Annotated in this window: 37 protein-coding genes and 1 pseudogene; 15 read left to right on the plus strand and 23 right to left on the minus strand. The window is 36.2% G+C overall.

Features of this window, described 5'->3' with window-relative positions; genetic code table 11:
• From AC1W31_RS10980 to AC1W31_RS11000, 5 genes and pseudogenes are all read right to left on the minus strand, one after another.
• Nucleotides 1–1257: pseudogene (locus AC1W31_RS10980) on the minus strand (hypothetical protein); the annotation flags it as partial.
• Between the two features lie 93 nt (nt 1258–1350).
• On the minus strand, nt 1351–1911 hold the full coding sequence (gene infC, locus AC1W31_RS10985; RefSeq protein ID WP_481734490.1) for a translation initiation factor IF-3: 561 nt from the start codon (nt 1909–1911) through the stop codon (nt 1351–1353).
• A 219-nt stretch (nt 1912–2130) separates the two neighbouring features.
• Nucleotides 2131–4071 (minus strand): threonine--tRNA ligase, encoded by a 1941-nt coding sequence (gene thrS / locus AC1W31_RS10990; protein ID WP_481734491.1) that lies wholly within the window; start codon nt 4069–4071, stop codon nt 2131–2133.
• A 102-nt stretch (nt 4072–4173) separates the two neighbouring features.
• On the minus strand, nt 4174–5343 hold the full coding sequence (locus AC1W31_RS10995; protein ID WP_481734492.1) for a tetratricopeptide repeat protein: 1170 nt from the start codon (nt 5341–5343) through the stop codon (nt 4174–4176).
• Nucleotides 5344–5707: 364 nt separating this feature from the next.
• A complete protein-coding gene (locus AC1W31_RS11000) occupies nt 5708–6604 on the minus strand; it encodes a class I SAM-dependent methyltransferase (RefSeq protein ID WP_481734493.1) in 897 nt (298 codons plus the stop codon).
• Between the two features lie 86 nt (nt 6605–6690).
• Between AC1W31_RS11000 and AC1W31_RS11005 the strand changes: the two genes are divergently transcribed.
• The gene (locus AC1W31_RS11005) at nt 6691–7836 is read left to right on the plus strand and encodes a glycerate kinase (RefSeq protein ID WP_481734494.1); all 1146 of its coding nucleotides are present in this window, start codon (nt 6691–6693) and stop codon (nt 7834–7836) included.
• Nucleotides 7837–7876: 40 nt separating this feature from the next.
• Here AC1W31_RS11005 and AC1W31_RS11010 read toward each other — a convergent pair whose 3' ends face one another.
• The 6 genes from AC1W31_RS11010 to AC1W31_RS11035 form a co-directional block, all read right to left on the minus strand.
• On the minus strand, nt 7877–9493 hold the full coding sequence (locus AC1W31_RS11010) for a hypothetical protein (RefSeq protein ID WP_481734495.1): 1617 nt from the start codon (nt 9491–9493) through the stop codon (nt 7877–7879).
• Between the two features lie 184 nt (nt 9494–9677).
• Nucleotides 9678–10085, minus strand: coding sequence for an EVE domain-containing protein (locus AC1W31_RS11015; protein ID WP_481734496.1), 408 nt, complete (start codon nt 10083–10085; stop codon nt 9678–9680).
• Between the two features lie 78 nt (nt 10086–10163).
• Nucleotides 10164–11306 (minus strand): iron-containing alcohol dehydrogenase, encoded by a 1143-nt coding sequence (locus AC1W31_RS11020; RefSeq protein ID WP_481734497.1) that lies wholly within the window; start codon nt 11304–11306, stop codon nt 10164–10166.
• Between the two features lie 28 nt (nt 11307–11334).
• Nucleotides 11335–11787: a Uma2 family endonuclease gene (locus AC1W31_RS11025; protein ID WP_481734498.1), complete on the minus strand. Its 453-nt coding sequence runs from the start codon at nt 11785–11787 to the stop codon at nt 11335–11337.
• Between the two features lie 5 nt (nt 11788–11792).
• Entirely contained in the window at nt 11793–11927 is a 135-nt protein-coding gene (locus AC1W31_RS11030) for a hypothetical protein (RefSeq protein ID WP_481734499.1), read from the minus strand.
• Between the two features lie 5 nt (nt 11928–11932).
• Entirely contained in the window at nt 11933–12631 is a 699-nt protein-coding gene (locus AC1W31_RS11035) for a Sir2 family NAD-dependent protein deacetylase (RefSeq protein ID WP_481734500.1), read from the minus strand.
• 160 nt (nt 12632–12791) lie between these two features.
• Between AC1W31_RS11035 and AC1W31_RS11040 the strand changes: the two genes are divergently transcribed.
• The 3 genes from AC1W31_RS11040 (at nt 12792) to rplT (ending at nt 14407) form a co-directional block, all read left to right on the plus strand.
• Nucleotides 12792–13559, plus strand: coding sequence for a hypothetical protein (locus AC1W31_RS11040; RefSeq protein WP_481734501.1), 768 nt, complete (start codon nt 12792–12794; stop codon nt 13557–13559).
• A 79-nt stretch (nt 13560–13638) separates the two neighbouring features.
• Entirely contained in the window at nt 13639–13833 is a 195-nt protein-coding gene (gene rpmI, locus AC1W31_RS11045; protein ID WP_481734502.1) for a 50S ribosomal protein L35, read from the plus strand.
• A 229-nt stretch (nt 13834–14062) separates the two neighbouring features.
• Nucleotides 14063–14407: a 50S ribosomal protein L20 gene (gene rplT, locus AC1W31_RS11050; protein ID WP_481734503.1), complete on the plus strand. Its 345-nt coding sequence runs from the start codon at nt 14063–14065 to the stop codon at nt 14405–14407.
• A 61-nt stretch (nt 14408–14468) separates the two neighbouring features.
• On the opposite strand, the gene AC1W31_RS11055 is transcribed toward rplT, so the two are convergent.
• Nucleotides 14469–14906, minus strand: coding sequence for a nuclease A inhibitor family protein (locus AC1W31_RS11055; RefSeq protein ID WP_481734504.1), 438 nt, complete (start codon nt 14904–14906; stop codon nt 14469–14471).
• Between the two features lie 104 nt (nt 14907–15010).
• On the opposite strand from AC1W31_RS11055, the gene AC1W31_RS11060 reads away from it, so the two are divergent.
• Together AC1W31_RS11060 and AC1W31_RS11065 are read left to right on the plus strand one after the other, a co-directional pair.
• On the plus strand, nt 15011–15538 hold the full coding sequence (locus tag AC1W31_RS11060) for a DUF937 domain-containing protein (RefSeq protein ID WP_481734505.1): 528 nt from the start codon (nt 15011–15013) through the stop codon (nt 15536–15538).
• Nucleotides 15539–15679: 141 nt separating this feature from the next.
• Nucleotides 15680–16825 (plus strand): IscS subfamily cysteine desulfurase, encoded by a 1146-nt coding sequence (locus tag AC1W31_RS11065; RefSeq protein ID WP_481734506.1) that lies wholly within the window; start codon nt 15680–15682, stop codon nt 16823–16825.
• Nucleotides 16826–16879: 54 nt separating this feature from the next.
• Here AC1W31_RS11065 and AC1W31_RS11070 read toward each other — a convergent pair whose 3' ends face one another.
• Nucleotides 16880–19147 carry an aconitate hydratase gene (locus tag AC1W31_RS11070; RefSeq protein ID WP_481734507.1) on the minus strand — a complete coding sequence of 756 codons (2268 nt, stop codon included), beginning with the start codon at nt 19145–19147 and terminating at the stop codon, nt 16880–16882.
• A gap of 430 nt (nt 19148–19577) precedes the next feature.
• On the opposite strand from AC1W31_RS11070, the gene AC1W31_RS11075 reads away from it, so the two are divergent.
• Nucleotides 19578–20012, plus strand: a complete 435-nt coding sequence (locus AC1W31_RS11075) for a KTSC domain-containing protein (RefSeq protein ID WP_481734508.1) — start codon at nt 19578–19580, stop codon at nt 20010–20012.
• A 59-nt stretch (nt 20013–20071) separates the two neighbouring features.
• On the opposite strand, the gene mqo is transcribed toward AC1W31_RS11075, so the two are convergent.
• A complete protein-coding gene (gene mqo, locus AC1W31_RS11080) occupies nt 20072–21568 on the minus strand; it encodes a malate dehydrogenase (quinone) (RefSeq protein WP_481734509.1) in 1497 nt (498 codons plus the stop codon).
• 31 nt (nt 21569–21599) lie between these two features.
• Nucleotides 21600–22136: a DUF6155 family protein gene (locus AC1W31_RS11085; protein WP_481734510.1), complete on the minus strand. Its 537-nt coding sequence runs from the start codon at nt 22134–22136 to the stop codon at nt 21600–21602.
• Nucleotides 22137–22316: 180 nt separating this feature from the next.
• Here AC1W31_RS11085 and topA point away from each other — a divergent pair, with 180 nt between their 5' ends.
• Nucleotides 22317–24812 (plus strand): type I DNA topoisomerase, encoded by a 2496-nt coding sequence (gene topA, locus AC1W31_RS11090; RefSeq protein WP_481734511.1) that lies wholly within the window; start codon nt 22317–22319, stop codon nt 24810–24812.
• A gap of 193 nt (nt 24813–25005) precedes the next feature.
• Here topA and AC1W31_RS11095 read toward each other — a convergent pair whose 3' ends face one another.
• Entirely contained in the window at nt 25006–27498 is a 2493-nt protein-coding gene (locus AC1W31_RS11095; protein ID WP_481734512.1) for a PIG-L family deacetylase, read from the minus strand.
• 118 nt (nt 27499–27616) lie between these two features.
• Between AC1W31_RS11095 and AC1W31_RS11100 the strand changes: the two genes are divergently transcribed.
• The 3 genes from AC1W31_RS11100 to AC1W31_RS11110 are packed head-to-tail and all read left to right on the plus strand — an operon-like array spanning nt 27617 to nt 29509.
• Entirely contained in the window at nt 27617–28018 is a 402-nt protein-coding gene (locus AC1W31_RS11100; protein WP_481734513.1) for a nuclear transport factor 2 family protein, read from the plus strand.
• Nucleotides 28019–28028: 10 nt separating this feature from the next.
• Nucleotides 28029–28613: a GNAT family N-acetyltransferase gene (locus AC1W31_RS11105; RefSeq protein ID WP_481734514.1), complete on the plus strand. Its 585-nt coding sequence runs from the start codon at nt 28029–28031 to the stop codon at nt 28611–28613.
• Nucleotides 28610–29509 carry a carbon-nitrogen hydrolase family protein gene (locus tag AC1W31_RS11110; protein ID WP_481734515.1) on the plus strand — a complete coding sequence of 300 codons (900 nt, stop codon included), beginning with the start codon at nt 28610–28612 and terminating at the stop codon, nt 29507–29509. The genes AC1W31_RS11105 and AC1W31_RS11110 overlap by 4 nt, the downstream gene beginning before the upstream one ends.
• A 100-nt stretch (nt 29510–29609) precedes the next feature.
• Here the strand turns inward: AC1W31_RS11110 and AC1W31_RS11115 are convergent, their stop codons facing one another.
• Nucleotides 29610–30140: a hypothetical protein gene (locus AC1W31_RS11115; protein ID WP_481734516.1), complete on the minus strand. Its 531-nt coding sequence runs from the start codon at nt 30138–30140 to the stop codon at nt 29610–29612.
• A gap of 288 nt (nt 30141–30428) precedes the next feature.
• Here AC1W31_RS11115 and AC1W31_RS11120 point away from each other — a divergent pair, with 288 nt between their 5' ends.
• Together AC1W31_RS11120 and AC1W31_RS11125 are read left to right on the plus strand one after the other, a co-directional pair.
• Nucleotides 30429–30899, plus strand: a complete 471-nt coding sequence (locus AC1W31_RS11120; protein ID WP_481734517.1) for a LysM peptidoglycan-binding domain-containing protein — start codon at nt 30429–30431, stop codon at nt 30897–30899.
• Nucleotides 30886–31527 carry a hypothetical protein gene (locus AC1W31_RS11125; RefSeq protein WP_481734518.1) on the plus strand — a complete coding sequence of 214 codons (642 nt, stop codon included), beginning with the start codon at nt 30886–30888 and terminating at the stop codon, nt 31525–31527. Before AC1W31_RS11120 ends, AC1W31_RS11125 begins: the two co-directional genes overlap by 14 nt.
• 183 nt (nt 31528–31710) lie before the next feature.
• Here the strand turns inward: AC1W31_RS11125 and AC1W31_RS11130 are convergent, their stop codons facing one another.
• The 6 genes from AC1W31_RS11130 to AC1W31_RS11155 form a co-directional block, all read right to left on the minus strand.
• Complete coding sequence (locus AC1W31_RS11130; RefSeq protein ID WP_481734519.1) at nt 31711–32022, minus strand: RES family NAD+ phosphorylase; 312 nt, start codon at nt 32020–32022, stop codon at nt 31711–31713.
• Between the two features lie 13 nt (nt 32023–32035).
• Nucleotides 32036–32461 (minus strand): type II RES/Xre toxin-antitoxin system antitoxin, encoded by a 426-nt coding sequence (gene parS / locus AC1W31_RS11135; protein WP_481734520.1) that lies wholly within the window; start codon nt 32459–32461, stop codon nt 32036–32038.
• 149 nt (nt 32462–32610) lie between these two features.
• Nucleotides 32611–33756, minus strand: coding sequence for an MFS transporter (locus tag AC1W31_RS11140; RefSeq protein ID WP_481734521.1), 1146 nt, complete (start codon nt 33754–33756; stop codon nt 32611–32613).
• Nucleotides 33757–33852: 96 nt separating this feature from the next.
• Complete coding sequence (locus tag AC1W31_RS11145; RefSeq protein WP_481734522.1) at nt 33853–36522, minus strand: sodium-translocating pyrophosphatase; 2670 nt, start codon at nt 36520–36522, stop codon at nt 33853–33855.
• Nucleotides 36523–36898: 376 nt separating this feature from the next.
• Complete coding sequence (locus AC1W31_RS11150) at nt 36899–39007, minus strand: T9SS type A sorting domain-containing protein (protein WP_481734523.1); 2109 nt, start codon at nt 39005–39007, stop codon at nt 36899–36901.
• 139 nt (nt 39008–39146) lie between these two features.
• The gene (locus AC1W31_RS11155) at nt 39147–40064 is read right to left on the minus strand and encodes a D-2-hydroxyacid dehydrogenase (RefSeq protein ID WP_481734525.1); all 918 of its coding nucleotides are present in this window, start codon (nt 40062–40064) and stop codon (nt 39147–39149) included.
• A gap of 243 nt (nt 40065–40307) precedes the next feature.
• On the opposite strand from AC1W31_RS11155, the gene dnaK reads away from it, so the two are divergent.
• Both dnaK and AC1W31_RS11165 read left to right on the plus strand, forming a co-directional pair.
• A complete protein-coding gene (gene dnaK / locus AC1W31_RS11160) occupies nt 40308–42218 on the plus strand; it encodes a molecular chaperone DnaK (protein WP_481734526.1) in 1911 nt (636 codons plus the stop codon).
• Between the two features lie 194 nt (nt 42219–42412).
• Complete coding sequence (locus AC1W31_RS11165; protein WP_481734527.1) at nt 42413–43516, plus strand: GIY-YIG nuclease family protein; 1104 nt, start codon at nt 42413–42415, stop codon at nt 43514–43516.
• Nucleotides 43517–43655 lie beyond the last annotated feature (139 nt).

Genomic DNA, 43655 nt, shown 5'->3' on the forward strand with positions numbered 1-43655 from the left:
ACATTTATTTTCAACTGCATTTTCAATCGCACAAATTTTTGTTCCATCGGGTGACAACGACGGTGAAGTTAACTTAGATTTATGAGTAATACTTTTGGTTTTACCCGTGTTAAAGTCATAAAGTTTTATAACTGAATAGTCTCTTTCTGTCCAACGAGCATCGTAATTAAATTCAGACCAAACCACTTTTGTTCCAGCAACGGAAAGCATTTTTGCGTCATTAAAAATACCCAATTGCAAAACCTTTTCTTCTGCTTGAATTTCATCTAAAATCACCAATTGTTGAATATCAGAAAGACCAGATTTTAAGGCCAAAACTCTTCCATCGGGCAACATTTGTGGATATTCATAATTTGTAAAATATTTATTATTAGTCGTTTTATAAGTTTCGACTGGTGTTTCAATTATTTCTGCAATTTGATTTTTCCACTGCTCCGAAATATCTTTAAAGGCCTGACTATAAAGCTGTTCTGTTTTTAAACCTGTAATCCTTTTAATATTATTTGAAAAAGAAAAAGGATAAAAAGGCATTTTGTAAGTTCCTTCTAATATTTTATCCCAAGCATCGACTCCGTACTTATTTTTGAGATAAGTAGTCATAAAATATCCACTTACGTAATGATTAGGAATAAAATCTTTGTAGGACAAACAAACCGCTTTTGAATACGAATAAGATTCTTTCGTGAGTAATTGAGTACGTAAAGCCATATCAAAACTTGGAATTCTTCCTCGACCCGAAGCAGTCAATGACGATTCCATTCCTACAGCATCGCCTTCCCAAAACCAATTTGGAACCGTTAATGAAGTGGTTGCTGCAAAGCCATTATTTCCCAGTAAATTATACACCAATTTTGTCGCTCCAGTTATTGCTTTATCGTATTGCACAACGTGTCTAAACTCATGAACTGCCAATAAATCTAACCAATTATTATTCCCCAATAGTGTATAATCTTGCGGAGGTGTAGTAAAGAATTCAGAACGGCGTGGCAACAGGGATACAAAACCATTGGATTCGCTGGTTTGATTTTGTAAAATGATAGAAATTGGACGAGGTTGATGTCGTAAACTTTTACTAACTGGTTGATAGACAGTCTCCAACACATTGGCCGTCCGATTGGCGGTTAAAGAAATTTGGGCTGGAAAAATAAGTCTAAAATGTTTTGTTTGTATCTGGGACCACTTCAAAGAGGAAGGGTTTTGTCCATAATTATGAAAAAAAATAATTGTCAAAATGGATAGAAGTATGTATTTTTTCATAAGAATTTTAGCAAAAGTGGAAACCGTAACAAAAAAAAATTCCCTTCCCTCCTTTTGTGAGGATTGAAAGGGAATATTACTAAATATAAATGACTATTTTTTCTTTTCTTTAGGAGAAAACATAATTGACATTCTTTTTCCTTCTAATCGTGGCATTTCGTCTGCCTTTCCAAACTCCTCTAAGCCTTTGGCAAAATTTAATAATAAAATTTCTCCTCTTTCTTTAAAAACAATTGAACGACCCACAAAATGAACATAAGCCTTCACTTTAGCTCCTTCTTTCAAGAAATTAATTGCGTGCTTCAGTTTAAAATTAAAGTCGTGATCATCTGTATTTGGACCGAAACGAATTTCTTTCAAAACTGTTTTAGCAGCATTGGCTTTAATTTCTTTTTTCTTTTTCTTTTTTTCGTATTTGAACTTTGCATAATCCGTAACCCGGCAAACGGGTGGAACGGCTTTTGGAGAGATTTCAACTAAGTCTAAACCTTGACCTTGTGCAATTTCAAGGGCTTTTTTGAAATCCATTGTACCTTGTTCAACATTTTCTCCGACTAAACGCACTTCCAGCACGCCTTTAATGAGATTATTGATTCTGTAAGGTTCTTCTTCTCTACGATTATTTCTAAAATTGTTGTTGGGGCGTAACGCCATATTCGCTAAATGATTGGTTTTAAAATATTTACATTTATAGGTTTCCCTAATATTACTATTTAATGAACTGCAAATTACTCAAAAAAGTTACAATTTCAGCTTTTTTTAAATTTTCTATCGAAATCTAATACAAAAAACAAAAAAAACAAGCATTTTCAAACGTAATATTTTTAAGTTTTAAGAATTGCTAAAAATTGCAATTCTTAAAACTTAAATGCCTCAAAATTTTACTATATTTTTGTTTATTTCTTCGTTAGCAATCTTCGTAAATTCTTCAATGGTCATCATTCCTAAATCGCCTTCCCCCTTCTTACGAACCGAAACCATTCCTTGTTCAGATTCTTTTTCGCCCACAATCAGCATGAATGGCAATTTATTAATTTCTGCATCACGAATTTTACGACCAATTTTTTCGTCTCTATGGTCAATATATCCTCTTAAATCTTGTTCTTGCAATCTTAAAAACACTTCATTGGCATAGTCTTCGTATTTCTCAGAAATTGGCAAAACTGCCAATTGTTCAGGGGAAAGCCACAAAGGAAAATTCCCCGCCGTATTTTCAATTAAAATTGCAATAAAACGCTCCAACGACCCAAATGGCGCCCTATGAATCATTACGGGACAGTGTTTTTGATTATCAGAACCAGTATATTCTAATTCAAAACGTTGAGGTAATTGATAATCAACTTGGATAGTACCTAATTGCCATTTTCTACCCAGTGCATCTTTCACCATAAAATCTAACTTAGGCCCATAAAATGCTGCCTCGCCCAATTCTACTACCGTTGGTAAGCCTTTTGCCGCCGCCGATTTAATAATTGATGCCTCCGCTTTATCCCAATCTTCATCTTTACCAATATATTTTTCTTTATTTTCTGGATCACGAAGCGATATTTGGGCCGAATAATTATCAAATCCTAATGCCTTGAAAACATAAATTACCAAATCAATTACTTTCATAAATTCATCCTCCACTTGGTCGGGACGACAGAAAATATGCGCATCATCCTGCGTAAATCCACGTACACGAGTCAAACCGTGTAATTCTCCCGATTGTTCGTAACGATAAACGGTTCCAAATTCTGCCAATCTTAAAGGCAAATCACGGTAACTACGTGGCTTAGTCTTGTAAATTTCGCAGTGATGCGGACAATTCATTGGTTTCAGGAAAAACTCTTCTCCTTCATCTGGCGTACGAATTGGTTGAAATGAATCGGCACCATATTTTGCGTAATGACCAGAAGTAACGTATAGTTCTTTTGAGGCAATATGCGGTGTAATCACGGGTAAATATCCCGCTCGAACCTGCGCTCTACGTAAGAAACTTTCTAAGCGTTCACGCAACATGGCACCTTTAGGCAACCACAATGGTAAACCCATTCCCACTTTTTCAGAGAAAGCAAATAATTCTAATTCCTTACCCAATTTACGGTGGTCACGGCGTTTTGCTTCCTCTAAAAGCACTAAATATTCTTCTAATTCCTTCAGTTTTGGAAAAGTAACGGCATAAACACGAGTCATCTGTTTGCGTGAAATATCTCCACGCCAATAAGCTCCTGCAACACTCATTAATTTGACGGCCTTTACAAATCCAGTATTTGGAATGTGCGGTCCACGACATAAATCAGTAAAATTTCCTTGTCGATAAAAAGTAATAGAACCATCTTCCAGACCTTCCAACAATTCTAATTTATATTCATCCCCTTTATCGGTGAAATAAGCAATCGCATCCGCTTTTGAAACGGCCGAACGTTGATATGAATTCTTTTGACGAGCTAATTCCAAGACTTTGTCTTCAATCTTTTTAAAATCTTCTTGTCCGAGCATTTTTTCGCCCATGTCAATGTCATAATAAAAACCCGTTTCAATCGCTGGCCCAATTCCAAATTTTGTTCCTGGATAAAGCGACTCAATCGCCTCGGCTAAAAGGTGAGCAGATGAGTGCCAAAAAGTTGCCTTTCCGTCAGTATCATTCCAAGTAAGTAGTTGAAAATCAGAATCCTCATTAATTGGCGTTGAAGCATCCACAACTTTGCCATTTACTTTTGCAGCTAATACATTTCGGGCTAATCCTTCCGAAATACTGAGAGCAATGTCCATCCCAGTTGTTCCCTGAGCATACTCTCTGACACTACCGTCTGGTAATTTAATTTTAATCATTTTGTTTGTGTTTATGGAGGTTTACTGCTTGAAATTCAAAGCCTTACAAATAACTTTTCAGTTCAAATTCTCCGTATAATTTTAATTTTAAAGTTCATTTTCTTAATTTATTCCTTTCGGCAACATGGGTCTTACTGAATTAGTATCAATAATTGACCGCTTAGGCATTTCAAATTTTGGAAATGAAGTGGTATCATATTTCAAATCTTCATTCGGAATATAGTCGCCGTAAATTTCTTTTCGCTGAACTCTTGTAATACCCCCCAAGGCTTTATAATCCTGATTATTTTCCACTAACATCTGGTTATATAATTCCTCAGCTTTCACATATTCACCAGTATATTCCAAACATTGTGCCACGAAAAATTTAGCATCTGGGTATTTAGGATTATGTTTTAGCGTTCTCTCAAAAAAAGGTAAAGCCAATCGATACGCCCGAGTTTTAAAGTAAATAATACCCGTGCTAAAACTTGCTTGAACCAAATTTGTATCCAATGCAATGGCTCGATTATAACACATAACAGCACTATCCATCTTCCAAGCTCTTTGATAAGTATTTCCTCGTTGAAAATAAAGAGAAGCACTTTTGGGGTGGTATTTTATGGCTTCGCTACTGTAAAGCAAGGCCAAATCATACTGTTTTAAGTTGGTATGCACCTGAATTAATTTCAAATAAGCGGGCAAAAAACTTGGTTTCAGACTCAAAGCCTGCTGATATAATACCAAAGCCGTAACAGTATCAGCCATTTTTGCGGATATTTCTCCTTGATAAAAGTATGTTTCACCGTTATTAGGAGATATTTGGAGTGCTTTTCTGAGGTAAGCTTTTGACTTTTCGTATTGTCCTAATTGTTGGTATAAATCACCTAAAAGTGTATAAAGTTCTGGAGATTCTGCATCTAATACTTCGGCTTTTGAGGCTGCTTCCAAGGCCAATTGAGCCTGTTGCGAATCTCTTAAAATAAGTGCTTTTGCTTGAAAATAGTTACCAACATTGGGTTTTATACTTATTGCATTATTAATATCCTCCAGCGCCTCATTGGTTTTTCCATTTTCAAGATATAAAATGGCTCTTTTATAATAATTTTCGGAACTGTTAGGAGAAGCATCTATGGCATCCGACAAAAAGGCAATGGCCGCTTGCCTTCGGGCAATTTCATTTACTTCTGGCACAGGCGGAATCAACAAACCTTTTTTTGATTCAGAAATACATGAACTAAAAAAATACAGGCAAGTGGCTATTTGAAAAAATATAAGCAAATGTTTATTCATGGTTCAAAATTACAAAGTTCGCAACAATTTTGATGGATATACTTGATTTTTGTCATGAAAAAAACATTGAAAAACTACATAAAAATGGCATTCCTGCGTTTATTTAACCATGAAATTACTATTTTTTGAGGCAGATATTGATAATTGTCAGTTTTAGAAAAAAAATACAAAAATTTGCCATCTTTTTTTCATTAAATAAAAAAACTAAGTAGCTTTGTGTCAGAATATTAACCACCCTCAAATACCAACCACAGATGAAAAAAGTTTACTATTTCGTAATTTTCCTTATTGTGTTAAAGGCTATGGAAGTTTTAGCCAATTAACCTAAGTAAAACATTAGCACATCCCAAACGATGTGCTTTTTTTATACACTGGCAAAACGGTAATAAACGCCCAACGGCAACTTTTTATCGAAACTATCATTCAAATATAACTCGCCAAATTCGTGATTTAACGATTGAGGGAAAGAACATTTTACCAAATTTTCAACAATTAAGGAAGAGAAGCCCAAGGAATACATATTTAAAATGAGAAAGTAGTTTTCTTTATCCAAAATCTGCTCGACTGTTTTCAGTAATTCATTGATTTGTTCTTCCAGAATCCATCTTTCGCCATCGGGTCCACGACCGTAAGCAGGTGGGTCCAGAATTATTCCATTATAAATATTTCCTCTTTTTGCTTCTCTTTTTACAAATTTCAAGGCATCTTCCACTACCCAACGAATATTATCCAAAGCACTGGCTTCCATATTTTCCCGTGACCATGAAATAACCTGTTTTATCGAATCTACGTGAGTAATATCTGCGCCTGCTTGCTTGGCTGCTAATGATGCACCCCCTGTGTAGGCAAAAAGGTTAAGAATTTTTGGTTTTCCGAAAGGCAATTTCTTAACTTTTTGTTGAATATAATCCCAATTAGAAGCTTGTTCTGGAAAAATCCCAACGTGTTTGAAAGACGATAAAGCCAATTTGAAATTAAGGTCTAAATCATCCGTTTTATAATTCATGAACCAACGGTCTTCCATCCCTTTTTTCAAAATCCACTCCCCTTTTTCTTGCGAACCTTTTTCCTTTTTGAAAGTAGCATGAGCGGTTCGTTCCCACTCCGAGTCGGGCATAGATTTATCCCAAGCCGCCTGTGGTTCTGGACGACGAAGAATATATTTACCAAATTTTTCTAATTTCTCAAATCCTCCCGAATCTATTAATTGATATTCTTTCCAATTCTGGGGTGTTTGGAGCTGTATTGTTTCGTTTTGCATGAAAATATTAATTTCTGAACACAAAAGTAAAAACATTAAATTTCAAATGAGTAATTTTATTCCAAAGAAAATTCTAAATTATTTACATGAAAATCTTAATTGCAACTGACAAATTCAAAGATTCACTCACCGCAAAAGCGGTCTGTGATGGTTTGAAGCGAGGAATTTTACGCACCTTCTCCAACGCAGAAATCGAAATTTTGCCTTTGGCGGATGGTGGAGAAGGCACACTGGAAACATTACAATCGGTTTGGGGTGGAGAACTTATAAATTGTGAAGTACATGACCCATTGTCTCGAAAAATTAAGGCCACTTATCTTTGGATAGAAGAAAAAAAAACGGCCATTATTGAAATGGCAAGGGCTTCAGGAATTGAATTATTAACACAAAACGAACGCAATTGTCTCATTACCAACACTTTTGGAACGGGTGAACTAATCAAAAATGCCCTCGAAAAAGGAGCTAAAGAAATTATACTGACCGTTGGAGGAAGTGCCACCAACGATGCAGGAGTCGGAATGGCTTCCGCTTTAGGCTATGAATTTTTAGATAAAAATGAGGCAAATCTTGAACCAATCGGTAAAAATTTGGGTGAAATTTTTACGATCAATTCTAATCATAAACACGCCAAATTATCACACACAAAAATTATTGTAGCCACTGACGTAACGAATCCTTTTTACGGAAAAGATGGCGCTGCTTACGTCTTTTCACCCCAAAAAGGAGCGGATGAAAAAGCCGTTGAAATATTGGATTTTGGTTTAAAAAGCATCAATGAACTTATAAAAGAGGAATTTAAGGTAGATTTGCAAACCGTGGCTGGCAGTGGTGCGGGCGGTGGAATTGGGGGCGGTGCAGTTTGCTTTTTAAACGCTGAAATAAAATCGGCAGGGGAATGGATTTTAGGGGTAAATCAAGTCGAAAATAAATTAAAAAATGCCGATATCCTCATTACGGGGGAAGGAAAAATTGATTGTCAAACGTGGCAAGGGAAACTAATTTCTCAATTGGTTTTACAGGCTAAAATGACTCAAACACCCGTAATTTTAGTTTGTGGAACGTTACAAGATGTTGATAGTATTATTCCGCAGGAAGGAATTTTGTTCGCCTCTTCCATTTTGAATGAACCAATGAATTTGGAAAAAGCGCTAAAAAATGCTTCAGAATTAGTTGAAAATCATGGGGCATTATTGGGGAAATTATTGAAGGGAATGGCATTAAAAAAGCGCTAAAATAATTAATTTTAGCGCTTTTTACGTAAAAATCATTTCCTTAAAACGAAACCTTATTCAAATAATAAACACTACGTTTTCCACCTTCTTGATCATTACTAATCTTTTGATAACCAGAAGCTAAGAAATAATTATTGTACCAAAAATCAATGTTATCAGAAGTCGTTTGTTTAACTTTATCACCCTCTAATTGCGTATCAATCGGTTTCTTTTGGGTATCTTCCAACACCTTTTCGGCTTGAATAATTTTCGTAAAAATTTGACCTTTATTACTGTAAGAAAGTACAATTTCATCTCCTTTAATTGATGCTTTTACTTTTTCAGTTAATTTTTGCTCTTTTACATCTTTCAGTTCAATGCTATTGTCCCACAAAAGATTTCCCTTTTCATCAAATGCCGCAACCACTGCGTGTGTATAAACCCAACCATCAAAAGTCTGTGAATTATTGTAGTTACGATTGCCCCAACCCCAGGGTGAATAATAAGAACTGAAAGGAGAGTACAATCCATAATTACCGTATCCCCAACGATAAGGATTATAAAAAGAACTGTACGGACTTCCAAAGCTGCTCCAACTATTCATGCCGTTATTCATTCCGTAAGGATTATAATTATTATAACGATAATCTGCATAAAATGCCTCAGCAACCATAATATAATTGCCATCTTTTTTAATAATATCATGCACTAAAAGACGATAATCTAAACGCAAATCTCCCCCTTTATCCTTTTTATCTTGAATTTTTTTCTCTTGTCTTTCACGCTGTCTGTCGGGCATGAAATTAAAGAAATTTTTAAATTCCGTAAAACTATGAAATTTCACATCCGTAACTTCATTATCGGTTAATTTAGAAAAATAAATCCCTTGCGAAGTAGGTCCACGAGAAGAGCCAATTGAATTTTTGTGACCATACGTTCCAAACATAACTTCAGTTGAATCCGATACTAAATTTAAGCGTCCATTCATCATCGCAAATTCATTGTCAGGGTCCATGGCAACTTGAGAAATCTGCTTTCCATTATCATCAAACGACTTCAAAACCAATTGATAATTTTTCCCTTTCGTACCTACTGCGTAGGTAACATTCAGAATTTCTGAAGTGGTATCTAATTCCATCGATTGAATCTCAGCTTGATTTTTCAAAGCACTCGGAAGTACTTTAGTTTTGCGTTCATTCAAATTAGTAAATAGAATTACAGGTTGTGAATTAACTACACCACCAATAAAAACCGAAGAATTTAAGGCCTGAAAATCAGATACTTCCATTCTATCAACCGACATGATTTGATATTTTTCAATGAACCCAGGACCAATATTTACTTTCACCACTTCATACACGTTACTTCTATATCTACTGAAAAGTAAATACAAATTTTTGCCGTCGTACGAATGTTTTACATAGTCTAAACTGGCATCCATCGTACCGTTCACCATCCAAAGTCGGTCAAGATTTGTATCGTATCTTGTAAGCGTATAATTCGTTTTATTAATTTGATTTAAAACAATAACTCCTTGTTGGTTAAGCGGAATGGTAAAAACTTCAGTGCTATTTGAAGATACTGGAATTTCGACACGTTTAACACTTTGAGCCTGAGAAAATTGACTCATTATCGCCAGCATAAAGATTAATACGGTGCGATTAATTATAGTTTTCATGGATATTGATGGTTAATAATTTTGAAAATATTAGATTTAAAACGCTTGACACGACTTTTTATTTTAATCCCTAAATGTTGCCTTTTTCCAAAATTCATAATTTTTAAGTTTCAGATTTATTTCAACATTATTTCAATTTTAAATAATCAAGGCATGGCTTTATTAACTCAATCCCAACCCCTAATTAGTCGTGCGCTAAACCAAGAATCATATCAAATTCTTCTGGACGAATAGCTGTAACCGAAAGTCTCATTTGTTTAATTAAACCGATATTTTGCAATCTTTCATCGGCTTTAATTTGTTTGAGCGTAACTGATTTTGGCAACTTTTCAACGGGTGCTAATTCAACCACCACCCAACGATTATCTTCAGTGGTGGGGTCTTGGTAAAATTCTTTTACAACCTTAGCTAACCCAACAATTTCTAAGCCCTCATTTGAATGATAGAAGAAAACCAAATCACCTAATTGCATGGCTTTCAAATTGTTACGTGCCTGATAATTGCGTACACCATCCCAAACGCCGATGCCCTGATTTACTAAATCATCCCAAGAATATTTGAATGGTTCTGATTTTACGAGCCAATAATTCATATTTTAATAATTTTTAATACTAAATTTTGATTTTTCGTAATACTATTTTGACTAAACGACTTAGTCGCACAGACTTACTTACCACATTAAACCCAACATCTTGTGATATGTTTCTTCATTCTGTTGAAAGAAAGCCCCTGAAACTTTATTTGCCACGAGATTTTCAACAATTCTACTTTCTTGGTCTGATTTAATATCAACTTGTGATAAATGAGTTGGCGAATCAATACTTTTAGAAAACGCTTCATATGCATCAATAAAATCTTGAGCCTTTTTGCTTTCTCCCAAAACCCGTTGAGCCATGAAATCTAATTTTGATTCTATTTCTGAAAAATAAGTTTTCATCCACGCAGGATAAATAATGGAAAGTCCCGCACCGTGTGGAATGTCGTACAATACACTCAACGAATGCTCAAAACCGTGAACGCCCCAGTCACCGCCTTGTTTACCCGCTGATAATGAGCCATTTAAAGCGACAGTTGCCAACCATAAAATATTGGAACGAGCTTCATAATCATTTGGATTATCAATTACTTGCTTTCCGTATTCAAAAGCTAATTTGATAATATCCGTAGCTAAATGGTCAGAAAGTGGAGAAGAGGTTGGTTCAAAATATTGTTCAAATGTATGCGCAATTAAATCTGAAACGCCGTAAGAAGTATAGGTTTTAGGAACAGAAAATGTAAACTCAGGATCAAGAAATGATACTTTTGGATACACTAAATCACTACCCCAACCCAATTTTTGACCCGTTTCATCATTCTGAATTACAGAAAACATGTTCATTTCCGTGCCAGTAGCCGCTAAGGTCAGAACACATAAAATTGGTAATGCTTCTTTGGCCTTAATTCCACTCGAACAAATATCCCAAACGGTTCCATCATGGAAAAAACCGACGGCAACCGCTTTGGCAGAATCAATGACTGAACCTCCCCCAATGGCAATAATTTGATCGGCTTGAAATTCACGAGCAATGCTAATGCAGGCATCAACATCTTGAAAAATTGGATTAGATTTAATGCCCTCAAACAAGACAAATTCAGTTCCAACGGATGTTAACTGTTCGGTAACCGCATCCAAAATTCCATTATGTTTTACCGAGCCTTTACCAATCATGATAACCGCTTTCGAGCCTAATTTTTTAGAGAATGACCCTAATTTTGAAACAACACCTTTTCCAAAAAGTAGTTTTGTAGGGTTGCTGGATGTGAAGTTTTTCATAAATTATATTTAGAGAGATAACTTGTTATTATCGTAATAGATTCAATTTGAACTCAGAATCCTTCAAAATTGCTTCTCCCGACAAGGTATTATCAAAACCATTAACCTTTGAAATTGTGCCATCAGCTCGGAAGATATGAACTTCTTCTTCGCTTGAATTTATTAACCACGCCAATTGAACACCGTTATCAATATATTCCAACATTTTCATTTTTGCGTCTTTCATTTTATCACTCGGAGACATCAATTCAATCACAAATTCAGGACTGATTTTTGGAAATTTATCTTGTTCAGTGTCACTCAAAGTATTCCAAAGTTCATCACTCACCCATGCCGCATCAGGAGAACGACTTGCCCCATTCGGAAAAATGAAGGCGGTTGAAGAATCAAAAACATTTCCACCGTTTTCTTCTTCCCACAAAGATAATTTTAGATTAATTTTGGAATTTCTTTTTGCTGTTTTCTCTCCCGTATTTGGCATAATAACTATTGTTCCGTCAGATTTTTTTCAAATTTGTGTTCAGGGTTTCTTTGGCATAATTCAAAGAATTCATCGTCATCAATCTCTCTGTCATAAAGATTGATAGAATTGTCGGCACGATTTAAAACTGAAACAGTCATAGTAGTTAAGATTTAAAATTCTCAGTTAAAATTTCAAATAATTGTTGCAAACCTTCTCCCCCGCCCGCTTGAATATAACTCATATTTTCAGTTAACTCAATATCAGGTTTTTTGGGGTCAATGATATAAATAGGTACTTTTATACCCACATAATTCACTAAACTTGCTGCGGGATAAACTTGCATTGAAGTGCCTACAACCACAAAAATATCCGCCTCAGCGGCTAATTCTACTGCATTTATTATTTCGGGAACATCCTCCCCAAACCACACAATATGTGGTCGCATTTGCGTACCATCTTCAGCCAAATCTCCCATTTCGATAGAATTATAACCAATGTCGTAAATTTTATCCTTATCCTGTGAGCCTCTGGCTTGGGTGAGTTGCCCGTGCAAATGAAGCACATTTAATGACCCTCCACGTTCATGCAAATCATCTACGTTTTGGGTAACGATTTTGACATTGAAGTATTTTTCCAATTTAGCCAAAATTTTATGTCCTTCGTTGGGTACAACCGTGGGCAATTGCTGACGTCTTGCATTATAAAAACGCTGAACCAATTTGGGATTTTTGGCCCAACCTTGTGGCGTAGCAACGTCTTCAATAGAATGATTTTCCCATAGTCCATTTGAATCCCGGAAGGTAGCAACCCCACTTTCGGCAGAAATACCCGCTCCTGTTAAAACTACTAATGTTTTTTTCATTTTCTTAATAGGGATAAATCAAGTTTACATGGATTAAATTTTCCAAATTTACACTTTTTTTTGAAAAACTATTCTTCAATAAGTCCCAAACAACTTCAATCGGTAAAAGGCTTAGTATCTTTGTCCTACAATTGATTCAGAGAACAATAAATTATGTAGTATGAAATTAGAAGAACTTAAACATTTAGAAATAAAATTTGAAACGTCGGACATTTTACCTCCACCGTTTTCACATCAAATATTACTCACATTCGATTTTAAGAAGGATTTTATTGATACAAAATTTGAAATCGCCTATACTTACAGAGATGAGTTGACGGACGAAGAAATTTTGGAAGAAGGTTTTAATGGGGAAGAAGACCTTGCATGGGCGGGCGAAATCTCCAATGCTTGGAAACAACCTATTTTGAAATTATTGGCTTTCACACCCGAAAAATCCAATAAAAAAGGATTAAAGGAAGAACAAAATTTTCTGGAATTATCCATTAATGAACAACCTTTCGGAAATCCCCAAAATCAAGAAGAATGGGAATATCTGTTGCAAGAATTGGCGCAAACCGTTTATGAAACGTATGGAAAAGAAAGTCCTTTCAAACTGATTTTCAAAAACTTAGGGTCAAATAATAAAATTTCTATTTTTGAATTAATACTTCATTATACCGATAGAAAAGTGGAGGCTTTCACCGAAATAAATGGCGAGAAAACAAGCAGAAGTTTGCCTTGGGAAGAAGCCAGTGATTTGTTGGGACAGGTATTTATTGGTGAATTTTTAACCGACAAAGCTACTAAAAAAGAGCCACAAACATTGGGTAAATTTATCTCAATTGGCGATGGATATTGGTATGAATTTACCAAGAGTTTACGAAACCCAAATGGCAATAGAAATTACATTACTACGCTTTACGAACGTTTTGAAGAGTATTTTTAATTTTGTATTTGTATTTTCCGTATCTTTGCACTCTATTTTATAAAATCAATACTTTTCATTTTTTAAACATTTAACAGAAATGCCAAAAATTAAAACCAAATCTGGAGCTAAAAAACGCTTCAAGGTTACAGGAACCGGCAAAATCAAGCGTAAACACGCTTACCATAGCCACATTCTTACTAAAAAATCTACGAAACGTAAGCGTAACTTAGTTCACGCAACGTTAGTAAGTTCAGCAGATATGAACAGAGTAACTTTAATGTTAGTTATGTAATATCTGTTTTGAGGTATGAGGTAGTAGGTTTTAGGTATCAGTTTTGAAAAGAACATCTAATTCAAATTTATCAGTACCTTTTAGGTGTTAAGATGTAAGGAAAGGAATATAGTTTTCAACTAATCCTTAACCCAAATCCATAATCCCTAATTTTAGTTATTGTTCAACCAGAAGATTGGCCCATTAAGTGTAAACATTTACCGCCAAATTTCAAAAAACAAACAAAATTATGCCACGTAGCGTCAATCACGTAGCGTCAAGAGCAAGACGTAAAAAAATCATCAAATTAGCCAAAGGTTTTTACGGAAGAGGTAAAAACGTATGGACAGTAGCAAAAAATAAGATTGAAAAAGGTCTTCAATATGCTTACCGTGACCGTAAGGTTAAGAAAAGAGACTTCCGCTCATTGTGGATTCAGCGTATCAACGCTGCGGCACGTCAGGAAGGAATGTCTTACTCAGTATTTATGGGTAAGGTTCATGCAAAAGGTATTGAGTTGAATAGAAAAGTATTAGCTGATTTAGCAATGAACAACCCAGAGGCGTTCAAAGCAGTTACAGCATCAATAAAATAGAAAATTAGAGCGGTTCATTTGAATCGCTCTTTTTTTGTACAAATGGAACGCAGATTACGGATTAAGTCTCGATGATTTTGGTTTTTAATCCTGTCCATTTGCATTTTTCTGCTTTTCCAAAAAGGTAAACATCAATTTGTATCTCGCCCACCTTAAAAATTTTTATTTCTTTTAATTTATCCGAAAGTAATTGTTTCAACTTTAGGCTATCCTCCGCCCATTTTTTCTCATCATCGCCAAACCAATCTTCTATTTTAATCAGGGGCGCAAAGAATTTTTCAAAATCAATTTCTTGAATTGTTACCTCGGGAGGAATTCCGTTGAACATCCTAAAATTCGCCAATGACAAGTTTCCTGCCGTCGAAAGTTCCATTTCAAAATATACAATTTTCTCGTCAGATTCAGAAGGATACAATAAATCGGCTGTTAAAAAATTTATTTGCTCTTTTAAAGAAATATTTTCCTGAATTTGTGACTCAAAGGTGGTTTTAGTTGTCATAAACACGCAATTTAAAATAAACGTTAGAATAATTCTTGAAATTAGAAAAAGTCTATCTATAATTGTAATAATATTGAAAAATAATCACATTAAAAAAAACAAAAATGTTAGAACAACTAATGGGTCTGATTCAAGACCATTCTCAAGAGGCAATCGTTAATAATCCCGCCATACCTAACGAACATAACAACGATGCGATGCAAACGATTTTAGGAGCAATTACGGGCGGAATGCAACAACAAGCACAAGGCGGACAAGGTGGAATGGCTGGATTAGCGGGATTACTTGGTGGTCAATCGGGTACATCAGCTGGTGGATTAATGTCAAATCCAATCGTAGCGGGTATTGCTCAACAAGCAATCAGTGGTTTAATGACAAAATTCGGCATGGGTAATAGTGCTGCTGCTGGAATCGTATCACAAGTACTTCCTGGTGTTATGGGTTCAATGATTTCTCAAACAAATGACCCAAATAATTCTGCTTTTAATATGAGCGATATTATGGGCGTGATGGCAGATGGAAAAGTGGATATGAATGATGTGATGAATATCGCTGGTAAATTCATGGGTGGTGGGCAACAAGGTGGTGGCGGTTTAGGTGGTCTTCTTGGTGGATTGTTTGGCGGAAAATAAACTTTAAATTAATGATATTTTGAAGTGGGGTAAACAAACGTTTACTCCACTTTTTTTGTTTTTTAAGTAGAATAGTCTTCCAACCTGTCACGAAAAACAGACAGGTTGGAAAACTATCATACTTTAATCTATCATACCTGTATGAAATTACCCATTTATCTTGATTATAATGCTACAACGCCCGTTGATAAACGAGTATTAGAAAAAATGTTGCCATTTTTTTCGGAAACTTTTGGAAACGCTGCCTCACGCTCGCATTTATTTGGTTGGACAGCCCAAGAAGCCGTTGAAAATGCCCGTGAACAGGTTGCTAATTTAATAAATACTCAATCAAAAGAAATCGTCTTTACCAGTGGAGCAACGGAAGCCAATAATCTGGCAATTAAGGGTTTATTTGAAATAAATTTCCCAGACAAAAAACATATCATTACCTCTCAAACCGAACACAAGGCGGTTTTGGATGTCTGTAATCATCTTGAAAAATTAGGAGCTGAAATCACTTATTTAAAACCTGATGCTACTGGTTTTTTAACGATTGAACAACTTGAAAATGCCATCAGACCCGATACGTTTTTGATATCAATCATGTATGCCAATAATGAAATTGGCACGATTCAATCCATTAAAGAAATGGGAGAATTGGCCCGAAAACATGGTATTCTTTTTCACACAGATGCCACGCAAGCGTTAGGAAAAATTGAAGTTGATGTTCAAAATGACAACATTGATTTATTGAGCTTATCAGGACATAAATTATACGCTCCCAAAGGAATCGGAGCATTATTTATCAGAAAAAACTCAAAAGCGAGAAAATTGACTGCTCAAATGGACGGTGGAAAACACGAAAGAGGGTTTCGGTCGGGTACTTTAAATGTTACAGGAATTGTGGGTTTGGGAGCGGCTTGTGCATTAGTCCAAAAAGAATTTATACTCGATAATCAAAGACTTAGCATTTTAAGAGATAAATTAGAACAAGGCATTTTACAAAACATTTCCGGCGTAAAGATGAATGGAAATCTTGAAAATCGTTTACCCAATTTAACTAATATATCATTTGGCGGAGTGGATGGCGAAAATCTATTGATGTCATTCAGAGATATTGCCGTGTCGAGTGGTTCAGCTTGTACTTCTGCCTCCGTTGAGCCATCTTACGTACTGAAAGCTATCGGTTTGAGTGATGATTTGGCCTACGCTTCCATCCGTTTTAGTTTGGGAAAATATACGACTGAGGAAGAAATTGATTTTACCATTAAATATGTAAAAGAGGTGGTGGAGTCTCTTAAATAAGAAAATCCTTATAGGTTTTGAAACCTATAAGGATTTAATAATAGAATCGAAAAATTACTTCGCAACATTCGCACGAATAATATTTAAAGCACCACCCGCTTTAAACCATTCAACTTGTTGTTCGTTATACGTATGATTTGCTAAGATTTCTTCCGAAGTTCCATCTGCGTGATTCAAAACGATTGTTAAAGGCGTATTTGGCGCAAAAGTTGCCAAACCTTTAATATCAATTGTATCATTTTCTTGGATTTTATCGTAATCTGCTTCGTTGGCAAATGTCAAACCTAACATTCCTTGTTTCTTCAAATTGGTTTCGTGAATACGAGCGAAAGATTTCACTAAAACTGCTCTCACACCCAAGAAACGTGGTTCCATCGCAGCGTGTTCACGAGAAGAACCTTCACCGTAATTTTGGTCACCCACTACAATCGTTCCAATTCCTGCTGCTTTGTACGCACGTTGTACCGCTGGTACGTGTCCATATTCACCCGTCAATTGATTTTTAACATTATCTGTTTTTTCGTTAGCGAAGTTAACCGCACCAATCAACATATTGTTAGAAATATTGTCCAAATGTCCACGATATTTCAACCAAGGACCTGCCATTGAGATATGGTCAGTTGTACATTTTCCTTTTGCTTTAATCAATAATTTCAAGCCAAATAAATCTGTACCTTCCCATGCTGCGAATGGTTCTAATAATTGCAGACGGTCTGAAGTTGGAGAAACTTTCACTTCAACACCCGAGCCATCTTCGGCTGGAGCTTGGTATCCTGCATCTTCAACAGCAAAACCTTTTGGTGGTAATTCATTTCCTGTTGGAGCATCCAATTTCACTTTTTCACCCGCTTCATTTGTCAAATAATCCGTTAATGGATTAAATGTCAAATCTCCCGCAATTGCCAAAGCAGTAACCAATTCTGGCGAACCTACAAAAGCATACGTATTTGGATTTCCGTCGGCACGTTTAGCAAAATTACGGTTGAATGAGTGAACGATTGTATTCTTTTCGCCCTTCTCAGCACCTGGTCTTGCCCACTGACCAATACATGGCCCACAAGCATTTGAGAATACTTTCCCACCGATACTTTCAAAAGTCTCAATAAATCCGTCACGCTCAATTGTAAATCTAACTAACTCAGAACCAGGAGTTACTGTATATTCTGACTTCGCCTTTAAACCTTTGGCAGCTACCTGACGAGCCAATGAAGCAGCACGAGAAATATCTTCGTAAGATGAATTAGTACATGAACCAATCAAACCTACTTCAATTTTTGTTGGCCAGCCGTTTTTCTCTGCTAACTCTTTCATTTTAGAAATAGGCGTTGCTAAATCTGGCGTAAAAGGACCATTCAAATATGGTTCAAGCGTATCTAAATCAATTTCAATTACTTGGTCGAAATATGTTGAAGGATTTGCATAAACTTCTGAATCACCCGTTAAATGCTCACGGATTCCATCTGCCAAAGCCGCAACTTCTGCACGACCAGTCGATTGTAAATAACGAGCCATTGAATCATCGTAACCAAAAGTTGAAGTCGTTGCTCCGATTTCAGCGCCCATATTACAGATTGTTCCTTTACCCGTACATGACATAGAAGTTGCTCCTTCACCGAAATATTCAACCACGGCACCAGTTCCACCTTTCACGGTCAAAATACCTGCAACTTTCAGGATAACGTCTTTTGCAGAAGTCCATCCGTTTAGTTTACCCGTCAATTTGATACCGATTAATTTAGGAAATTTTAATTCCCAAGCCAAACCTGCCATTACATCGCAAGCATCTGCACCACCCACACCAATCGCAATCATACCCAAACCACCAGCATTCACCGTATGCGAGTCCGTTCCAATCATCATTCCGCCTGGGAAAGCATAATTTTCCAAAACCACTTGGTGAATAATTCCAGCGCCTGGTTTCCAGAAACCTAAACCGTATTTATCTGATACTGAAGATAGAAAATCGTAAACTTCTTTATTTTTATCAACCGCAACTGAAAGGTCAGTTTTTGATTCTACTTTTGCCTCAATCAAGTGGTCACAGTGAACCGTTGAAGGAACCGCAACTTGTGGGCGACCCGCTTGCATAAACTGCAAAAGAGCCATCTGTGCCGTTGCATCTTGCATAGCCACACGGTCTGGGGCGAAATCCACGTAAGAATTACCTCTCTCAAAAGTCGTTGTTGGATCACCTTCCCACAAGTGAGAATAAAGGATTTTTTCAGTCAAAGTAAGTGGTCTGCCCACCAATTTACGAGCTGCCTCAATGCGTGATGGCATTCTTTCGTAAACCGCTTTAATCATTTCTAAGTCAAAAGCCATGATATGTTATATTAGTTATCAGTTTCGTAGGGCTTAGGTTTTGGTGTTTGGTGTTTGGTACTAAAACCTTACACTAAACACCTAACCCTTGCGACCCCATTTAATATTGCAAAAATAAGAATGAAAACCCAGACTTGCAGAATTATGTTGCTAAATTAAAATCGTAATAGAAAATCTTGGTAGGATTCTAAAAAAATTATTTTGGATGAAATATTTTAAAAAATATTTCAAAATTGCTTATCATAGCAAAAATCATTTACAAGGATAATATTTGAAAAAGCGCAAATTTATTTTTTGAAATATGAAAATATAAAGTTTTTAAAGCACTAATTCATTAATTTCAAGTCTGATTATCAAGTCTTTAGGTTTAAATTGTGTTTGTCAATTTAGAGCGTTAAATTTGTATAAATTTACAATTACAAAAAAATTAATGAAAAAAATTATTTCGTACAGAGCATTATTTGGAGCAACCAAAACAACCGAACTTGCTGAATTAAAGACCACTTACAGAAATTTGATAAAGGAATGGCATCCTGATAAAATTGTAAATGATGAGGAACGTAAAGCGGAAGCGGCTTTGAAAAGTAAGGCAATTATTGAAGCTTATGATTTATTGGTGAGCATTGCCCCAGAAACACACGCTTTAAATGCCGAAGAATACGTTCGTATTACAACTACTTTAAATATTGAAGATTTCGATTACAAAGAAGAAAAACTAAAAATTATTTTTCAAGATAACATCGTTTATGAATATTTCGGCGTACCTAAAAATATTTACGCTAAATTTGTAAATGCCCCTTCAGTAGCAAGATTTGCTAAGCGGCACATTTATAATTCGTTTACTTTTAGGAATGTTAGTAAATAGAATTTAATTGACAATGAAACAGCCTCTAAAATAATTTAGAAGCTGTTTTTGGTTTAAACCTACGCTCCCAAAACCTCAAAAGTAAAATCTCTAACCCGTTTAGTCAAAGCGATATCATCTTTCAACGATTTCGTGTAGGAAGGAATCATTTCGGCCAATTTATCTCTCCATTCTTTCGATTGCATGAGTTCTGGAAAACATTCTTCTATGACTTCCAACATCACCACTACGGAGGTAGATGCTCCAGGAGATGCTCCTAACAAAGCGGCAATCGTTCCATCTTTGGCCGTTACTACTTCCGTCCCAAATTCTAAAACGCCTCCGTCCGCTTCGTCTTTGCGAATTACTTGCACCCGCTGTCCTGCAATAGCAAGTTCCCAATCTTCATCTTTGGCGGTGGGAATAAATTCACGCAAAACATCCACTTTTTCTTCCAACGAAAGCATGACTTGCTGAATGAGATATTTTGTCAAAGGCAAATTATGAAGGCCGACGTTGATCATCGGTAAAATGTTATCAAAAGAAATCGATACGGGCAAATCTAAATACGAACCTTCTTTCAAAAACTTCGTAGAAAAGCCTGCAAACGGTCCAAAAAGCAACTCTTTTTTACCATTTATTATTCGAGAATCCAAATGCGGAACCGACATTGGGGGCGTTCCAACTTTAGCTTTTCCATACACTTTTGCCTCATGCTGGGCAATTACTTGCTCGTTCTTACACACTAACCACTGCCCACTCACTGGGAACCCCCCAAATCCTTCGGCTTCGGAAATATCGGATTTTTCGAGTAATCGCAACGAACCCCCACCCGCACCGATAAACACAAATTGAGAAGTAACGTGTCTTTCTTCGCCTGTAATTGTATTTTCTACCCGCAATTTCCAAGTCTTATCGTTCTGTTGTTCGAGGGTTTCTACTTCTTGATTTAAGAAAACATCTACGTCATATTTATCCTTCAAATATTTACAAAGATTCCGAGTTAAAGTGCCAAAGTTTAAATCTGTTCCGTGCGTTGTGCGAGTGACGGCAATGGGTTCGTTGGGATTTCTTTCCGTCATCATCAGCGGAATCCAAGTTTTAATTTGCTCAAAATCATTCGAAAATTCCATTCCTTCAAACAAATGACATTTTTGCAAAGCCACAAAACGTTTTCTAAGATATTCAACATCTTCTTGCCCTTCCACGAAACTTAGGTGCGGTACTTGATTAATAAAATCTTTGGGAGCACCAAAATAACCATGTCCGACCAAATAAGCCCAAAATTGTTTCGAGACTTCAAAGGATTCAATAATTTTGATGGCTTTTGAAATATTGACCGTACCATCGTCTTCGAGCGGTGTATAATTCAGTTCGCACAAGGCCGAATGACCCGTTCCTGCATTATTCCAAGCATCTGAACTTTCACCCGCAATACGGTCGAGGCGTTCATAAATTTCTATTCTGATGTCTGGATTGAGTTCTTTGAGCATTACGCCGAGCGTAGCGGACATAATTCCCGCCCCAATTAAAATCACATCAGCTTGCGTCGAGGTGTTTTTTTTGTTAATATTCATTCTTCACAAATTTTAAATTATTCTGTGCTATTTATTCCTCCTCCTCTTTACCCGGAAACAACCATTCTAATTGCTCAATATACCAGTAATCTGCATTATTTGCCTTCAACATCTTTTTACATCTATCTTCAAAATGCGACATCAAATTATTGTCTTTTATCATTTTCATCACTTTTTTGAAAGCCGTGATTGAAGCGTTGTAATTCGATTCTGGCATCCCACCAAATTGATTCGCAAGGTCGGTGGCTACTTCCACTCGGTAAATTAACAAATCAACTACATCATAAGGGAACAAAGCAATTTTCTCGTACTCAGAAATTATTCCTTTTATGGTCGTATTATTTACCATTCCCTTCGGATTGCCACCCGATGTCCAAAATTGTTTGTATATTTTATCTTTAAATCCATTTAAAACAACCTGACGTTCTTCTTCTGTCATTAAATCTTGATTATAGAAATCTTTTACCTGAGGAAGTTTGTTATAAAGTTTTAAAATCTCCTGCTTTAATTCATCCTCAGACATTTCATCAAGGATTTTTTTCAAATCTGAAATTTTTGATTTTGCCATTATTATGTCCATTAAAAGGGTGCAAATTAACTAATTAACCAGTCATTCACACAAAGAAATCAATCCACAAGTAAACTTCTGGCGTAAATTTTGAGTTAAAACAATAGATTAGATACGATTTTTATAAAATCATTTTCTATATTTGGCGAAATGTAACGTTCGTTACCTTTAAAATAAGATATGTCGAAAAACTTAGTGATAGTAGAATCCCCAGCGAAGGCGAAGACCATTGAGGGATATTTAGGAAAGGATTTTACCGTGAGGTCATCGTTTGGTCATGTGCGAGATTTGCCCAAAGAAAACGATGCCATTGATGTAAAAAATGGTTTTAAACCTACCTATATCATTTCTCCAGAGAAAATAAAAGTAGTCAATGAACTCAAAGCCTTAGTTAAATCTTGTGATGAAGTTTGGTTAGCAACCGATGATGACCGTGAAGGAGAAGCCATTTCTTGGCACTTGAAAGAGGCTTTGGGATTGCCTGACAACACCAAAAGAATCGTTTTTAGAGAAATTACTAAAAAAGCTATTCAAAATGCCATTCTAAGCCCACGCACTATTGATGTGGATTTGGTGAATGCTCAACAGGCTCGTCGGGTTCTTGACCGCTTGATTGGTTTTGAATTATCGCCCGTGTTATGGTCGAAAGTTAAAAAAGGGCTATCTGCGGGACGTGTTCAATCGGTTGCCGTTAGAATCATCGTTGAACGTGAGCGTGAAATTGAAGGATTTAATTCAAAATCATCTTTCAAAATTGTGGCTTTGTTCAATCTTACAGGTGGAAAAGTTTTGCAAGCAGAATTACCCAAAAACTTTGAAACCGAAGCGCAAGCCAAAGCGTTTTTAGAAAAATGTATTGGGGCAGAGTTTAAGATTAAAAACTTAGAAACAAAACCTGCTAAAAAAACGCCTGCTCCTCCTTTTACCACTTCAACCTTGCAACAAGAGGCTTCTCGTAAATTGGGATATTCGGTGGCTTCCACTATGTCGTATGCTCAAAAACTATACGAAGCGGGTAAGATTTCGTATATGAGAACAGACTCAACGAGTCTTTCAGAAGATGCCATTGAGAATGCAACGGCGGCCATTAAAAGTGCTTACGGTGACAAATACGTTTTTAATAGACAGTTCAAAACCAAAGACGAAAACGCTCAGGAAGCTCACGAAGCCATCCGCCCAACCGATTTTTCTGCTAACACTGCTGGTGCAGATTTGAAAGAAAAACGCCTTTATGAATTAATCTGGAAACGTGCCATTGCCTCTCAAATGGCGGATGCACAATTGGAAAGAACTACCGCCACGGTCAGTATTTCAACAACATCCGAAGACTTAATTGCGCAAGGTGAAGTTGTAAAATTTGACGGTTTCTTGAAAGTATATTTGGAAGGGAAAGATGATGAAGATGACGAAGAAAATTCAAAAATGCTTCCTCCGCTTACCATCGGACAAATTTTAGATTTAGACATTCTGAAAGGCACTGAAAGATTCTCTCGCCCATCTGCCCGTTACACGGAGGCAAGTTTAGTGAAGGCTTTGGAAGAAAAAGGCATTGGTCGTCCTTCAACGTATGCACCCACCATTTCAACAATTATTAAACGTGAATATGTGGTAAAAGAAGATAGAGAAGGCAAAGAACGTTCTTTCCGAGAAATGATTTTAAAGGATAACAAAATCACGGAAAAAGTAAATAAAGAAACTTTCGGTACTGAAAAATCTAAATTATTTCCAACCTCAGTTGGTATGGTTGTGAATGATTTCTTGGTTGATAATTTCAAAAACGTAGTCGATTTTAAATTTACTGCCGATGTTGAGGATGAATTTGATGAGATTGCGAAAGGGAAAATTGAATGGTCTGAAATGATTGGCAATTTCTATACGGGTTTCCACAAAACGATTGAGGACAGTAAAGGAATAGATAGAAACACCGTTGGTTCTTCTCGTGAAATTGGAATTGACCCTAAAACGGGCAAAATGATTTCTGCCAGATTAGGAAAATTTGGGCCTTATGTTCAATTAGGTGAGCAAAAAACCAAAGACGAAGAAAAACCTTTATTCTTCAATTTAAAGAAAGATCAATTAATAACTACCATCACTTTGGAAGAAGCAATAGCTTTGATGGAATTACCTAAATTACCTCGTGAGATTGGTTTTTACGAAGATAAACCTATGATTATTGGGGCTGGAAAAATGGGGCCTTACATCAAACACGATGATAAGTTTACGAGTTTGCCACCGTCAGAAGACCCATTTACCGTAACCGAAGCACGTGCAATTGAGTTATTAATTGAGAAACGTGCCGCAGATTTAGGCAGTGCCATCGGCGTTTTTGAAGACGAACCCATTACTTCTGGAAAAGGCCGATTTGGTCCTTATGTGAAACACAATGGAAAATTCTATTCTTTGGGACGTGGTGAAAGTTTGGAAACAATCACTTTTGACCGAGCAGTTGAAATTATCAATAAAAAACGAGATGCCGAAGCCAATAAATTCTTAAAGGAATTCCCTGAGAATGATACTATAAAAGTGCTGAACGGAATGTACGGGCCTTATATTCAGATTGGGAAACGTAACGTTAAAATTCCAAAAGATATGATTCCTGCTGATTTGACTTTGGAAGATTGTATCCGTCTGGGTGAAGAAACACCATTGGTTGCTCCGAAGGGACGTAAGAAATAATATTTTATATGAGAACGCAGGCTGGGTTTTGAACCCAGCCTGCGTTAGTCCAATAATTCGATTCACGTGCTTAACTTCCTAAAAGTTTAACTCCAATGGAATTATTTCGGGAAGTTGCTCCAATTATTCTCAATAAAACACAAAAAGCCCCTCAATTATTTTTTGAGGGGCTTTTCTATGTTTTATCAATAATTTATTTGCCCACAGAAATCAAATTGGCAAATAAACGATAAGCACCAGACACTCCCGCAGGTAGTTGTCTAAAAAAGGCATAACCTGTAAAAATATAATTTCCTTTTCCGTATTTTGTGTAAAGCAATCCTCCGTTTAAGGGTTTTTCGGTTGGGTCGTTGGATGATAAAATAGTTTCGTATTTCGGATCCCATTCATTGGCAAAATATAATCCTCTTTCTTGAATCCAATTATCAAAATCCTTGTTGGTAATTTTATTTGGTGAATTCAATAATGGACTTTCTGGTTTTAAGAAACGAATTTCTGCTTCTTCAACGGTTACTCTATCTCTCGAAACTTTGAAAGGAAAAGGTCCCATACCTCCGTCAATTTTTTGAAGATTGTTATTCACTTGATATTGAACCACCATATTTCCTCCTTTCTGCACGTATTCCATCAATTTTTTCTGATAATATTTCAAACGTTCTTCGGTATTATACGCCCGTACACCTACCACGATTGCATCATATTTTGATAAATCTTCATTGAATTCTTTTTCGGTCAGCATCGTTACCGCATAACCAATTTGACGTAAAGCGGCCGGAACTTCATCTCCTGCGCCAGCAATGTATCCAATATTTTTTCCTTTAAATTTAATGTCTAATTTAACCACTTTCGCCTCCGAAATAGGGAAAAGGGTTTGCGGAGGAATATGGTCGTAGGCAACCGTTAAAATTCCTCGGTCGAAAGTTCCGTTGGCCGTTTTTGCAACAACTTTAATTTGTCCTTCCGAATCTTTTGAAGAAGGTATAACTTTAAAACTTACTTTTTGTTCTTGATATTTATTTACCAAATTAAAATCAATACTCGCAGGAACAGATTTCCAACCGTTTGGCAATTCTAAACTTACCGAACCCGACACATTTGATTTGGCAGATTTTAACGTTACTTCAACATCCTTCGCTTGATTATCCGCAAAAACATAAACTTTATCCGAAATATTGGCCGCAATCTCTGGACGAATTTCAAAGCTACGGTATAATTCTCCTCGAGTTTCGTCCGTATATTTAAAAATAACTGGCGTAGTAAAGGTTAGCATCTGATTATCAATGGTAAACGAAAATTCTGCTTGCAAATCCGCTGGTTTTTCGGGTAGTCCAATCAACTCCTGATTATCAACTCGATACATTCCTTTGCCCATTTTCTTTTCCGCTAACCAATACGGTTGCGTAAAAGGCTGACCTTTTGGGATTTCTACGGAAAACGTAATTCGTTGTAGTTCGTTATTTACTAATTCGGTTTTCATGGTGGTATCTTTGCCCAAACCAATTAAACGAATTTTATTGAGGGTAATTGGCAAATCAGAACGTTTAATTAATGTGGTGGAAACATTTATTTTCTCGCCCGAAGCCGCTGCATATTCATTCGGATTTACTTCAAAATATAGTCCAGCACACGCAATAATGAGATTTTCTAATTCTTTCTTCTTTTGCGTTTTCCAATATTCATCTTCCAAATTATTAACTAATTGATAGGCTTTCAAAAGCGTTGGAACGATAGTGGATGGATTATCGGCATTGAAATTTTTAATGGCTTCATTGACCAAAACTTCAACTTCTTTTCCCCCTTTTACCCGATTCCAAGTAATATCAACGCCATCAAAAACATCTTTATCCGCTTTATCGCCAAATTTATGGACAAAATATTCTGGTCTTGACCCACGACCACGAGGCACACCAAATCCTTGTGATTTATGTTGCGAACGACTTTCAGCCGCAATTTCGTTGTACGATTTTCCTAACAATGGATTGTAGGCACCAATATCCACTTGAATCCAATCTTTTTCTGCGGGCTTTTGGGTTTGGGCAACCGTTCCAAAATTGAAAGTATTCCAAACTACTCTTTTGGCTTGCCAAGGTTTTACATATTTTAATTGTTCTGGGTATTTTGTCGGGTCGCCCGAAATCTTGAATGCCTCTTCTGCCAAAACCGCCGAAGCTGAGTGATTTCCATGTCCTGCACGAGCATCTGGTGGAAAACGACAAATAATCACATCGGGACGAAGGTTTCTGATTCGCCAAACCACATCACCCAATACAGCATCTTTTCCCCAAATCTGCATGGTTTCATCGGTATTTTTCGAGAAACCAAAATCATTGGCTCGGGTAAAATATTGTTCGGGGCCATCAATAGCACGAGCCGCCAAAAGTTCTTGGGTTCGGATAAGTCCCAATAAATCAGAGAGTTCTGAACCAACTAAATTTTGTCCGCCGTCTCCCCGAGTTACTGAAAGATAAGAAGTGCGTACTTTTCGTTCTTTGGCAAGCCACGAAAGCATGATGGTATTTTCATCGTCTGGATGTGCCGCCATATAAAGTGCAGAACCAACAACGTTCAATTTTTTGAGATTCAGGATAATCTCGCCCGTTGGCATGGGTTTAATGGGTTGGGCATTAAGCAACGAGCATTGAGCAATGAGCAAAAGGATTAGAAAGCGAAATCGGTGGTTCGTCATGTTATTTGGTTATTGTTTGAGATGATAACGATAATCTTACACAAATCTACTAATTGTGGTTTGATTTAGAGAGGTGATTATCTATTTTTGGAAAATATTTAACTTTAATTCCTTTAACATGACTTCATTACAAATCGTCCAACAGTATTACGAATACTTCAATCAGAAAAATTGGCAGGGAATGCTTTCGCTTTTACATACCGAAGTTCGTCACGAAAGTAATCAAAGCGATGTGAGAATCGGTATTGATAAGTTCAACGATTTTCTCAAAAAAATGGATGAGTGTTACGAAGAACAATTGACTGATATGGTATTTTTTACTGAATCATCCAACCAAATAATTGCGGCTGAATTTACGGTAAATGGCATTTATAAAAAAGCTGATGACGATTTACCGCCCGCTCATCATCAAAGTTATGTCCTTCCAGCGGCGGCTTTTTTGGCATTAAAAGAAGGTAAAGTTTCTCGGGTAACTACGTATTATAATCTGACTCTTTGGCTCGAATTAGTTTCAAAGTAGCACTCAACTAATGACATACAAACCATTCAAAGGCAAAGAAATCGAAACTATTTTCGATGATTTAGCCTATTTAAGAATTACAGTTTTTAGGGATTATCCTTATTTATACGAAGGCACGATTGAATACGAAAAAGAATATCTTAAAATCTACTCAAATTCAGAACGGTCATTTTTGTTTACGGTTTATGATGGTGATAAAATGGTTGGAGCAACCACCTGCATTCCACTTTCTGATGAATCCGAAGAAGTCAAAAAACCTTTTCATGAAGCAGGATTGGATATTGATGCTATTTTTTATTTTGGTGAAAGTATTTTGTTACATCCGTATAGAGGCTTAGGAATTGGAAATCGTTTTTTTGATGAAAGAGAGGCTCATGCTCACAGTTTTGGAATTTACAATATGACTTGCTTTTGCTCCGTTTTTCGCCCCGACAATCATCCACTAAAACCCGTGAATTATCAACCACACGATAAATTTTGGACAAAAAGAGGTTATCAAAAAAATGATTCTTTGCAAAGTCAATTTGATTGGTTGGATATTGTTGAATCTAAATCTACTCTGAAACCCATGATTTATTGGACTAAAAATTTATGAATCTCAACCTTGCAACCGCTCAATATCCAATTACTTATCACGAAAGTTTTGGGGCTTGGCAAATTCATACTGAAAATTGGGTTAAATCGGCCGTAAACAAAAATGCTGAACTATTGCTATTTCCAGAATACGGTTCGATGGAATTGGTAAGTTTATTTTCAGAAGAAATCCAACAAAATATTCGCCGACAAGTCATTGAAATGGATTCCTTAAAGACTAATTTCTGTAAAACTTATGAAGATTTAGCCAAGAAATATCACGCCATTATCGTTGCTCCAAGTTTTCCTGTTTTAGAAAATGGTAAAATTTATAATCGTGTTTACGTATTCTCTGAAAAAGGTTTAATCGGTTTTCAAGACAAATTTTTTATGACCCGTTTTGAAAATGAAGTATGGGGTATTTCTTCCGCTCCCAAAGTTTTAAGCCTTTTTGAAACCTCATGGGGAAGTTTCGGAATTCAAATTTGTTATGATGTCGAATTTCCCATTGGCTCACAATTGTTATGTGCGGAGGGCGTAAATTTGATTTTAGCCCCAAGTTGCACCGAAACACTGCGTGGAGCAACCCGTGTACACGTAGGGGCAAGAGCAAGAGCCTTAGAAAACCAATGTTATGTGGCAGTTTCGCAAACAATCAATCAGGCAGAATGGTCGCCAGCGGTAGATATTAATTATGGATATTCAGCGATTTATTGCACCGCCGACAAAAATCTTCCCGAAGATGGAATTATAGCCATTCAAAATGCCCAAACGGAAGGATGGTTAATTGAAAGTGTTGATTTTGAATTAATAAAAAATGTTCGAGAAGATGGCCAAGTTTTTAATTATAAAGATACTTCGAGCATTCAAATGAGCCTTTTATTAGAAAATATTACCATTAAAAAAGTAAAAATCTGATTTTGGGACAAAAAAGAAGCCCACCAAATGGCAGGCTCTTTCATTATAATCCTTACTTTGTTTATCTTATTGTAGCGAGTAAAACGCTACAAACCTTTCCCTATTTATACAACATCACATTACTCATCGTGATGGTTGGCTCAAATGAGCATCTTTCAGGATTTGGTAAAAATTTTATAATCTTCCAGTCATGGTCTGCATCATTTACAGAACCCACACAGCCATAAATTTTCTTGCAATTTTCATCCGCATAAGATTGATAATTTTGCATTAACGCTTCATTATCTGAAGCATTAAGCGTGTTAAAATCATCAATCATTTTATTGTAACCCTTCACATTTACATTATGATTTAGGGTTTCAATCAAGACAATCTGCGTGTTACTTTCAATCGCATAATTGGCAATATCTATACTGCCTAATGATTGTTGTAAACTACCAAAACTCATCTTTGACATTCCTGCATTTTGCAGTTGAACGAGCGAATTCTCATGTTGAGAATCTTTTGAAGTTTTATCATTGACAGTGTATGCAACTGTGTGATAATTCTTCGGGCGAGTAGCTGAGTCTTGTTTGCCACAAGAATTTAAAGTAAGGACAAATAGACCCAAAACTAAGGCGGTTTTTTTCATGATTCTTCTATGGGTTTAATAGTGAATTGAAAAAAATAGTTCTGAACTTCCTGATTATCAAGTATGTAAGATTACGAAGCTAAATCTTTATGGACAAATAAAATTATTTATTTTTTTGAAAATTTATTATTCATTTGGTGAAATTTGATAATTCAGAATTTTTTAGATTTTTTTGAGGGTAAGAAAAAATTAATTTTGATTTATTTTTTTAAAATAGAATTAAATATTTTATTCCAAATAATTAATTTTAAACCCTAAATTGCTCTTAAATCCTATATAAAACGCTCAGTGACCCATACCGTACAAGCTAAAGAAACACTTTATAGCCTCTCGAAAAAATATGGTACAACCGTTGAACAACTCATTAAAATCAATGGTTTGAAGTCAAATGATTTATTTATTGGTCAAGTCTTAAACATTGATTTTCCCGCTCCTATTTCAATAACGCCAAAACCTCCAGTTATTGTTGATTCTGCCTTTGAAAGAAGAAAGGATTTCCAAGTAATAAAGGAAAATAAAGGTACATTCAATAATTATGTTTTGAGTTTTCCTACGCCTACGGGTATCGTTTCAACAGGCATTATGCGTGACAATTTCCCTTGGCCAAATATTGCGAATACAAAAGGCATTAGTTACGTTGGAAAATCGCTCTTCCAAAATAATATTCAATCTTTTTCTGATTTATGTCAACAATCATTTTACGTTGATTTACTTCATTATATTGCCAAGAACGAAGGTTACTTTGATGCTATTAATTAGTTACGACAAAGCGATTTTCTCGTTTGGATTTATTCAATTTACGGGCGGATTAGCGAGTGGTTCTGTGCTTTCGAGGGTTTTGCAAAGATTTAAGACAAGAGACGAATATGCTTTCAATGATTGTTTTGGAAACTATGGAATGAATATCCAGAATTATAAAGTGCCAACTTTTCAAGTAGAAACGCCTTCGGGAATAAAAGAAGGAGATGCCGCCTATTTGGAAGTTGCCAACGATTTGCAATTAACTACGGCATTTATTGCCAGCGGTTTCAGAAGAAGTATGATACGTTCGCAAGTAGAAATTGCTTTGGAAGAATACGTCTTGAAAGCCCTTTCACCTACGCAATTGATTTTTATTAATGGAGCAAATTACACGTTAAATCAACTCATCAGAACGCAAGGAGGTTTTGCTTTACGAGTAGATTTATGCGTAAATCGGGGCTTGGGAGGTTCAATTTTAGTGTTAAAAAAGGCAATAGAACAAATGATTGCTGAAAATAAATTGTTGGATATTTATAAAATAAATGAAAAGACATCAGTTCAGAAAATTGCCGATAATGATGTTGAGACTTGGAAAAAACAAAGGGTTCTGAAGTTGTTGGATAGTGGATTTTCTTTTGAGAAATAAAAAGCAGTGTCGTGTTGACATTGCTTTTTTGTTAATTTTCTTTTATTCGTAAATCAAATTCAAAATCTTCTAAATCAATAATTTTAATTCTTTTAATATATGGATGATTGATATTAAACAAATAATTGGATTCCTTATGAATAATTGATGAGGGTACTTTTAAAACGGCACTTTCTGCTCTTTCTAGCCAATCTTCACCAACAGATTAGATTGGCAAATTTCATACGTTGAATCATCAGACTTATTCCAACCTCCTTCTAAATTTTTTAATAAAATTTCTTCCATCAAAATATCATCTGGAATATCAATCACCATTACTTTAAACGCTTGTTGTAAGCCTTCCCCTGAACGATGGACTATGTTTTCGAGACACGCTAATGCTCTTGTAGATGCTGTGTAAATCACATGAGAGCCTTTTTTACTCCATCTCGCCTTGTTTCCAGAAGCGTTCAATTTATTAATCCATTTTGCCAGACCGATTCTATAAACTTGCATAAGATTTTTAATATTAGGCTAAATCACCGAACTCAATACGAATTAATTCTTCCATCACCAATTCAATCCCACCTGATGTTTCCATCAATTCAACGGGAACTTGCCAACCTAAACCGTAGGCAGGTTTTTGAATCCAACGGCGAAATGCTTCTAATTCTCCAAAAATCTCGGTGCCTTTTCTGAAAAGAGCAATAATTTTTAGGGCGTGTTCGCTACTGACTATATCAAGATTTTTGTTTTCGTGGGTATAGCGGGTAATGGTTTTGGCGGAAGTATTGAATAATTGGGCAATTTGTTCTTTTTTAAATCCTGAAAGCAAAATAATATCATAGTATGCCTGAGCACTCAAACCTTTTCGAGCATTGAAAACAATTGAAATATTATCACGAATTTGCGAATCATATTTTGAATAAATGGCTGCTTCTTCTTGAGCTAACATAATTTTCGTTGTTTGTTATTCGATGATTGATGTTCCTAAACTTCAAATAGTTTGGTACTTTAAAAGTGGATAATCTTTCGATAAAGCTCTTTCGAAATACCTGTTCAAAGTAAAGGAAATTTGTCCAGAAAACAAGACAAATTTCCAATTCATATAATTTCCTTCTTTCGGTCAAAAGTCAAAAACAAGTAAATACTCAACACGGCAATAATCGTTTCAAAAACTATCAACGCATGAATTATTCCAAAAGCATCGGCCAAATAACCCAAAAACACCGCAGGAATTCCGAAACCGATATACCCGTAAAACATATATCCCGATACGGCTCTGGCTCGCTGTTGTCCGCCCAAATTGGCGATTAATGCCAAACCTCCTTGATAACTAAATCCATAAGCCGCTGAACCAATGACGGCAGTGCCTACTAAAACGACTGGAAGAATTCCATAAAAACATCCCAAAACAACTAATCCAAATCCGATTGGAATTAACATAAACCCCAATTTCAAACTTAAATTTGGCGCAAATCTTTGACGAATAAATGGTTGCAAAAACGCCCCGGTCCAGTTAATTAAAACCAAACAAAAACCTGCATAAGCGGTGAAACCAAATTTGGCTAATTGCGTAGGAATAATGGAAATAACCACGCCAGTAGCCGCCCAACAAATTGCGATAGATAAATTTATTGGAAAAGAACTCTTCGGAAAGTAAGGAAGCCGGAGTAAAGAACCGCCCATAGGTGGCAAGTTTGGCAATTTTAAAGCCAAAATAATTCCAATAAGTGTGATTGCCACCGCAATAAAATAAGTAATGGGAGAATGAGTAAAATGAATCAAAAGGGCAACAGTTGTAATAAATGCTCCTCCACTAAACCCAAGAGCGGTGGACATAGAAGTGGCATTTGCCGCACGAGTCGATGCATCAGGATTGGGCAATAGAATTTCGGCTAAATAAGCCGTACCAGTTCCCATACTCAGTCCAAGGGCAATGCCTTGAAAGAAACGAGCAAAAATCAAAGCATAAACATTTGGGTAAATGGAAATAATTACATCGGAAAATAAGGCACAGAATAGGCTAAAAATCAACACGGGTTTTCTACCAATTTTATCAGAAATTCCTCCCAAAAAAATATAGCAAGGAATCATTCCCAAAACGTAAGTAGCCAATACCAATGAAGTTTGACCGTTATTAAATCCAGCCAAAGCGGCATAGGGACGAAAAAGTGGCATCGAAAGATTGACAGCGAGGGTAATCAAAAATAAAGCAAACGGAATGGTTTGGGTTGGTTTTATATTCATTATGGTTTTTATATTTCTACAAAGTAAAACAAAAACGGGTTAGCAAAATTGCCAACCCGTTTTTGTTTTTGAGAATATATGCTCAAAAGCTATAGCTTACTTTTTAGTTACACGAATAGAAATTCTACGATTTGCGGAACGTCCTTCTTCTGTCTCATTCGTTGCTACTGGATTTTCTTGTCCGTAACCTTCTGATTCTAAACGAGCATCAGTAATTCCTAACTTAATCAATTCTGCTTTAACCGTTGAAGCTCTGTCGCCCGATAATTTCAAGTTTGCATTGGCATCACCCGTATTGTCGGTATAGCCGCCCAATTTAATATTTACGTTTGGAAATGCTTTCAAAATCTCAGCAATATTTTTCAATTGTTTTTCTGAACCTGCTTTCAAGATTGATTTGCCATTTTCAAAAGTCAAGTTATCAAAATCAAACCATGCTTTTTTATCAATTGCTTGGTCTTTATTTTCGATGAATTTCAACAAATTACTTTCAATTCCATTTTCTGGAATATTCAACGTTACACCCGATGAAAGGGCTTTGTCCAATTTCGCCCCTAAGTTCTTAATTCCCTCAGAAACAGGCAATTCAGAAGCTAATTGTGGCGTAATTGCTTCAATGTTCATCCCTGCCATTGCTTTGGTCGTTGAAGAATCAACGGCAATATATGGCGCAATTACTAAAGAAACGATTGACATTAATTTAATCAAAATATTCATTGAAGGACCAGAAGTATCTTTGAATGGATCACCAACTGTATCACCCGTAACGGCCGCTTTATGAGGCTCAGAGCCTTTTTTGTGCTTAACGCCATCAATCAAAACACCTTTTTCAAAAGATTTCTTAGCATTATCCCAAGCACCACCAGCATTTGATTGGAACAAGCCCATCAAAACACCCGAAACCGTTACACCCGCTAATAAACCTCCCAAAACTTCGGGTCCCATCGTGAAACCAACCAATACAGGCGTAATTAAAGCAATTGCTCCTGGAAGAATCATTTGTTTAATTGAGGCTTCCGTTGAAATAGCGACACATTTATCGTATTCTGGTTCAGCTTTATATTCCATAATTCCTGGAATTTCACGGAACTGGCGGCGCACTTCATTTACCATTTCCATCGCTGCTTTTCCAACCGCTGCAATACACAAAGCACTAAAAATAAATGGAATCATCCCTCCCACAAATAAACCTGCCAAAACGTCTGCCTTATAAATATCAATTGCTTTAATCCCAGCAATACCCACAAAAGCGGCAAATAAAGCCAAAGAAGTCAAAGCTGCCGAAGCAATCGCAAAACCTTTACCCGTTGCTGCCGTTGTGTTACCCACTGCATCTAAATTATCAGTACGCTCACGAACTTCTGGGGGTAATTGAGACATTTCAGCAATACCACCTGCGTTATCCGCAATTGGACCAAAAGCATCAATGGCTAATTGCATTGCCGTTGTTGCCATCATACCAGCCGCTGCAATTGAAACACCATAAAGTCCAGCGAATTTATACGAAAGAATGATACCTGCTGCTAATACCAAAATTGGTAAAACCGTTGATTCCATACCCACTGCCAAACCACCAATAATGTTGGTAGCATGTCCTGTACCTGATTTTTCAATGATTGATAACACAGGACGTTTTCCCATTGCGGTATAATATTCCGTGATAATCGACATTAAAGCACCCACGACCAATCCAACCACAATCGCCAAGAAAACGCCATTTGAAGTAAATTCAAATCCTCTAAGATTAAGTGTTTCTGGCAACATTTTTTTCACCAAGAAATAAGAAGTGATAAAAGTAATAATCACCGAAGCCCAGTTTCCTAAGTTCAAAGCATTTTGTACCGAAGAATCTTCCCCTTTGATACGAACAAAGAAAGTTGAAACCAAGGAAGCCAAAAGACCAACACCCGCAATCATCATGGGTAATAAAATGGGAGAAAATCCTCCGAAATTATCTGTTACCTCAATTTCCTGCCCTAAAACCATTGTTGCTAATATTGTTGCCACATAAGAACCGAACAAATCAGCCCCCATACCAGCCACATCACCGACGTTATCACCGACGTTATCAGCAATTGTGGCGGGATTACGAACATCGTCTTCTGGAATTCCAGCTTCAACCTTACCCACTAAATCTGCTCCAACGTCAGCCGCTTTGGTATAAATACCTCCACCCACACGAGCAAAAAGAGCAATAGATTCAGCTCCTAATGAAAAACCTGCTAATACTTCAATTGCCGTTCTCATTTCAACAGAAGTCAAAGGCATATCTTTGGCAAAAACGTTATAGAGTGTAATGAAAAGTCCACCAAGACCCAAAACTGCTAAACCTGCGACGCCCATTCCCATTACAGAACCAGCCGTAAAAGATACTTCCAAGGCTTTTGATAAGGAGGTACGAGCCGCCTGTGCTGTACGAACGTTTGCTTTCGTTGCGATTTTCATTCCAATATATCCAGCCAAAGCCGAAAGGAATGCTCCTAACAAAAAGGAAAATGCAATAATTGGAGAAGAGTGAATGGGATGTTCGGCAGTACCTTTGTTTGATCCTAACCAAAACAATAAAATCGCAGTTGGAATAGCAAAATAAGCTAAAACTTTCCATTCTGCTTTCAAGAATGCAATAGCTCCATCGGCAATGTAGCCAGAGAGTTTTTGCATGTTGGCATCACCTGCGGGTTGTTTTGTCACCCAACTAAAACGCCATGCCGTGTACAGCAATCCGATGATACCAAAAGCTGGTACTAAGTAAATAATGTCCTTCATTTGTTTAATTTAAGGGTTTATTTGTGTTTAATGGTTAAAAATCTAATACTAAACGGTTAAAATTGTTGAAAGTAAAGATCGACGAACATAAAAAAAGGGGTCAATTTTCTAAAAATTAACTCCAAACTTTTATCCAACTGCAAATATACGTTTTTAGGCCGTTTAGTGAAAAAATATTGTAATAATAAATAAAATTTGTCCAATTAAATACACAATTCCTCATACTATTTTAAGGCATTTCTTATCAAAAAATCAACCTTCAACAGTAGAAATAACCCTAAATTCATCTAAATTTCCCGATAATGAGCATCTAATTACATTTGGCATAAAAGAAGGGACTGCTGAATGCAAAACCCATTGACAGACTCAATAAATTTTACCTTTTCACAAATTTACGTTGGTAAAGTTTTTGGTCAATTTTTACATTTACGACATACGTTCCTGCGCTGAGATGTTGCGTACTAATTTCTAAATCATTGTCACCCGTTAATCCGTAAGTATCTGAATAATGAACTCTTCGTCCCAAAACATCAAATATTTCAATCAAAACAGGTTTGAAATCAAGCAGTTTAAAACCCAAAGAAATTTGTTCAGTGGCGGGGTTTGGATAAAGATTTAATTCCTCACACTCTGGACAAATATTGATAGAGTTAATAGTAGATTGTTTTCCTAAATTGGCACAATTAATACTTATTTTAGCATTTCCAATTAAAAAACTACTATTCGGAATTTTGATTTTCAAACTATGGTTCCCGTCAGAAAGTAAAGGCAATTTGAAAAAAAAGCCGTGTTTTGCATTCCCAAAAAATCGTTGAGATTCATGATTTAAACTATCAGCTAATGCTATTTTTATCGTTTTGCCATCCAATTGCACTTCGTATTTAACAGATTCCACAATATTACTTTTATTGACAATCCAGCCGTAACCACCTAAACAATCAGCTTTTTGCAATTGCCCTTCGTACTCAGAATTTATACTTGAATTTTCACAAACGGGCGTAGAATCCTTTATAAAATCCTCTTCCATAATTACTTCTACGGGCTGTCCGCCATTTTTGGCAGAAATATCCTGCCAAATCGGTAATACTTTACATCTTCCCGAACCCATTACGCAACCTCCATCAAATAAAAATTCAGATAATTTAATCGTCATTTTACCCTTGGGACTCACCGAAATTGGCGTTTTATTATTCAGCCATTTATTTTTGATTACTTCCACAAATTTTGGGGAATTTTCCAAAACTTCCATCAGATTTTTTCCTTTTACATTTGGGAAATAAGCAACCATTTTAGCACCATGAGCAAAAGATTGGTCAATTTGCTGAAAAGATTCATTGGCAAGAACGGCTGATTCTGTTTGACTTGGAATTAATTCTTTAAATTCTGCCTCATTCATTACCCATTTATTAGGCATATTACTTCGTATTAAATCCATCGAAAAACGATGATTATACGGCAGAGCATCATTCACTTTTATGCCATCCGTTCCCTCGGCTAAATCCTGAAAAGCCATCGTTCCACGCCTCACGGATAAATCATCGAAGACCGAACCATAATCATTCACAAACTTGAAAGGTCGGCTTACTTTTACAGATTTCACAGTCTGAATAAATTCAGCACTAAAACGCTTTAACATAAAATGTCGAAAATTATACCAATCTCTACCATCCTGGTTTTCAAAGGTGTACTGAAAATACTGGCTATATTTGGGATTGATTTCATTAAAACTTTTCAAATCGTTATAATTTCCCCCCCAAGATTTTTTCAACAAATTCAAATCATTACAATATCTTCTTCGCAACCAAACCCGGTAGGCTTCTCGCATCGGCTGTGAATAATCAAACATTCCATCCGTAGTCGAATTGCCGAAGGGATAGCCCAATTCTTGTTCGCCCGTAGTGGCTAAACTGACGTACAGAATATCGCCATTTTCTTGGTATTTTTTATACCTCTCCATCACTTCCGTGGTGAAATTTTTCATGCGAGTTAAGGTAGAGGTACTCGCAAAAGAAGTCATTCTACGCTTGCCTGGCCCTGATTGAGCATAATCGTATTTTCCCTCGCCATCAGTCATTAAATCATTCTCGTTAAAATTAGAACACCATTGGCTTTTATCATCGCCACACCAACCGTCCACCCACACACGAAGCCCAATTTTCATTCCCAATTCCGATGCTTTTTTCATTTGATTATCCACTTGAATCCATGGATTTGGCGTACCCGCCCGATAGACTTTCACGTAGTCCCAAAGCACGGCAATATTAACCGCATTAAATCCTAATTGATGCGCTTTTTCAATTTCTTTCACGCCTAAATCATCCTCTTTTTCATCAATATTTACCAATACTAAAGCTAAGTATCGCTGATTATCTTGGGCTATAATCTGCTGACAATTAAGTAGATAAAAAAATAGCGAAACATAAAAAGGCGTATTGAATACGCCCTTCGTCAAAAATTTTATCCGAAAAATATTTTTATCATTCATATCTGCATTTTTGATTATCTTTTGTAGAAAATTGTATAGCTTTGAATAAATAAATTTGTCAATACTAAACGATAATTTCCAATTTCATGAGCGGATTAATTGCCACATTTATGCTTTGGTCGAGCAATAGAAACCTTACCTAATAGCCCTTCTTCAAATCTACTACGTTCAATAATTCTTGTGCTCGCTCAAATCTACCCAAATTCTCTAAAAAGAATTTTACTTTTCCAGAACTTTCTTCCAACCATCCACCCGATGAATGTTGGGTTAAAAGTACATTTTCCATTTCCCAAAGTACACTATCCTCAGGAAGTGGCTCTACTTCTGTAACGTCCAAAACGGCTCCCATGATACGTTTTGCCTTTAAAATTTCTATCAAAGCCTTTTCATCTACATTGGATCCTCTGCCAACATTGACAAACAAAGCCGACGGTTTTAGCATTTCTAAATATGCTTTACTGATTAAACCTTTTGTTTCGGAGGTATCGGGTAACGTACTTACCAAAATATCCGTGTCGGGCAGATAATCTTCAATTTGACTAATCGTTTTTGAATTTAAAACGGTTGTATCACATTCAAACCCAGACAATAATTGCTTGGTTTTCAGACCAATAGCGCCACTTCCCAATATCAGTACTTTTGCATGGTAGAGTAAATGTAGCGTCTCTCGGATGGGAGTGCCTACCCATTTTTTTTGTGTTTGTAATCGGGCAAGTTCATCTATTTTACGATAAACCCCCAAAATTCCTGCTACAGTAGTTTCTGCAACTGATTGTCCAAAATAACCTTTTAGATTAGTCAATTTGAATTGATAATCAAGTAATTGTTGATACGGGTCGAGTCCAGCACTATTGAGTTGAAGCCACTGCAATTTTACGGTTTCATTTGCCCATGCTATTGGCGGATTTCCATAACAAATGTCTGAATCCAAAAATTGTGCTTTTTGATTTTCAGCGGGTATCTCCTCCCCGATTACGACTTCGTATTTTGGAATTAAACTCTCTTTAAAAGACTGATTTTCAGTATTTTGAAATTTTGTGTGAATGTATATTTTCATTTTATTGGATTATTAATGTCTTTACGACCATTTTTGTGCGACTCAGTAGCTCTGACGAAATCGACAAATATATGATTATTTTTGTCAGTAATTAAATCTTTATTACCGCAAGTCTGACAACAAAAAGCCCTTTTGCTGTCAATCTGTCATAAAAAATGGATAAAAAACCTACTGGCATTAAGATTGTTGAAATTAAGGAAAATTAGATTAAAAACTTATTCAAATAATAAATTAATAAATAAAATGGGAAAAATTATCGGTATTGACTTAGGAACAACCAACTCTTGCGTAGCCGTAATGGAAGGTAATGAGCCAGTCGTAATCGCTAACTCAGAAGGTCGTCGTACTACACCTTCAATCGTGGCATTTTTAGATAATGGCAACGGTGAACGTAAAGTCGGAGATGCAGCCAAACGTCAGGCTATTACTAACCCTAAAAACACAGTGTCGTCTATCAAACGTTTCATGGGTAAACGTTATACAGAAGTTGGAAGCGAATTAAAAACGATTGCTTACACGGTTGAGCAAGGTTCAAACGATACTCCACGTGTTCGCATTGGCGACCGTCTTTATACACCACAAGAAATTTCGGCGCAAATTTTAACGAAAATGAAACAGACTGCCGAAGATTATCTTGGACAAACTGTTACAGAAGCCGTTATTACTGTTCCTGCTTATTTCAATGATGCAGAACGTCAGGCTACCAAAGAAGCTGGACAAATTGCAGGATTAGAAGTAAAACGTATCATCAACGAACCAACCGCAGCTGCTTTGGCTTACGGTCTTGATAAAGGTGGTAAAGATATGAAAATTGCCGTTTTCGACTTAGGTGGCGGTACTTTCGACGTTTCAGTGTTGGAATTAGGTGATGGTGTTTTTGAAGTAAAATCAACTGATGGTGATACACACTTAGGTGGTGACGACTTTGACCAGGTAATTATTGAGTGGTTGGCAGGCGAATTTAAAAATGACGAAGGGGTTGATTTACGCAAAGATGCAATGGCTCTTCAACGTTTGAAAGAAGCGGCTGAAAAAGCGAAAGTTGAATTATCATCAAGTGCTTCTACGGAAATCAACTTGCCGTATATTTTCCCTGTGGATGGAATGCCTAAGCACTTAGTACGTACCTTATCACGTGCTAAATTTGAACAATTGGCAGATTCATTGTTCCAACGTATGATGGAACCAGCTAAGCGTGCCATGAAAAACTCTGGTTTTTCAAACGCTGACATTGACGAAGTTATCTTGGTAGGTGGTTCAACTCGTATTCCAAAAGTAGTGGAAGAAGTTGAAAAATTCTGGGGTAAAAAAGCATCTAAAGGCGTAAACCCTGACGAAGCGGTGGCAATTGGTGCGGCAGTTCAAGGTGGTGTTTTGACGGGTGAAGTGAAAGACGTACTTTTATTGGACGTGATTCCTTTGTCGTTGGGTATTGAAACAATGGGTGGAGTTTTCACTAAATTGATTGAATCAAACACAACGATTCCTACCAAAAAATCTGAAACATTCTCCACTGCATCCGACAATCAGCCTTCGGTTGAATTGGTTGTTTTGCAAGGAGAACGCCCATTAGCAGCACAAAATCGTTCTTTGGGACGTTTCCACTTAGATGGTATTCCACCAGCACCTCGTGGTGTTCCACAGGTTGAGGTTACTTTTGATATTGATGCCAACGGAATCCTCCACGTATCAGCAAAAGATAAAGGAACTGGAAAAGAAAGTAATATCCGTATCGAAGCATCAAGCGGTTTGACGGATGCTGAAATCGAAAGAATGCGTCAAGAAGCAAAAGCTAACGAAGCAGAAGATAAAGCTGAAAGAGAAAAAATTGAAAAAATCAACCAAGCAGATTCATTGATTTTCCAAACGGAAAAACAGTTGAAAGAATACGGTGATAAATTATCAGAAGGTAATAAATCAGCGATTGAAGGTGCTTTGACAACTTTACGTTCAGCCCACGCATTACGTGATGGTGGAGCAATTGACACTGCTTTAGAAGCCTTGAACAACGCTTGGGCAACGGCATCAACTGAGATGTATGCGCAAACTGGAAATCCACAAGACGGACAACCAATGGGTGGTGACAATGGACAAACTGCCGATGCAGGTTCAAATTCACAAGCGGAAGATGTGCCTTTTGAGGAGGTGAAGTAATTTGATTTAGGTGTTAAGCCTAAATATATTTAAAAAAGTGTTATGAAATCTCCTTTGTAGGTTTTATAACACTTTTTTTTGTCAAATTTATTTATTCATGCTTTAATAAAGTACGCAATGAATTTTAAATTAATCGGGTATATTGCGATTATATACTCGTTATGTGCTAATTTGAAAAATGAGACTAACAGACAATGAGTGACAAAATTCAATTAAGTGAAACTTTGATAAACTATTTCCACAAAAAAGACTTTGTTGGAATGATTAATTACTGTAATTCAAAAATAGAATTAGACAAGACAAATTATTTACTTTTCGGTGCAAGAGGTAAAGCTTTTATTGAAATGGAAGAATTTAATAATGCAATTATTGACATTTCACGAGCATTAGAATTAAATCCAAACTATGCTTTAGGACTATATAATAGAGGTATTTGTTATTATTCAACAGATAAATATGATTTAGCAATCAGAGATTTAGAAAGTGCAAAATTATTAAATAACGAATTAGATAGTATAGATTTTTACTTAGGAGGGTGTAATTATTTTATTGAAAACTATGAAAAAGCTATTGAATTATTTTCAAATCATTTGTTAAATTATGACGACGAAGTTGCTTTAAAATGGAGAGCGGATATATATAATTTGACAGAACAATATGAAAAAGCAAATATTGATATTGCCCAATTACTTTTGAATGAAGTTCAAGATATTGAGCGCTTTCAAAAAATCAATGAGATTGAAAAAGTAAAAACTGCAAATCCAAATGACAATAATAAATTATTTATAGTTAGTGATTACGGATTCCAAAATCTAAGAGACGAAAAATGTAGTGGGATATATATACTTGAATTTAGCAATAATGAATACTATATAGGACAGGCAAAAAAAATCCAAGTCAGAATTAAACAGCATTTTAAAAAGTATAATGATATTGTAACAGTATATTTCAAACCAACAATTGAAGATTTACTGCTCTCAGAAGAAAATACAACAATAGCAATATTTGAAACCCTAAAATTAAGAATTCGTAATCTCAAACAAGTTGAATTTTTGAATGTTTTTGATGAAGTACAACAAGAAAAATGGGTAAGTAATTTGTCCTACAATACCCTAATAGGAAGCAAATTCAACAATGATGATGTAAGAAATAAGTTCAAAAACAGGTATTTAAAACTTAAAGAAAAATTATATTTTAAGGAGATAATAAATTTATTGAGAAAATATATTAAATCAGCTATTCCAAATTACTTGGCAAGTGAATTTAATTATTGGAATATAACTTGTTTACGGGTGTAGGACAAGTTTGTAAAGTTGGCGAAAATTGGCGAAATTGTTTTCATGGAAAACGAAGAATTAGCATTTAAAGCCCTGTTTGCTAAATATTTAGCATGGAAAGATAGTCAGAAATCACAAACTGATGGATACGAGTATGAAC

The sequence above is a fragment of the Arcicella sp. genome (assembly GCF_964672035.1).

What these genes read in the sequence shown, in the direction of transcription:
- AC1W31_RS11000 (WP_481734493.1), bottom strand. Translation starts at nt 6,604, where the DNA reads ATGCAAAACGAAACAATACAGCTCCAAACACCCCAGAATTGGAAAGAA.
- AC1W31_RS11065 (WP_481734506.1), top strand. Translation starts at nt 15,680, where the DNA reads ATGAAATTACCCATTTATCTTGATTATAATGCTACAACGCCCGTTGAT.
- topA (WP_481734511.1), top strand. Translation starts at nt 22,317, where the DNA reads ATGTCGAAAAACTTAGTGATAGTAGAATCCCCAGCGAAGGCGAAGACC.
- thrS (WP_481734491.1), bottom strand. Translation starts at nt 4,071, where the DNA reads ATGATTAAAATTAAATTACCAGACGGTAGTGTCAGAGAGTATGCTCAG.
- AC1W31_RS11110 (WP_481734515.1), top strand. Translation starts at nt 28,610, where the DNA reads ATGAATCTCAACCTTGCAACCGCTCAATATCCAATTACTTATCACGAA.
- AC1W31_RS10995 (WP_481734492.1), bottom strand. Translation starts at nt 5,343, where the DNA reads ATGAATAAACATTTGCTTATATTTTTTCAAATAGCCACTTGCCTGTAT.
- AC1W31_RS11140 (WP_481734521.1), bottom strand. Translation starts at nt 33,756, where the DNA reads ATGAATATAAAACCAACCCAAACCATTCCGTTTGCTTTATTTTTGATT.
- AC1W31_RS11100 (WP_481734513.1), top strand. Translation starts at nt 27,617, where the DNA reads ATGACTTCATTACAAATCGTCCAACAGTATTACGAATACTTCAATCAG.
- AC1W31_RS11115 (WP_481734516.1), bottom strand. Translation starts at nt 30,140, where the DNA reads ATGAAAAAAACCGCCTTAGTTTTGGGTCTATTTGTCCTTACTTTAAAT.
- AC1W31_RS11070 (WP_481734507.1), bottom strand. Translation starts at nt 19,147, where the DNA reads ATGGCTTTTGACTTAGAAATGATTAAAGCGGTTTACGAAAGAATGCCA.
- AC1W31_RS11040 (WP_481734501.1), top strand. Translation starts at nt 12,792, where the DNA reads ATGAAATTAGAAGAACTTAAACATTTAGAAATAAAATTTGAAACGTCG.
- AC1W31_RS11150 (WP_481734523.1), bottom strand. Translation starts at nt 39,007, where the DNA reads ATGAATGATAAAAATATTTTTCGGATAAAATTTTTGACGAAGGGCGTA.
- AC1W31_RS11095 (WP_481734512.1), bottom strand. Translation starts at nt 27,498, where the DNA reads ATGACGAACCACCGATTTCGCTTTCTAATCCTTTTGCTCATTGCTCAA.
- AC1W31_RS11025 (WP_481734498.1), bottom strand. Translation starts at nt 11,787, where the DNA reads ATGCCAAATACGGGAGAGAAAACAGCAAAAAGAAATTCCAAAATTAAT.
- dnaK (WP_481734526.1), top strand. Translation starts at nt 40,308, where the DNA reads ATGGGAAAAATTATCGGTATTGACTTAGGAACAACCAACTCTTGCGTA.
- AC1W31_RS11145 (WP_481734522.1), bottom strand. Translation starts at nt 36,522, where the DNA reads ATGAAGGACATTATTTACTTAGTACCAGCTTTTGGTATCATCGGATTG.
- AC1W31_RS11085 (WP_481734510.1), bottom strand. Translation starts at nt 22,136, where the DNA reads ATGGCAAAATCAAAAATTTCAGATTTGAAAAAAATCCTTGATGAAATG.
- AC1W31_RS11130 (WP_481734519.1), bottom strand. Translation starts at nt 32,022, where the DNA reads ATGCAAGTTTATAGAATCGGTCTGGCAAAATGGATTAATAAATTGAAC.
- AC1W31_RS11010 (WP_481734495.1), bottom strand. Translation starts at nt 9,493, where the DNA reads ATGAAAACTATAATTAATCGCACCGTATTAATCTTTATGCTGGCGATA.
- rpmI (WP_481734502.1), top strand. Translation starts at nt 13,639, where the DNA reads ATGCCAAAAATTAAAACCAAATCTGGAGCTAAAAAACGCTTCAAGGTT.
- AC1W31_RS11060 (WP_481734505.1), top strand. Translation starts at nt 15,011, where the DNA reads ATGTTAGAACAACTAATGGGTCTGATTCAAGACCATTCTCAAGAGGCA.
- AC1W31_RS11075 (WP_481734508.1), top strand. Translation starts at nt 19,578, where the DNA reads ATGAAAAAAATTATTTCGTACAGAGCATTATTTGGAGCAACCAAAACA.
- AC1W31_RS11020 (WP_481734497.1), bottom strand. Translation starts at nt 11,306, where the DNA reads ATGAAAAACTTCACATCCAGCAACCCTACAAAACTACTTTTTGGAAAA.
- AC1W31_RS11005 (WP_481734494.1), top strand. Translation starts at nt 6,691, where the DNA reads ATGAAAATCTTAATTGCAACTGACAAATTCAAAGATTCACTCACCGCA.
- AC1W31_RS11165 (WP_481734527.1), top strand. Translation starts at nt 42,413, where the DNA reads ATGAGTGACAAAATTCAATTAAGTGAAACTTTGATAAACTATTTCCAC.
- rplT (WP_481734503.1), top strand. Translation starts at nt 14,063, where the DNA reads ATGCCACGTAGCGTCAATCACGTAGCGTCAAGAGCAAGACGTAAAAAA.
- infC (WP_481734490.1), bottom strand. Translation starts at nt 1,911, where the DNA reads ATGGCGTTACGCCCCAACAACAATTTTAGAAATAATCGTAGAGAAGAA.
- parS (WP_481734520.1), bottom strand. Translation starts at nt 32,461, where the DNA reads ATGTTAGCTCAAGAAGAAGCAGCCATTTATTCAAAATATGATTCGCAA.
- mqo (WP_481734509.1), bottom strand. Translation starts at nt 21,568, where the DNA reads ATGAATATTAACAAAAAAAACACCTCGACGCAAGCTGATGTGATTTTA.
- AC1W31_RS11125 (WP_481734518.1), top strand. Translation starts at nt 30,886, where the DNA reads ATGCTATTAATTAGTTACGACAAAGCGATTTTCTCGTTTGGATTTATT.
- AC1W31_RS11015 (WP_481734496.1), bottom strand. Translation starts at nt 10,085, where the DNA reads ATGAATTATTGGCTCGTAAAATCAGAACCATTCAAATATTCTTGGGAT.
- AC1W31_RS11105 (WP_481734514.1), top strand. Translation starts at nt 28,029, where the DNA reads ATGACATACAAACCATTCAAAGGCAAAGAAATCGAAACTATTTTCGAT.
- AC1W31_RS11030 (WP_481734499.1), bottom strand. Translation starts at nt 11,927, where the DNA reads ATGACTGTTTCAGTTTTAAATCGTGCCGACAATTCTATCAATCTTTAT.
- AC1W31_RS11155 (WP_481734525.1), bottom strand. Translation starts at nt 40,064, where the DNA reads ATGAAAATATACATTCACACAAAATTTCAAAATACTGAAAATCAGTCT.
- AC1W31_RS11055 (WP_481734504.1), bottom strand. Translation starts at nt 14,906, where the DNA reads ATGACAACTAAAACCACCTTTGAGTCACAAATTCAGGAAAATATTTCT.
- AC1W31_RS11035 (WP_481734500.1), bottom strand. Translation starts at nt 12,631, where the DNA reads ATGAAAAAAACATTAGTAGTTTTAACAGGAGCGGGTATTTCTGCCGAA.